The sequence below is a fragment of the Flavobacterium sp. LS1R10 genome, assembly GCF_003968825.1.
Taxonomy (GTDB): Bacteria; Bacteroidota; Bacteroidia; order Flavobacteriales; family Flavobacteriaceae; genus Flavobacterium.
On record NZ_RYDH01000009.1, the window covers coordinates 1 to 57,671 of the forward strand.

48 protein-coding genes, 1 other RNA gene and 2 pseudogenes are annotated in these 57,671 nt (G+C 34.4%); 26 read left to right on the forward strand and 25 right to left on the reverse strand.

Features of this window, described 5'->3' with window-relative positions; translation table 11 throughout:
• The 3 genes and pseudogenes from EKL96_RS14240 to EKL96_RS13585 form a co-directional block, all read left to right on the forward strand.
• Positions 1 to 211: pseudogene (locus EKL96_RS14240) on the forward strand (hypothetical protein); the annotation flags it as partial.
• A 244-nt stretch (positions 212 to 455) separates the two neighbouring features.
• Positions 456 to 953 (forward strand): transcriptional regulator, encoded by a 498-nt coding sequence (locus EKL96_RS13580; protein ID WP_126463293.1) that lies wholly within the window; start codon positions 456 to 458, stop codon positions 951 to 953.
• Positions 953 to 1,600: a nucleotidyl transferase AbiEii/AbiGii toxin family protein gene (locus EKL96_RS13585; protein WP_126463295.1), complete on the forward strand. Its 648-nt coding sequence runs from the start codon at positions 953 to 955 to the stop codon at positions 1,598 to 1,600. Before EKL96_RS13580 ends, EKL96_RS13585 begins: the two co-directional genes overlap by 1 nt.
• A 290-nt stretch (positions 1,601 to 1,890) precedes the next feature.
• Here EKL96_RS13585 and EKL96_RS13590 read toward each other — a convergent pair whose 3' ends face one another.
• The 7 genes from EKL96_RS13590 to EKL96_RS13620 all read right to left on the reverse strand — a co-directional run bounded on the left by EKL96_RS13590 (position 1,891) and on the right by EKL96_RS13620 (position 7,956).
• Positions 1,891 to 2,814 carry a HipA domain-containing protein gene (locus EKL96_RS13590; RefSeq protein ID WP_126463297.1) on the reverse strand — a complete coding sequence of 308 codons (924 nt, stop codon included), beginning with the start codon at positions 2,812 to 2,814 and terminating at the stop codon, positions 1,891 to 1,893.
• Complete coding sequence (locus tag EKL96_RS13595; RefSeq protein WP_126463299.1) at positions 2,807 to 3,121, reverse strand: HipA N-terminal domain-containing protein; 315 nt, start codon at positions 3,119 to 3,121, stop codon at positions 2,807 to 2,809. The genes EKL96_RS13590 and EKL96_RS13595 overlap by 8 nt, the downstream gene beginning before the upstream one ends.
• 2 nt (positions 3,122 to 3,123) lie before the next feature.
• Complete coding sequence (locus EKL96_RS13600; RefSeq protein WP_126463301.1) at positions 3,124 to 3,333, reverse strand: helix-turn-helix transcriptional regulator; 210 nt, start codon at positions 3,331 to 3,333, stop codon at positions 3,124 to 3,126.
• Between the two features lie 610 nt (positions 3,334 to 3,943).
• Complete coding sequence (locus EKL96_RS13605) at positions 3,944 to 4,813, reverse strand: DUF2911 domain-containing protein (protein ID WP_126463303.1); 870 nt, start codon at positions 4,811 to 4,813, stop codon at positions 3,944 to 3,946.
• A 47-nt stretch (positions 4,814 to 4,860) separates the two neighbouring features.
• On the reverse strand, positions 4,861 to 5,571 hold the full coding sequence (locus EKL96_RS13610) for a PepSY domain-containing protein (protein ID WP_126463305.1): 711 nt from the start codon (positions 5,569 to 5,571) through the stop codon (positions 4,861 to 4,863).
• Positions 5,572 to 6,051: 480 nt separating this feature from the next.
• Positions 6,052 to 6,906 carry an EamA family transporter gene (locus EKL96_RS13615; protein WP_126463307.1) on the reverse strand — a complete coding sequence of 285 codons (855 nt, stop codon included), beginning with the start codon at positions 6,904 to 6,906 and terminating at the stop codon, positions 6,052 to 6,054.
• 150 nt (positions 6,907 to 7,056) lie between these two features.
• Positions 7,057 to 7,956, reverse strand: coding sequence for an MBL fold metallo-hydrolase (locus EKL96_RS13620; protein WP_126463309.1), 900 nt, complete (start codon positions 7,954 to 7,956; stop codon positions 7,057 to 7,059).
• Positions 7,957 to 8,131: 175 nt separating this feature from the next.
• Here EKL96_RS13620 and EKL96_RS13625 point away from each other — a divergent pair, with 175 nt between their 5' ends.
• Complete coding sequence (locus EKL96_RS13625; protein WP_126463311.1) at positions 8,132 to 8,758, forward strand: metal-dependent hydrolase; 627 nt, start codon at positions 8,132 to 8,134, stop codon at positions 8,756 to 8,758.
• A gap of 388 nt (positions 8,759 to 9,146) precedes the next feature.
• Here EKL96_RS13625 and EKL96_RS13630 read toward each other — a convergent pair whose 3' ends face one another.
• From EKL96_RS13630 to EKL96_RS14655, 5 genes are all read right to left on the reverse strand, one after another.
• Complete coding sequence (locus tag EKL96_RS13630) at positions 9,147 to 9,740, reverse strand: 2OG-Fe(II) oxygenase (protein WP_126463313.1); 594 nt, start codon at positions 9,738 to 9,740, stop codon at positions 9,147 to 9,149.
• Between the two features lie 210 nt (positions 9,741 to 9,950).
• On the reverse strand, positions 9,951 to 11,414 hold the full coding sequence (locus tag EKL96_RS13635; RefSeq protein WP_126463315.1) for a magnesium chelatase: 1,464 nt from the start codon (positions 11,412 to 11,414) through the stop codon (positions 9,951 to 9,953).
• An 84-nt stretch (positions 11,415 to 11,498) separates the two neighbouring features.
• The gene (locus tag EKL96_RS13640) at positions 11,499 to 12,617 is read right to left on the reverse strand and encodes a vWA domain-containing protein (RefSeq protein ID WP_126463317.1); all 1,119 of its coding nucleotides are present in this window, start codon (positions 12,615 to 12,617) and stop codon (positions 11,499 to 11,501) included.
• 89 nt (positions 12,618 to 12,706) lie between these two features.
• Entirely contained in the window at positions 12,707 to 13,087 is a 381-nt protein-coding gene (locus EKL96_RS13645; RefSeq protein WP_126463319.1) for a YchJ family protein, read from the reverse strand.
• Between the two features lie 17 nt (positions 13,088 to 13,104).
• Complete coding sequence (locus tag EKL96_RS14655) at positions 13,105 to 13,509, reverse strand: hypothetical protein (RefSeq protein ID WP_317125148.1); 405 nt, start codon at positions 13,507 to 13,509, stop codon at positions 13,105 to 13,107.
• Positions 13,510 to 13,889: 380 nt separating this feature from the next.
• Between EKL96_RS14655 and EKL96_RS13655 the strand changes: the two genes are divergently transcribed.
• Together EKL96_RS13655 and EKL96_RS13660 are read left to right on the forward strand one after the other, a co-directional pair.
• Positions 13,890 to 16,730, forward strand: coding sequence for a PAS domain S-box protein (locus EKL96_RS13655; protein ID WP_126463321.1), 2,841 nt, complete (start codon positions 13,890 to 13,892; stop codon positions 16,728 to 16,730).
• Positions 16,727 to 17,122: a response regulator gene (locus EKL96_RS13660; RefSeq protein ID WP_126463324.1), complete on the forward strand. Its 396-nt coding sequence runs from the start codon at positions 16,727 to 16,729 to the stop codon at positions 17,120 to 17,122. The genes EKL96_RS13655 and EKL96_RS13660 overlap by 4 nt, the downstream gene beginning before the upstream one ends.
• A 191-nt stretch (positions 17,123 to 17,313) precedes the next feature.
• Here EKL96_RS13660 and EKL96_RS13665 read toward each other — a convergent pair whose 3' ends face one another.
• Positions 17,314 to 17,859, reverse strand: coding sequence for a hypothetical protein (locus tag EKL96_RS13665; protein ID WP_126463326.1), 546 nt, complete (start codon positions 17,857 to 17,859; stop codon positions 17,314 to 17,316).
• A gap of 196 nt (positions 17,860 to 18,055) precedes the next feature.
• Here EKL96_RS13665 and EKL96_RS13670 point away from each other — a divergent pair, with 196 nt between their 5' ends.
• A complete protein-coding gene (locus tag EKL96_RS13670; RefSeq protein ID WP_126463328.1) occupies positions 18,056 to 19,585 on the forward strand; it encodes a S10 family peptidase in 1,530 nt (509 codons plus the stop codon).
• A 129-nt stretch (positions 19,586 to 19,714) separates the two neighbouring features.
• Positions 19,715 to 20,905, forward strand: coding sequence for an NAD(P)/FAD-dependent oxidoreductase (locus EKL96_RS13675; protein ID WP_126463330.1), 1,191 nt, complete (start codon positions 19,715 to 19,717; stop codon positions 20,903 to 20,905).
• A gap of 259 nt (positions 20,906 to 21,164) precedes the next feature.
• Here the strand turns inward: EKL96_RS13675 and EKL96_RS13680 are convergent, their stop codons facing one another.
• From EKL96_RS13680 to EKL96_RS13690, 3 genes are all read right to left on the reverse strand, one after another.
• A complete protein-coding gene (locus tag EKL96_RS13680) occupies positions 21,165 to 21,548 on the reverse strand; it encodes a DUF3037 domain-containing protein (RefSeq protein WP_126463332.1) in 384 nt (127 codons plus the stop codon).
• Entirely contained in the window at positions 21,526 to 22,320 is a 795-nt protein-coding gene (locus EKL96_RS13685; protein ID WP_126463334.1) for a HipA family kinase, read from the reverse strand. Before EKL96_RS13685 ends, EKL96_RS13680 begins: the two co-directional genes overlap by 23 nt.
• Positions 22,321 to 22,589: 269 nt before the next feature.
• Positions 22,590 to 23,444, reverse strand: a complete 855-nt coding sequence (locus EKL96_RS13690; RefSeq protein WP_126463336.1) for an NAD(P)H-hydrate dehydratase — start codon at positions 23,442 to 23,444, stop codon at positions 22,590 to 22,592.
• A 285-nt stretch (positions 23,445 to 23,729) separates the two neighbouring features.
• On the opposite strand from EKL96_RS13690, the gene gcvT reads away from it, so the two are divergent.
• The 3 genes from gcvT (at position 23,730) to EKL96_RS13705 (ending at position 28,194) form a co-directional block, all read left to right on the forward strand.
• Entirely contained in the window at positions 23,730 to 24,812 is a 1,083-nt protein-coding gene (gene gcvT / locus EKL96_RS13695) for a glycine cleavage system aminomethyltransferase GcvT (RefSeq protein ID WP_126463338.1), read from the forward strand.
• Positions 24,813 to 24,870: 58 nt separating this feature from the next.
• Positions 24,871 to 25,584 carry a YebC/PmpR family DNA-binding transcriptional regulator gene (locus EKL96_RS13700; protein ID WP_126454832.1) on the forward strand — a complete coding sequence of 238 codons (714 nt, stop codon included), beginning with the start codon at positions 24,871 to 24,873 and terminating at the stop codon, positions 25,582 to 25,584.
• Between the two features lie 537 nt (positions 25,585 to 26,121).
• Positions 26,122 to 28,194: a hypothetical protein gene (locus tag EKL96_RS13705; protein ID WP_126463340.1), complete on the forward strand. Its 2,073-nt coding sequence runs from the start codon at positions 26,122 to 26,124 to the stop codon at positions 28,192 to 28,194.
• A gap of 83 nt (positions 28,195 to 28,277) precedes the next feature.
• Here EKL96_RS13705 and EKL96_RS13710 read toward each other — a convergent pair whose 3' ends face one another.
• Both EKL96_RS13710 and EKL96_RS13715 read right to left on the reverse strand, forming a co-directional pair.
• Positions 28,278 to 29,318, reverse strand: a complete 1,041-nt coding sequence (locus tag EKL96_RS13710; protein WP_126463342.1) for a PLP-dependent cysteine synthase family protein — start codon at positions 29,316 to 29,318, stop codon at positions 28,278 to 28,280.
• Positions 29,319 to 29,388: 70 nt separating this feature from the next.
• Entirely contained in the window at positions 29,389 to 31,524 is a 2,136-nt protein-coding gene (locus EKL96_RS13715) for a S9 family peptidase (RefSeq protein ID WP_199736778.1), read from the reverse strand.
• A gap of 70 nt (positions 31,525 to 31,594) precedes the next feature.
• Between EKL96_RS13715 and EKL96_RS13720 the strand changes: the two genes are divergently transcribed.
• Complete coding sequence (locus EKL96_RS13720) at positions 31,595 to 31,915, forward strand: YbaB/EbfC family nucleoid-associated protein (RefSeq protein WP_126454841.1); 321 nt, start codon at positions 31,595 to 31,597, stop codon at positions 31,913 to 31,915.
• A gap of 85 nt (positions 31,916 to 32,000) precedes the next feature.
• On the opposite strand, the gene EKL96_RS13725 is transcribed toward EKL96_RS13720, so the two are convergent.
• The gene (locus tag EKL96_RS13725; RefSeq protein WP_126456163.1) at positions 32,001 to 33,023 is read right to left on the reverse strand and encodes a threonine aldolase family protein; all 1,023 of its coding nucleotides are present in this window, start codon (positions 33,021 to 33,023) and stop codon (positions 32,001 to 32,003) included.
• A 191-nt stretch (positions 33,024 to 33,214) separates the two neighbouring features.
• Between EKL96_RS13725 and prfB the strand changes: the two genes are divergently transcribed.
• The 7 genes from prfB to EKL96_RS13760 all read left to right on the forward strand — a co-directional run bounded on the left by prfB (position 33,215) and on the right by EKL96_RS13760 (position 43,283).
• A protein-coding gene (gene prfB, locus EKL96_RS13730; RefSeq protein WP_126456165.1) for a peptide chain release factor 2 occupies positions 33,215 to 34,313 on the forward strand; the annotation gives its coding sequence in 2 pieces (ribosomal slippage) (positions 33,215 to 33,277 and positions 33,279 to 34,313; 1,098 coding nt in all).
• Between the two features lie 664 nt (positions 34,314 to 34,977).
• Entirely contained in the window at positions 34,978 to 36,360 is a 1,383-nt protein-coding gene (locus EKL96_RS13735; protein WP_126463346.1) for an NAD-dependent succinate-semialdehyde dehydrogenase, read from the forward strand.
• A gap of 55 nt (positions 36,361 to 36,415) precedes the next feature.
• Complete coding sequence (locus tag EKL96_RS13740) at positions 36,416 to 38,380, forward strand: aconitate hydratase (protein ID WP_126463348.1); 1,965 nt, start codon at positions 36,416 to 36,418, stop codon at positions 38,378 to 38,380.
• Positions 38,381 to 38,457: 77 nt separating this feature from the next.
• A complete protein-coding gene (locus tag EKL96_RS13745; protein ID WP_126463350.1) occupies positions 38,458 to 39,456 on the forward strand; it encodes an NADP-dependent oxidoreductase in 999 nt (332 codons plus the stop codon).
• Between the two features lie 302 nt (positions 39,457 to 39,758).
• Positions 39,759 to 40,760, forward strand: coding sequence for a UDP-3-O-(3-hydroxymyristoyl)glucosamine N-acyltransferase (gene lpxD, locus EKL96_RS13750; protein WP_126463352.1), 1,002 nt, complete (start codon positions 39,759 to 39,761; stop codon positions 40,758 to 40,760).
• A 154-nt stretch (positions 40,761 to 40,914) separates the two neighbouring features.
• Positions 40,915 to 42,543: an acyl-CoA carboxylase subunit beta gene (locus EKL96_RS13755; protein ID WP_126463354.1), complete on the forward strand. Its 1,629-nt coding sequence runs from the start codon at positions 40,915 to 40,917 to the stop codon at positions 42,541 to 42,543.
• Positions 42,544 to 42,860: 317 nt separating this feature from the next.
• The gene (locus tag EKL96_RS13760; protein ID WP_126463356.1) at positions 42,861 to 43,283 is read left to right on the forward strand and encodes a DoxX family protein; all 423 of its coding nucleotides are present in this window, start codon (positions 42,861 to 42,863) and stop codon (positions 43,281 to 43,283) included.
• A 281-nt stretch (positions 43,284 to 43,564) separates the two neighbouring features.
• On the opposite strand, the pseudogene EKL96_RS13765 reads toward EKL96_RS13760, so the two are convergent.
• The 3 genes and pseudogenes from EKL96_RS13765 to EKL96_RS13775 all read right to left on the reverse strand — a co-directional run.
• Positions 43,565 to 43,772 (reverse strand): annotated as a pseudogene (locus EKL96_RS13765) (transposase); the annotation flags it as partial.
• Positions 43,773 to 43,976: 204 nt separating this feature from the next.
• Positions 43,977 to 45,026: an AMP-binding protein gene (locus EKL96_RS13770; protein ID WP_126463358.1), complete on the reverse strand. Its 1,050-nt coding sequence runs from the start codon at positions 45,024 to 45,026 to the stop codon at positions 43,977 to 43,979.
• 41 nt (positions 45,027 to 45,067) lie between these two features.
• Positions 45,068 to 45,979: a CPBP family intramembrane glutamic endopeptidase gene (locus EKL96_RS13775; protein ID WP_126463360.1), complete on the reverse strand. Its 912-nt coding sequence runs from the start codon at positions 45,977 to 45,979 to the stop codon at positions 45,068 to 45,070.
• A 98-nt stretch (positions 45,980 to 46,077) separates the two neighbouring features.
• Here EKL96_RS13775 and EKL96_RS13780 point away from each other — a divergent pair, with 98 nt between their 5' ends.
• Entirely contained in the window at positions 46,078 to 46,422 is a 345-nt protein-coding gene (locus tag EKL96_RS13780) for an arsenate reductase family protein (RefSeq protein WP_126463362.1), read from the forward strand.
• A gap of 97 nt (positions 46,423 to 46,519) precedes the next feature.
• On the forward strand, positions 46,520 to 48,973 hold the full coding sequence (locus EKL96_RS13785; RefSeq protein ID WP_126463364.1) for an outer membrane beta-barrel family protein: 2,454 nt from the start codon (positions 46,520 to 46,522) through the stop codon (positions 48,971 to 48,973).
• Positions 48,974 to 49,098: 125 nt separating this feature from the next.
• On the opposite strand, the gene EKL96_RS13790 is transcribed toward EKL96_RS13785, so the two are convergent.
• A complete protein-coding gene (locus EKL96_RS13790; protein WP_091170588.1) occupies positions 49,099 to 49,263 on the reverse strand; it encodes a hypothetical protein in 165 nt (54 codons plus the stop codon).
• A gap of 250 nt (positions 49,264 to 49,513) precedes the next feature.
• Between EKL96_RS13790 and fumC the strand changes: the two genes are divergently transcribed.
• Positions 49,514 to 50,911, forward strand: a complete 1,398-nt coding sequence (gene fumC, locus EKL96_RS13795) for a class II fumarate hydratase (protein WP_126463367.1) — start codon at positions 49,514 to 49,516, stop codon at positions 50,909 to 50,911.
• A 208-nt stretch (positions 50,912 to 51,119) separates the two neighbouring features.
• On the opposite strand, the gene EKL96_RS13800 is transcribed toward fumC, so the two are convergent.
• Positions 51,120 to 52,127, reverse strand: coding sequence for an LLM class flavin-dependent oxidoreductase (locus EKL96_RS13800; RefSeq protein WP_126463369.1), 1,008 nt, complete (start codon positions 52,125 to 52,127; stop codon positions 51,120 to 51,122).
• A 171-nt stretch (positions 52,128 to 52,298) separates the two neighbouring features.
• Positions 52,299 to 53,501 (reverse strand): NAD(P)-dependent oxidoreductase, encoded by a 1,203-nt coding sequence (locus EKL96_RS13805; protein ID WP_126463371.1) that lies wholly within the window; start codon positions 53,499 to 53,501, stop codon positions 52,299 to 52,301.
• Positions 53,502 to 53,750: 249 nt separating this feature from the next.
• Between EKL96_RS13805 and EKL96_RS13810 the strand changes: the two genes are divergently transcribed.
• The 4 genes from EKL96_RS13810 to EKL96_RS13825 all read left to right on the forward strand — a co-directional run bounded on the left by EKL96_RS13810 (position 53,751) and on the right by EKL96_RS13825 (position 57,574).
• Positions 53,751 to 54,950, forward strand: a complete 1,200-nt coding sequence (locus EKL96_RS13810; RefSeq protein WP_126463373.1) for a serine hydrolase domain-containing protein — start codon at positions 53,751 to 53,753, stop codon at positions 54,948 to 54,950.
• Positions 54,951 to 55,056: 106 nt separating this feature from the next.
• Positions 55,057 to 55,453: a transfer-messenger RNA gene (gene ssrA, locus EKL96_RS13815) on the forward strand.
• Positions 55,454 to 56,047: 594 nt separating this feature from the next.
• Positions 56,048 to 56,632: a DUF6088 family protein gene (locus tag EKL96_RS13820; protein ID WP_126463375.1), complete on the forward strand. Its 585-nt coding sequence runs from the start codon at positions 56,048 to 56,050 to the stop codon at positions 56,630 to 56,632.
• A 96-nt stretch (positions 56,633 to 56,728) separates the two neighbouring features.
• On the forward strand, positions 56,729 to 57,574 hold the full coding sequence (locus tag EKL96_RS13825; RefSeq protein ID WP_233579319.1) for a nucleotidyl transferase AbiEii/AbiGii toxin family protein: 846 nt from the start codon (positions 56,729 to 56,731) through the stop codon (positions 57,572 to 57,574).
• Positions 57,575 to 57,671 lie beyond the last annotated feature (97 nt).

The window sequence follows — 57,671 nt, forward strand, 5'->3', positions numbered from 1 at the left end:
GGGTGTTCACTTTGCTCCGGAATCACCTGTACAGTTTAAACCGGAATGGGGTGTTCAGTTTGACCCGGAATATCCAATAGAAATATACAAATCTGCCAACAATACAATTGAACTTCAAGTTAATCTTGATAATGATACTGTTTGGCTCAATCGTCATCAATTGGCAATGTTTTTTGATAGAGATATAAAAACCATTGGAAAACCACATTAATACTATTTTTGAGGAACAAGAATTAGAAGGCGGTAGAGAAATTAAAAGAGAGATAGAGCATTACAAAAACATATAATTCAAAAAATGCGGTGAATAATCAACTTAATCACCGCATTTTTTGCAGAGAATAGGTTGTTTTTTATTTTATACCTATTCGAATATTTTTTCTTAATCAATTTTGCCAAAATACTAATTTTAGGATAGTCTTTACAATGATGTAAACAAAATTGTTTACATTTGTACTATGAATACATTAATCGAAAAATATAAAGGCATACATCCTGGGATAATATTGGAACGCTTACTTGACAAAAAAGCGATTTCACAACGTCCTTTTGCCCTTTCTATTGGTGAACATCCACAAACAATAAATGTAATCATTAAAGGCAGAAGGAAACTCAATATAGCTCTGGCTTTGAAAATTGAAGAAAAACTAAGCTTAGAAGAAGGATCTCTTGCTCTTCTACAAACCTATTTTGACATTAAGGAAGAAAAAAGTAAAGCAAAACAAAATACTCCAGACTTAACACTTTTAAGAAAATCTTTATTTTGGGATACTGATATTTCTAAAATAGACTGGCAAAAACAAAGTGTAGCAATTATTAAACGAATATTTGAACGTGGCAATGATATTGAAAAAGAAGAAATTAAACGCTTCTATAAAAATACAATCGTAAAAGCTGCACTTGAACAAAGCAATCGTAAACCGTACACTATTTACAATAATAAAGAAAGCGCATAATGTTACACTATAATACTGTAAATGATTTACTGAAAAACAGTTTACTACAATTAATGAAATCCGATGTATTCAATGATTTTAGGCTTGTAGGCGGTACAGCATTGAGTTTACAAATAGGACATAGAGAATCCATTGATATTGATTTATTTAGTGATGTAGAATATGGAACACTAAACTTTAAAGAGATTGAAGATTTTTTGAAAAGCAATTTTGAGTACGTTGATTTTTTAGATCTCCCACCTGCAATGGGAAAGGCTTATTTTATTGGAGAAAACAAAGACAATACAGTAAAATTAGATATATTTTACACTGACACTTATATTCAACCATTTATAGAAGAAGATGGTATAAGAATGGCTACTATTGAGGAAATTATTGCTATGAAAGTTGATGTTATTCAAAGAGGTGGTCGAAAAAAAGACTTCTGGGATTTACACGATTTATTAGACTCATACAGCATCATGCAAATGATAGAATTTCACGAACAACGCTATCCATATACACATGATAAAAATTTAATTATTCAAAATTTCACTAATTTTGACCAAGCAGATGATGATTTTGACCCAATTTGCTACAAAGGAAAATATTGGGAGTTTATAAAAGAAGATTTTGAAGAAATCATTCTTAAGTTAAAAAAAACATAATTTGTTTTGTCGTCTTTAATGGCTATTTCATTAAAAACAGTACTTCTTTTGTACACCTCTGCCCTTCTTAGCCCTTTAAAAACAAGGATTATTACTTATTGCATCGGGAAATAAAAGCACTTTCTTTAACTTTACTTTCTATTAGTTGACTCCCATTGATTTAGCAGTATTTTAGTTTTCTTCTATTAAGTTTAATTCATACATTTGTTACACTTCAAAAACTACCTGTTAATCAAATTTAATGAATGCGGTGAATAAGTTGCTTATTCACCGCATTTTTGCGGAGATTACTAAAACATCCCTACCCTACTTTCCAACAACTCCAAATACTTCTCTTTCATTCTATCAGTAAGAAAAGAAATTTCAAGCAGCTCCTTCCATTCAGGAGTTGCTTTTTTCATTTGTTCGAGAATACTTGCTATAATTTTTTCGTTGAGTTGTAATCTTTCCTTGCCGTAGTAATCTATAAAATCAGTTGCTCTTAAATTACTTTTTTTTCCTTTCAAAGTTAGAGCAATTTCTTCGTCAGGATTTTTAATCGCTATTGTAGAATTTAGAAAATCATAAATAGGTGTCAGTGTTGTTTTTCTATTTTTGGTAATTAGCGAAAAATTTTTCAAATGCATGTCTTCATTTCCGGTCAGATAGCAAAAAAGAATTCTTTTAAAAAAATCAGCTTTTTCAATTGCGGGAAATGAACAATATTCATCAAGTACAGGAATCAATTTTTCCATCGTAAAACGATACTTTGTGTCTCTTGTATTCCCAGTCAATTGAGCAAAATCTTCTGTTGCGAACTTATTTCCTTTACCGTAGCGGTCAAAACGTTTAATGAAATAAGACAAACTACCATCTTTGCCATATAGCATCCCGTGAAATGGCACTTCTAAACCAAACACTTTCGCCATTCGCATAGTTACATCTTCATTTTCCGGTAATTGTGGAAATAAATCATTTTGTGGCTTAATAATGTACGTTCCAAATTGGTCCACAATTTTAAATTCTTGATCCACTATTGAAATAGCCGCACTAAGCTTTGGTTGCACTCCCTGAATGGATAGCTTTTTAGCTCTATTTGCGGCTTCCTGACGAAGTTCAACAGCTGTATAAGGTAAATCATTTAAATAAGCCAGCTTAGGAGCTATCATGCGTAATCCTTTTTTACTGTACTTATCTGTACCACACAAGTCATACGTAATAGGACATCTATTCATCTTCCATCAATTTAACCGTTACTGCTCCCACTAAATCATTTCCCGTTGCTATCAGTTGAGAGAAGTAATCTTTTTTGTCAATTTTGACAATACGTAGTAATCCCTCTAACATTACACCTTCAGGTAATAGCCCTTCAAAAAACGGTGGAAAAAATGTATAGCTATATTTTTTCTGAGTTGTAGGCATAGTCAATGAAACCGCTTCGCCATCATAATTTTCATCGTACTCAAAATGATAGTCGTTAGCAGCAATTTCCGTTAAAATTCCAGCTCTTTTTCCGTGTGCAAATACAATTGCTCTTCTCATAATTATTTATTTAAAGGACTTTTGAATTCTACTTTAATATTTAGCACTCGGAGTACTGCAAAAAGATTATTCAAACGAACTGTCTCTTTATTTTTTTCAATATCAAAAACAGTGGTCTTGCCTACTCCAGCTAAGTCGGCTAGTTCAAGCTGTGTAAGTCCTGCTTTTTTTCGATGGTCTTTAATTAAAGCACCTAAATCAAAATCATTCATTATATACTGTTTTAGCGGTAAAAATATACAATTTAATAACACGCACGGCTTAAATCATTAAAAAATTTATCATTTTACTGTTATAGCAGTAAAATCATTATTAGGACGTGACATAGCATCTAATTAAAGAAACAAAAGGACGAATTACTGTTAAGGCGGTAAAATTAACTAAAATATAAATGATAAATTTGTATCAGTGTTAGACTTGAATGAAAAGCAACTTAGCTTTGTATATAACAAAATTGAAGAAAAGTTGTCAAAAGCTAAGCGATTCATTTCAATATTTTTTCCATCACAGAAAGAACGTTTTTTATCATAAAAACAAAGTATAGAACTCAGCAGTTTTTGAATGAATAAAAAATACAAATTGTTTTTACTAACACTAAAGATAGTTACTTGATCAAAATCAGGACTCCTTTTGTACACCTCTACCCTTCTAACCCCTTATAAATATAGATAAAATATCTACCATTGAATACATTAGTATGTACATAGCTATAAATGACACCACTATCATAATCGTCAATTTTTTGTACATAGTTAAACTTGATTCTTGTGTATGCTCTTCTGTTGTGTGTTTCATTTTCATAATTTTTGATTTAAAATTAATTTATTTGTTCAATAGTAACTCCATCTCTAAAATTTGTTTTTTGAGTGATTCTACACTTTTCATTTTTTTAAATTCTGCTATAGATAAAGCTTTTTTACCTGCTTCAATTGCACTTGGATAGTCTTTTAATTCCGTTGCTATTTTTTGTCTCAAATTAGGATAATAAAAATTATCTGGATCCAATTTCGCGGCTTCTAAAAGCCAAGCCACTGCTTGTTTGTAATCTCTGTTTGTACTGTAATAATAGTTTGCTGCTTGAAATAATAAATTAGCATCAAGGGTTTTTTCTTTAATGATGTTTTTATCTATTACTGTTAAAATAGTTTCATCTGCTTTACTTTTTAATGGAATTTTAATCATCAAATTTTCCCATATTATTTTTAGAAACCCCTCTCCTTTGCTGTTAATATCATTTATTTCGATTGTAAATGTTTCATAGAAATTAGATATGCTTTCTACAGGAACTGTTAAACGAAAAACATCTTTTTTGGCATCATATCCAGTTTCGCCGTGTAATGTTGTATCTGCATTTACAATTATTGTCCACTCCTTTTTAGAAGGTATTGTGAATATTGAGTAGCTACCCATTTTTAAAGTAGTATTTCCAAATACAATATCTTCGTTAGTAGTTATTAAAGTGCAATCACTAGCGCCAGTTCGCCAAAGTTTTTCAAAAGGCACTAATTCACCAAATATTTTTCTGCCTCTTGCTAGTGGTCTGCTGTAAGAAACTTTAATCATTGTGCTACCCAATTCTTGTTCAAATGATGCAGATGGACTTGCCGAAGTTAGTTTTATTTGAACTTTTTCTTGTGCCGAAATTACTAATGCTTGTAAAATAAAGAAATGTATTAGAATTATTTTTCTCATAGTTTTTGATTTTAAATTGATTTTATGGTTTGTTTTATTATGTTAAATTATTTTTTTATTTTCTTCCAGATTATTCTAACGGTAGGCGAAGAGATATACCAAAGTAAAAAACCACTTAAAACAGTTATTAACCCTAACAATGAAAATAGTCGCAAAACAATATTATTCATATTATCTCGACCTTCATAATCCATGGTATGGGTCATCCATAAAAAGTCAAACCATCGCCAATTTCTATGTCTAATCGTCTGAAAACCTCCGTCATTGACTGAAATATAAACTTTTAAATTATCCGGTTCTTGGTATGAAATAACGTAGGCAGGTAGTAAATGCTCTCTATATTCATGGTGTTTCCCTACTTCTTTAATGAGTTGTATTTCTTTTACTTTTAAACCCGATATAATGTATTTATCTGCAATTGACAATGCTTCTTTTTTAGAGATCCCATTTTTTAATTTTCCAGTTTTCGCATTATAAAGCATCTTCTCATTCACCCAATAAAAAGGTTGATTATTTATTTTCCTTAATTCGATAGATTGAATTGCTATCGAAGGATGAAGAAGTGAAGGACTAATTAAACCTGAAAACGACTCAGCAACAATTCCTTTTTTATGAAATTGCATTCCATGAATATCATCAATGTTTGACCAACTAAAATATAGTCCACTAATAGTCCACATTAAGAATTGAAGACCCAAAAATATCCCTAAATATCGGTGAGACTTCCTAATCCATTTTGCTTTTTTTCCTTTAATCATTTATCTTGTTATTTATTTATTTATTTTTGAAATTGTTAAATAAACTGAACCAACCTTGAAAATCGCATTAAACTTGCAATTATATAAAACAACATATATTTGAATATTTAGTGCTTAATTTTCTATTCCATTACACCAGTTTCGGACCAATAACTTATTGTAAGTAAGTCGAAAGTTTAAAAGTCGTAAAGTCAAAAGAATTAACTTTAAGCAAAACAGCTTTAAATCAGATTGTTACATAATTTTATCCTGATTTTAAAATACGACATTATACCATGGTTATTACTTATACGGTAAATTATAAAAAAAACAATGATTCTGTGAAATTAAATGCAAAAAATATCACTTTTTTATGCAACCTTGTTTTACGGAATTTTGATTCGACTGTAGATCCGCTTTTAGATCGGATACTTTTGCTTTAAATGCAATCAAAAAAACCAAAAATTGTATATGAAAACTCTTTTAGTTGCAACTTATTCTTTAAATGATCTGCGAGATTACGATTAAAACAATCGCTATTAAAGCCAGAAAAAGTCCAGCAAAATTCATTTTAGTTAGTTTTTCCTTAAAAATAAAAATCCCAACAAGACTTCCCATTACTATTACACCCATGTTCATACCGGCAAAAACCGTTGAAGGATTTTCAGCGAAAGCCTTATGCGCTTTTAGATAGAAGAGTATGTTTCCAAAGTTGAAAACACCTACCATACCACCAAAAATAATATTTTTGAAGTTTAATGAGACTTTAGTTATCATCACGTTATAAATAACAGCGCCAATCATAATAAACAACGCAATTCCAAAAACTACAAATAATGACGTTGTATATGGCAAAGTGGTGTGAAGGGCAATTTGCTTGAAAAGGATGTCTATAATTCCAAATCCTAATAGCACCACCGCAGGATAGATCCATTTATTTTTTGTGTTTTCAGAAGGTTTATCAAGGATTAGCAACAGCGCTGGAAATGCTGCCAAAAGCGCCGCTATTTTTAGGATAGTAAAATCCTCTTTGAAGAGTAGCCAAGCCGCTAAAATAGGAATAAACAAAGATAGCCTTTGAGCAGCATCCGTTTTTACAATCCCTACTTGTTTGATTGAAGTCGCCAAAAAAAGGAAGATTGCTGGCAACAAAACCCCAAGAGAAACATAAATTCCCCAAGGTGCTAAAGTGCCAATATTGGTAAGATCCGGACTGAAGAAAAAATAACAAAGAATAAGCGCAAATACATAATTCCAAGCAACAATTTGAATAGGACTGACTTCATATCCGCGAGCCATTTTAAACAACACTCCCACAGTGACACTGCAAATAATACTTAAAACAAGAAATAGCATAGCGAATTTTTAGAGGGTAAAACTACCATTTATTGTCTTTCCTTTTGCTCTTTTATGAAAGTATTGAAAGTAATATTTCCAGAACAAGAATAGTACGCATCCGGTTTCAGTAGTACAAAAGGAGAATTTAGCCATCAAATTATGGCAATCTTAAATCCTTCCTTGTTCTTTGAGTTTCCAATACCGCAATAAACCATTTACAGACATCCAGCTTGGATTAGCAAACTCATAGGTTTGAATTTCTTCCGCATCGAGTCCTTTGTCCAAAAACTGCTTTCTGGTGTATTCCATAAATTGAGGAACTATACTTTCTGGCGGAGTTTGATTGTCATAAAAAGGTTTGATAAAACTAGCCCAATCATCCAGAACTATTTCTAATCCTGATAGTAATTCATCCGGATTTTTTTGAAAATCAAAATGTGTTAAATACAAGGCTCTGGGCTTTAAATCTTTTAATTTTCTAAGGGATTGTTTCCATAATTCAATATTAATATCCGGGGGAGGACAAGGAGGAACAACGGGACCATCTCCTATTTTTACTCCGGCCACATCCCCAGTGAATATCACATCCTCAATTTGATACGCATTATGATGCACAGCATGACCCGGTGTATACCATACTTTTATTTGAACATCTCCCAAGTCTACAACATCACCGTCCGTAACCCCAATCAATTGTTGCTCAGGTATAGATTCCATTTTCCCCCAAAGAAGCTCCATCTTATCGGTATAGATCATTTTGGCCGAATTCCATAATTTTTCTGGATTAGCTAAATGTGGAATTCCAATGGGGTGTACGTATATTTTAGCGCCATTTTGTGCCAATTTCCATGCTGCTCCGGCATGGTCAAAATGAATGTGCGTCAGGAATACATGCTGAATATCTTTGATCTCATACCCTATCTTCTGGATTCCTTTTTCAAGATACTCCCAAGTAGATTCCGGTCCGGTTTCGATAAGTATCGGACCTTTTTCGGTTTCAATTAAAAAAGCACCAATAGAATGTTTTTCGGATTGAAAGTGTAAATCAATAGTATGAATTTTATACATAGCTTGGTTTATTTATTATGGGACAAGATAGCACATATTTATTTTAAAATCTCTACTGATCAGTATAGTTTTATTTTAAGATACTTTTTCAAGTACAATAAAAAAAAGTGTAATTCACACCAAAAATTTACTACTGGTCATCAAGATATCTATTGATTTCAGCTACTTTTACAGAATGGATTCTTTTACTCAAGTTGCTTTAGGAATTGCCATTGCCGAAGTATGCGCAGGCAAAAAGCTCAAAAATAAAACAATTTTATATGGTTCAATTCTGGGCACAATTCCCGATTTAGATATTGTAGTGGGATTGTTTTTAAATCCTGTAGATGCCATCCTGATTCACCGTGGCATCAGTCATTCTCTTTTTCTTTTTCTATTTTTATCGCCTGTTTTGGGTTGGATTATTTCAAAAATAGAAAGAGATAAAATCAACTTTTTTCAGGCAACTCGTATGGCGTTTTGGTGTTTGTTTACCCATGTGTTATTGGACATGTTCACTTCTTGGGGTACACAAATTTTATGGCCTTTAGACTATAGATTTGCGTTAAAAACCATTTTTGTAATTGACCCGTTGTACACCATTCCACTAATTATTACATTGATTGTGACTTGGAAAACAAAAAACGCAGTACTTCGCAAAAAATATATAATTAGAGGATTATCCATCAGTAGTGCGTATCTCCTTTTGTCCTGTTTTATAAAAGTATATGCCTTGAACCAATTTGAAAAAGCATTAACAAAACAAAAAATTCAGTATTCTGAAATCATCGTAAAACCCACCGCTTTCAACCTCATTTTGTAGAATGCTAACGTAGCCACAGCAAACAATTACGCATTAGGCGACTACTCTCTTTTTGACACGCAACCCATTTTATTTACTGCTTATAGCAAAAATAAATTTCTAGAATCGCAGCTAAAAGGAAATTCAGATTTTGAAAAACTAAAAAAAGCGAGCGAAGGCTGGTATATTATTTCTAATAAAAATAAATCTTTATATTTCAATGATTTGCGCTTTGGACTGTTAAATGACGATTCAAAAAACCCTCAATTTGCTTTCAGCTATCAATTTATTGCAAGCAAAACAGAACTAAAAGCGGTTGAAGTTCCTAAAAACAAAAGGGACGGAAAGCGATTACTTCAAAAAATAGTTACGCGGATAAAGGGAAACTGAGTATTTTTTTTTAGAAATATTAATCACTCTTCAACCATCCCGTAATACTCATTCTGGTATTTTGGGTGACCAAAACTTCATGAACTAATTCGTCACTCTTAAAGAAAACTGTTTTACCTTGAGTTGGGGCTATTTTTTGATTGTTATTAGCTTGATGAATCAGCAACTCACCACCGTCACTTTCTTGCCAATTGCTGTTCAGATAACTGATCATAGAGTATTTTCGGCTGGGATTATTCTTGAATTGATCCAAATGTTTGAGATAAAAATCGCCCGATTCATACAACGAATAATGAAATTCATATCCCGTTATTCCAGCATAACAACTTTCATTCAAATAAATAATAAAAGCTTCTATTTGAGCAAAAAACTCATTTTCGAATGCGTTGTTGTGTTTTTTATCCAACCAATAAATGGAATCGCTTCGTATTGCACCATCATAAGAAACCTTTTCTGCGTTACCAATTCCTGCTTCCGTCAACAGACTATTTTGGTTTAAAACAATCAAATTTTGTTTTAGATTATTAGCTAAATCGGTACTCAAAAAATGTTCGGATATGCCTACCTTATTTTCAATATAAGTAGCAATCAAGGCTTCAAAGCTATTTTCCATGTCTTTCTTTTTGACTGCTTAGACGGTCAATGAGGCAAGGTAGACTAATAAAAATCAGTAACGCCGATAAAGAAATAAATAAATGGGATGCTTATTTTATTCTCTAGAAAAAACGCCAAAAATACATCAATTTTCAAACAAAAAAGTCATTTAAGGAACTACACAATAGTGATTCCTTAAATGACTTATAGTGTAAAAAACGTATGTTATTTACAATTTACTAATAAAGCTTCCGTAAATATCCTTGAACTGATACCCTTTAGAAAAACGGTCTTTGCTTAGTTTTTTATATTCAACCAATCCCCAAAGAATAAATTCCTTCATGAAAAATTTATCTTCTTTTTCCAGTTGCGGTTGGTATTTTTTGATTAAAATTTCAAGAGGAACAATACTTCCTAATATTCTTTCGTATTCTTCATCAGAACAATCGTCTGATAATTCGAAACCACTTTCGGCAAAAAACCATTCGATGATATCCGTGTAGGCATTTTTGACACCTTCTTTCTCTAATTTTTCGATTTTTGGAAAATATGCAGGGAAAAAAGTATGGATCGCATCGCCCAATAAATGTTGTGCTACAGCGGCGGCTCCCTCCTGCTCTCCTTCGTAAACCAATTCGACTTTTCCGGTAATAGCAGGAATAATTCCCATAAAATCAGACAATCGCAACGTTGTTTTATCTACTCCGGATTTCAAAGCCCTTCTTTCTGCAGTACTTAATAAGTTCTCAAAAGCGGTAATACTCAATCTGGCACTCACCCCACTTTTGTTATCAATATATTCGCTTTCTCTTGCTTCAAAACTGATTTGTTCTAATAAATCTCTCGCTAACGAAGGCACGTAAACCATATTGTTTTGTGTGGCGTCCAGTTTTGCTTCCTGCTCTGTAATGGTTCTGGCAATTTTAATGGTTTCCGGGTAATGTGTCAGGATTTGAGAACCTATCCTGTCTTTTAATGGGGTTACAATACTCCCACGATTCGTGTAATCTTCTGGATTTGCTGTAAATACAAATTGCAGATCAAGGGGCATTCTCAATTTGAATCCACGAATCTGGATATCGCCTTCCTGCAAAATATTAAATAGTGCTACTTGGATTCTCGCCTGTAAATCCGGTAATTCGTTGATAACGAAAATACAACGATTCGCTCTTGGAATCATCCCAAAATGGATCACACGATCATCCGCATAGGACAGTTTTAAATTTGCTGCTTTAATTGGATCGACATCTCCAATCAAATCTGCAACGGTTACATCCGGCGTAGCTAATTTTTCGAAAAAACGGTCGCTTCGGTGTAGCCAGGAAATGGGAGTTGCATCGCCTTTAGTTTCAATAATATCTTTGGCAAAACGAGAAATGGGCTGCAACGGATCGTCATTAATCTCGGAACCTGTCACAAACGGAATGTATTCGTCCAACAATTCGATCATTTTGCGCGCCAATCGGGTTTTGGCTTGACCACGAAGCCCTAATAAATTGATGTTGTGACGCGACAAAATAGCACGTTCTAGTTCCGGAATTACGGTATCTTCAAAACCGTGAACACCTTCAAAAGTTGGTTGTCCTGATTTAATTTTATTTCTTAAGTTCGTACGCAACTCATCTTTGATGTTTATACTTTTGTAACCTGATTTTTTTAATTCTCCGAGAGTTTTTATATTTTCTATTTTCATATTGCTTTTAAAATTGTTATTATTGTTAACTGTCAATTTGTTCTTGACTGCGCTCGAACTGACAACTGAGACTGTGACTAATTACTATTTTATTCTCTTTTTACGATTGGTTTCATAATCCTCAAAAATCATTTCACCCAGTCCTTTTAATCCGGTATAAAATGCTTTTCCTTGATTTGATTCGGTGAATTTATTGACGAATTTTTGCAAATACGGATCATTCGCAATCATAAATGTGGTGATTGGAATGTGTAGTTTTCGGGCTTGCTGCGCCTGATTGTAGCATTTATCCACAATATATTCGTCGAGTCCGTTACTGTTCATATAATAGGAACCGTCTTTTTCGCGGACACAACTTGGCTTCCCATCGGTAATCATGAAAATTTGCTTGTTGGTGTTTCGTTTCCTGCGCAGAATATCCATGGCTAGTTGTAAACCGGCAACTGTATTGGTGTGGTAAGGGCCCACTTTTAAATACGGTAGATCCCGAATTGCAATGGTCCAAGCGTCGTTTCCAAAAACCAGAATATCTAAAGTATCTTTTGGATAACGTGTCGTAATCAATTCAGCAAGAGCCATTGCTACTTTCTTGGCGGGAGTAATTCTATCTTCACCGTACAAAATCATACTGTGGCTGATGTCGATCATCAAAACAGTACTCATCTGTGATTTATATTGCGTTTCTTCGACAACTAAATCATTTTCGGTCAACATAAAATCTGCTACTCCGTTATTGATTTGGGCATTGCGTAAACTTTCGGTCAAGGAAATTCGTTCGAGTCCGTCACCAAAATGAAATTCCCGAAATTCCCCGGTATGTTCGTCACCGTTTCCGGAATGTTTAGTCTTGTGATTGCCGCTTCCGGAGCGTTTCAGATTACCAAAAATATTGTCCAAGGCTTGTTGCCGAATGGCACGCTCCGTCTTGGCAGTAATACCAATTCCAGCAGTTCCATCCTCTTTAAGTTCATCGCGGATGTATCCTTTTTTCTTTAAATCTTCAATAAAATCATCAATACTGTAGTGTTCATCAGTGAGTTTATATTCTTTGTCCAATTCCCGTAACCAGTCGATTGCTTCATCAAAATCTCCTGAAGTATGTGTAATTAATTCTTTAAAAATACCAAAGAGCTTATCAAACGGAGACTGAAAGGGGGCTTCGTATTGCTTGAAATAAAAACCTTTTTTAGTGTCATTTTTCATAGCCAATAAAATTACACCAATAAAAAATGTATGCTATACAAACATTTATTAATTTTTAGTTAAAAACGATAAAGTCCAAAAAAAGCTACCTAAAAAAATTGTCCGTCCACATAAAACCAACATCCATTTTCAAGTTTGAAAGTAGAAAATTCATGATGAATTTGTTTATGAAGTTTGGTGTCTAAAAAATGAGCTTTGAATTCTACCGTGTTCTCTGTGGATTCTATAATTTCCAATTGCTGCCATTTATTTGAGGTGGCCCAATTTAGAATTTCAGATTTTGAATGCTGCTTTCTCACCGTAATATGGGTCGTGGCTAACAAATAATCTACTTGATGCGTTGCATAAGCTGAATATCTGGAACGCATTAAAGACTCCGCAGTAGTCGCTTTTTTTACTCCATTAATAATGGGTTCACAACAATCCTGGAAATTTTTATCAAAACCGCAATAACATTTATTTTTGATCATTCTTTGATAAAATTCGTTTAAATGGATTCGGTTGCCTGTCCATTTAACCCTACTATTTTTTGATGCAACTGGTTCAACAAGACTTGATAGCGGCTTATCTCCATTAGGTCTTCATCCTCTTCGGCAAAATCCAGGAGTTCATCTAATTGCTCGCTAACTTCTGCTAATTTAGTATTGGCTTCCCGGGCATTTTTTTTAGCAATAAAATCTATTATTTGCTGAACGCCACTTTTTACTTCGCTAAATTTATTTTTTTCCATGATGTAGTTACATTGTTTTTCTGAAGCCTTATCTTCATTAAATTTTTTAGTGATTTGCTTTAGTTTTTCCTTGCGCAGCATTTCAGCTTGTTTTAATTTATCCTGCGCTTTGTGCAACTTATCGTTGTGTTTTTTAATATTTTTTTCGTTATTTCTACTCATGCTCTTGCGCTCTAAATTATCAAATGTTGAATCAATTTTTCGATTCAAAAACTACTGCAAAGTTCGGTTTAATTATTGAAATTAAAATTGTTTTTAGTTTGATAGTGCTTCTTTTAATTGTCAACAGGCTACTTTACGCTTTAAATTTTCAAATGGGCTTTGAAATATCTTCTCCGTAGTGTACTTTTTTTTTGCGAAAATCATTTTTTTTTGATATCAAAGATTATGAGGCATATACTGTAAATACACTAAAAAACATATAAAACACAAAAATTAATACTGCAACTAAATCCAAAAAAAAAATATACTTTAATCTTTATTTTTTATATATTTATTTTTTTAATGATATTGCCCCAAAAACCTACTAAAAATACTACATAATGTCTAAAAAAAAACATAATAAATTCATCCGATGGTTTATAGACAAGCCCAGGACAATGGGCTTCATGACATTTCTCATTTTAAGTTGTCTCACTGGTTTCATCGTTTGGCAGCAATACCAACTAATAAAAGAAGATGAACAACGCGAAATGAATACTATTCTTCATTTTGTTCGTCAAAACATTCATCAATCGCTTAAAAACTGTTACACTTCAACGTTAACATTAGCACTGACCATCAATGACAAAGGTGTTCCTGAAAATTTTGATTCCGTAAGTAAAAAACTGATTGAAACAAATACCAACATCAGTGCAATTTTGCTGATTCCTAATGGAATAATTAAGTACATCTATCCTTTAAAAGGAAATGAAGCATCCTTAGAATTAAATGTTTTAACAGCACCCCATCAAAAAAAGGAATCTTTAAAATCTATAAAAACCCAAAAAATGTATTTTGACGGGCCTTTGAAATTAAAACAAGGCGGAATGGGAATTATAGGACGGTTTCCAGTATTTGAAAACAATAAATTTTGGGGATTTTCAGCCATTATCATTACATTAGAAACTTTTTTAGAAACTTCAGGGATAACAGATATTGATGATTCTAAATATTACTTCCAGTTTTCAAAATTTGATATTGAAAAACAAAAAGAAATTTTCTATTTGCCCATTAGAACTAAATTTTCAAAAAATTATACTATTTCAACTTCTATTCCGGATGGCAACTGGAAATTATATCTGATATCAAAACACGAGAATTACCTCTGTCCTCAAATTTTAATTCCTGGAATTATTGGTGTATTTTTTGCTGCGCTTTTTGGTGTTTTACTATTTATAGTACTGAAAATACCAAAAGAATTGCAGTCTCTTGTAAATGCTCAGGCCACAAAATTATTGAATTCTGAAATAAAATTTGAAGCCATATTTGATCAGGCACCTGTAGGAATAGCGCACATAAATTCCTTAACCGGTAATTTTATTGAAATCAATAACCAATATTGCCAATTATTAGGATATTCTGAAAAGGAAATGAAACACTTAAATTTCCAATCAGTAACGCACCCCGATGATTTAGAACATGATTTAATAAAACTTGAAAAACTCCGGAATGGTGAAATTACTGAGTATTCAGTGGAAAAACGGTATTTTACAAAAACTGGTACTATCCTTTGGGTCAATCTTACGGTATCAGCACTCTATAAAAAAAATAAAAAAGCATCCACTAATATCGCTATTATAGAGGATATTTCAATAAAAAAAGAAGCGGAGCAATTAATCAAAAAAAGTGAAGACCGGTTCAAAAGCCTTTTTCTGGACTCTCCATTACCTCTTAGAGAAGAGGATTTTTTAGATGTTAAAAAATATCTGGAGGAATTAAATTTGTTTGGGGAAAACAAAGAAAAGGTAACAGAATATTTCAACAATAATCCCGCAGTTGTTGACAAATGTCATTCTTTAATTAAAGTTATCAATGTTAACAAAGCTAACTTGTTGCTTTATAAGGTTTCCTCATTAGAGGAATTAATAAGTATTAAAGGAGAATTGTTTAATATGAAGTCCAGAGAAGATTTCATAAAAAATTTGGTCTCAATCACTCAATATAACAAACAATTTATTATTGAAACCGTAATAAAAGATTCAGAAGGCAAATTACGGGACATTAACTTAAGATGGAATGTTATTCGTGGTTATGAAAAAACATTTGAACGAATCATTGTTTCCACACAAGACATTACTGATCGTAAATACTCTGAAAAAATAATTATAGATTCCCAACAAAGAATTAAATCGCTGATCAATACCATTGACGGAATTGTTTGGGAATGCGGTGTTACTGATCTTACTTTTAAATTCATTAGTCAGAAAGTTGAAAACATATTAGGTTATACCCCTGAAGAATGGCTTAAAAGCCCTACTTTTTGGAGTGACCATCTCTATTTAGAAGATAGTGAATGGGTTCAGAATTATTGTACTATACAAATAAATGACAAGGCAGACCTTGATTTTGAGTATCGGATGGTTGCCAAAAATGGGGATGTAGTTTGGCTGCGTGACATCGCAAATGTTGTCATTGAAAATGGTAAAGTAGCAAGATTACAAGGCATTATGATTGATATTACTAAAACAAAAGAAGCTGAAAAAGAGTTAAAATCATCCTTTACTCTTGTTACGGAACAAAATAAAAGATTGCTGAATTTTTCTTATATCGTTTCTCATAACTTAAGATCACATACTAGCAATATTACTTCAATTATAGGATTAATCACCTCCTCAGAATCCGAAGAAGAAAGAGCAGAAATGATGGAACTTTTAAAAACAGTCTCTAGTTCGCTGAACGAAACCATGTTACACCTGAATGAAGTCGTAAACATAAGCACAAATATTGGTTTAGTATCCGAACCTTTGAACCTAAAACAGTACATTCAGATAACACAAAATGTACTTTCGGAACAAATTATGGCCCATGAAGTCACTATTATTTCAGCCATTTCAGATCAAATAATGATAAATTATAATCCGGCTTATCTGGAAAGCATACTTTATAATATTATTTCAAATTCTATTCGTTACAGACATCCCTCGCGAAAACCCATCATAAAAATTACTTTGGTTATAGAAAACGAGATGAAAGTCCTTCAAATTTCGGATAACGGCATTGGGATTGATCTGGTTAAAAATGCCGATAAAATTTTTGGAATGTACAAGACCTTTACCCCTAATTCTGATTCAAAAGGAATTGGATTGTTTATTACTAAAAATAAAATTGATGCTATGGGAGGAAATATCACCGTGGAAAGTGAACCCGATATTGGAACAACATTTAAAATCTATATTCAATGACAAAAAAAGCAATCTGGATAGTCGATGATGATGCCATTTACCAAATTATCGTAAATAAAATAATTCAAAGGTCCGAAATATTTTCGAGGGTTTCATCATTCAAAAATGGAAAAGAAGCAATTGACCATCTTCATATTGCTGTAGAAAATAATGCTGCACTTCCGGATATCATTTTATTGGATATTAATATGCCAATAATGGACGGCTGGGAATTTATGGAAGAAATGGGACTTATAAAATCTTTATTTGATAAACAAATCATTGTGTATATCGTGAGTTCCTCCATTGCAGTTGAAGATAAAAACAAATCTAAATCATATGAAAATATTCTGGGATACCTGTCTAAACCTATCACTACTAATGATTTATTATTGATTTCTTTATGTGATTAAAAACACGAAGCAGTCTATTAAGTAAGTCGAAAGTTTAAAAGGCGTAAAGTCAAAAGAATTAACTTTAAGTAAAACGACTTTAAATCAGATTGTTACATAATTTTATCCTGATTTTAAAACACGACATTATACTATGGTTATTACTTAAAAGGCGAAAAATCAAGATTTTTCAGATGATTCCGTGGCTGGCATCAAATAAATTCTTTTTTTATTTCCTCTAACGTTTTAGTGGTAAAAATTAATTGATTGATAATTTTCTCTCTCAAAAGATCAATATCGTCGCAATCAAAATAGTTAGCCCACGAAGTCAGATTGAATAAATTCCGGATCTGCTTGATGCGTTTAGTGGTTTCAAAACTGGTTCTCAAGATCGCTTTTTTATCATACTTTGGATTATTTCTGTGTTGGTAATTGACTGTTTTCTTTAGATAATTTGCTTCTAAATAATAGAGTTCTTCTATAGCATTATCTGGATAAAAACGATCCCAAGAAGCATAACCCAATTTAATTTTAGAAATTGTTTCTGGTTCTAAAGGTTCTAATCGCCATTTGCTATTAGCTAATCGTCCCCAATGATTGGACAACCGATACATTCCCGTTTTAGTATAATAATATTTACTGCCCGATTTGCTGTCATACTGAATTTTCAATCCATTTATAGCATCAATAGAAATTTCATCAAATACACAGAAAGTATTTTTGAAAGAATTAGGGTTGGGACGAAAAATTTTATCCATGATGCAAAGGTAATCAGAAAATCAGGGCAAACACAACAGTTATTTGATTCCTATTCCAGGTGCTTGAATGACAGGTCAAACGCATTAAAATCATAATTCTGCATTCTTTTATAGATGCTCCAATAAAAAACAATACATTAGTGAAATTAAATTTTATCAAAAATTGTTGTTAAAAACACCTCAAACCGATCTCTTTATGAAAAAAACAGTACTATCGTTGCTCTTAGTTGGATTTTTTACGACAATGCATGCCCAACCATCAAAAACACCAGCAGCTACTCCTGCTCCAAAAGAAGAATATTCAGCTGCAAATCTTATTTTCAATCCGGATTCGCAGGTCATAACAGAACACAGCACAACTATCAAAGGTCAAAAAGTGCCTTACAAAGCCACAACTGGGACGATGCCGGTTTGGGATGAGGATGGAAAAGCAATTGCCGGATTATTTTACACGTATTATGAGCGTTCTGATGTAAAAGATCGTGCTGCCCGCCCTTTAGTCATCTCCTTTAATGGCGGTCCAGGTTCCGCTTCGGTTTGGATGCAGATTGCCTATACGGGTCCCACTTTAATTAATATTGATGATGAAGGCTATCCCTTACAGCCTTATGGAATCAAGGAAAATCCATATTCGATATTGGATGTTGCCGATATTGTTTTTGTAAATCCTGTTAATACCGCCTATTCAAGAGCAACAAGTAAAGAAATACCAACCACTAAATTCTTTGGTGTAAATGCCGACATTAAATACCTTGCTGATTGGATTAATGGATTTGTATCCCGAACCAATCGTTGGGCTTCACCCAAATATCTCATTGGTGAAAGTTATGGTACTACGCGTGTTTCCGGATTGGCACTAGAATTACAAAACAGTGAATGGATGTATTTGAACGGCGTTATTTTAGTATCTCCAACTGAATTGGGAATCACTCGTGGAGTCGCTTCTGAAGCAGCACTGAAACTGCCTTATTTTGCTGCTACGGCTTGGTTCCATAAAAAATTACCTGCTGATTTACAGAACAAAGATTTAACGGATATGCTGCCTGAAGTAGAAGAATTTACCATAAATGAACTGCTTCCCGCAATGAGCAAAGGAGGCGCATTGGACGATCAAAAAAGAAAAGAAATGGCGTCCAAAATTGCGCGCTATTCCGGGCTTTCGGAAAAAGTGGTTACACAAAATAATTTAGATGTTCCCTATGATTATTTCTGGAAAGAATTGTTGCGCGATCAAGGATTTACCGTAGGAAGATTAGATTCTCGTTACAAAGGAATTGACCGTAAAACCGCTGGTGACAGTCCTGATTTTAATGCCGAACTTACTTCTTGGCTCCACTCCTTTACTCCTGCCATCAATATGTACTTGCGCAATAATTTGAATTACAAAACCGATTTCAAATACAATATGTTTGGTTCTGTGCGGCCTTGGGATGATTCCAATGATAAAACTGGAGAAAACCTGAGACAAGCCATGGCTCAAAATCCGTATTTGCATGTAATGGTTCAGTCCGGCTATTATGACGGGGCTTGTGATTATTTCAACTCGAAATACAACATGTGGCAAATGGATCCAAGCGGAAGACTAAATGACAGAATGTCCTGGAAAGGTTACAGAAGCGGGCACATGATGTATTTGAGAAAAGTAGATTTAGAAACTGCCAACGAGGATATCAGACAATTTATAAAACAGTCCTTGCCGAAAGCCGGAGAGTCGGCAAAATATTAGTGGATAAAAAATTTCTAAAAAGGCTGTTCAAAATAATTTTGAACAGCCTTTTTTATTTTTTACATATACATTGGCTAATATAAAATACGTAACGGCATTTATGGGAAAAACAAAACCTATTTTTGTGACGTGAAAAAATCAGTTTCAATTATTGGAGGAGGACCCGCAGCACTTATACTGGCTGCATTATTGGATTGTGAGAAATTCAAGGTTACAGTCTACGAAAAAAACAAAACACTGGGAAGGAAATTTTTGGTGGCCGGAAAAGGGGGATTTAACCTCACCCATTCGGAACCCATTGCTGAATTGATTGCACGCTATACACCACCTCATTTTTTGGAAAAAGCATTGCTTGATTTTGATAATGAAGACTTTAGACAGTGGATAGATACCATCGGTATCCCAACCTATATTGGCAGTAGCAAACGAGTATATCCTGAAAGTGGCATCAAACCCATAACAGTACTCAACGCAATTCTGGCTGTTTTGACTAAGCAAGGGGTCGCTATTCAATACCAACACACCTGGACGGGCTGGAGGAACAAAGATGACATCGTTTTCAATACAGATACAGCAATAAAATCCGACTACACCATTTTTGCCCTGGGCGGTGGTAGCTGGAAGATCACCGGTTCTGATGGTGCCTGGCTAGATTTATTTGCAAGGAAAAATATTCCTATCGTTGCTTTTCAATCTTCGAATTGTGCGTATCGGGTGAACTGGCCGGAAGATTTCATCTTGGAACATGAAGGCAGTCCGCTTAAAAATATTGCGATTAGCTGTTTGAATAAAAGACAAAAAGGCGAAGCGGTTATCACACGTTTCGGTTTAGAAGGAAATGCTATTTATGCACTTAGTCCACACATTCGGGAAGAATTGGAAAGTCAACAAAAAGCTACAATTTTCCTAGATCTCAAACCAACCTTATGTCATGAAGATTTGCTTGACAAAATTAGAAAATCAACTTTTAAAAAGACGAGCGAAACATTACAGAAAGAAGTAAAATTGAGTCCCGCTCAAATTGGACTTTTGAAAAAATACCTTTCGAAAGAAATCTACTTGAATCCAGAATTATTGGCTCAAAATATTAAAAAATTAAGCCTCGAAATTACCGGTGCTGCGTTATTGAACGATGCGATATCAACGACAGGCGGTATCCAACTGAATGCTGTGGACGAAAATTTTCAACTAAAAGATAAAAAAAGTAATTATTGCATTGGTGAAATGCTCGACTGGGATGCACCTACCGGAGGCTATCTCTTGCAAGCTTGTTTTAGTATGGGGATGCATCTTGCGCGTCATCTGAACAGTCTTCCTTAATTTTTTTACAATATTTTCCTTAACTATTACCTAGTAAATCACGCATCAACGTTTTTAAAAAATTAGCCACAGATTCACAGATTAAAAATAGATTTTTGGTAAAAAAATATTTATCACAAAATATATAAATCTGTGAATCTGTGGCAAAAAAACCTTGGTATGTTTATCGGACAATCGTAACTTTAAATATTACTATTGTAAATTGGCTAAAAGTATTTTTGATTGCAAAATGACTTTACACAATAGTTTTAAAATTCATTTACAATATCATTTCTTCAAATAAACGCTGGGTTGTTTGTTCCAAATCATCACACAATCCTGGATGTGGTCTTGAGGTTTGAATGGCGGAACTGCGAAGTGCTGTCAACCAACGGAAACGCGATGGAATATCAAATTGTCCTATTGGTCCTCCTAATTTTTCGCCATGCGCTACTTTGGCAAATGCCAGTATATTTAAATGCAATTGTTCTATATCCAAATCATCCGAAAAAACTTGGAGTTTGGATTCATTTACTGCATACAAAACCTTGATGAATTTTGCTTTTTTACAAAACAGAATAATACCCACATTGAGGAATTCTTCGCGTTCTACCCTAGGCACAACCCGGATTACGGCATACTCATATAAGTGCTTTTCTTGCATTTTGTGCTTCGTTTATAAAAATTTCGGAATGGTTCAAACGTGTTATTAAAAACTGAAAATAGACTTCCCGAATTGCATCCGGAGTTTCATCGGTATCTTCCCAATGGAGCCATACTTCCGGAATCAGATTCACGATATTTTGCAATACATCGTCTGTCATTATTTTTTTGAATGCTACATCAGTTTCTATTAATAAAGAAGCCTGAGGCAACAAAACATGGTCTTTAATCAGTGCAAAAGGACTTTGTGCTTGCTTTTCCCAATTGGTCCACGAATGATGAAAATAAAGACTTGCGCCGTGATCAATAAGCCATAATTCTTTATGCCAGATCAACATATTGGTGTTTCTAAAGGTTCTGTCCACATTGGTGATAAAAGCATCTAACCAAACAATTTGGGAAGCTAGTTTTGGGTTAACCAACGTGACAACAGGATCAAAATTTATGGCTCCCGATAAATAATGCAAAGCTAAATTCAGACCCTGACTCCCTTGAAGCAAGTCCTGAATTTCTTCGTCGGCTTCACTGCGGCCAAAAGCTTCGTCGAGATTTGCAAAAACGAGTTCCGGCATTTTCAAGTTTAATACACGAGCAATTTCTCCACCGATTAATTCGGCAATTAAGGCTTTTACGCCATGTCCAGCACCTTTGAATTTCAAGACATATTTAAAATCATCATCGGCTTCAGCGAGCGCAGGCAAAGAACCGCCTTCCCGCAGCGGAGTGATGTATCGCGTAACATTTACGGTTCTAAGATGGGGTGTTTTTTCCATAATCGAATTGGATAAAGCTATTTTGCTTGGATACAAACTTACAAATAAGTAGAAGAATTTAGTATCTATTTTGCAGAATGATTGCTAACAATCTGGCTTCTACTCCAGGAAAAATCTCATGAAGAATATTTTCATCACTAAACTATATTGATAATAAATTGAACAAATGAGCTATTCATAAAAAAATTACCGGAAACTACAATGATATTCCTCCCTCGTCGGAATGACAAAAGGAAAAGAAATAAAATGAAATGGTAAAAGACAAAATACTACTCCAAGTTTTTTATACTCAAAAAAGCTTTTCCAATATTCGCAATTACATCTGAAGCGATAAAAGATTGATAGCCCGTTTCTGGCAAGGCAATATCCGCGGTTAATCCGTGAAGATACACGCCAAGAATTGCGGCACTAATGGGTTCATAGGCTTGTGCCAAGAGACTTGTAATCATTCCCGTCAAAACATCACCCGTTCCAGCGGTTGCAAGCGCAGCATTTCCGGTGGTATTTTCGTAGAAAGTTTTACCATCAATGATTCGGGTGGGTGCGCCTTTCATAACGATTATAATTTCGTGTTGTTTGGAGAAAGAGATTGCTTTATTCATTTTTTCTTCTTCGAAATGCCATTTTCCAATTAATCGTTCCAGTTCTTTGGGATGTGGCGTTAAGATTGTTTTGGGCGGTACTAAAGAAAACCATTCTTTGTTTTGGGATAAAATATTCAGTGCATCGGCATCGATCACTAAAGGCGTTTTATTTGTTTTTAAAAACTGATGCAGCGCATTTTGGGTTTCTACGGCCTGACCCAATCCAGGACCAATTCCGATGGCTTGTGGTGTAATGTCGAAAGTAATATTGGAAATTGATTTCTCCTGATTGTCAGTTAAAACCATGACTTCTGGGATTGAAATTTGTAAAATATCGTACCCACATTTCGGAATAAAAACCGTGACTAATCCGCAACCGGTTTTCAAAGCCGCTTTAGAGGATAAACTCACTGCTCCTATTTTGCCGTAACTTCCGCCAATTATTAAAGCATGTCCCTGAATACCTTTGTGGGTATGTTTGTCTGGTTGTTTGAAGCGTTTTAGAATTTCTTTTTGGTCAATATAAATAGGATTCGTCATGGAAATTTATTTGTTTAAAATTACGAATTTAATAGGATACAAATTCGTTATTTGAACCGAAATTCCCTAGCCCTGATTATAACGGAAATCCTTATTATATGCCTTTTTGGCAAATAATAAGATTACAGTGAAAAGCAGGAAATAGCTCCTAAAAATACTTATTACAAATCCTACAGTACAGATTGTTCCGAAAACGTTTGAAACTTTAAACTTTGCTTCGCTCCGCCTTTGTCACCCGAAATAAAATCAATAAATTAGCAAAATTAAATTTTATAGAAAAACACAATGAAAAATACTGCGCTTACGCACATACACGAGAGTTTGGGAGCAAAAATGCTACCGTTTGCCGGATACAATATGCCCATTTTATATGAAGGAGTGAATGCGGAACATGAAACGGTGCGCAATGCCGTGGGTGTTTTTGACGTTTCTCACATGGGTGAATTCCTGCTTACGGGTCCAAATGCATTGGCTTTGATTCAGAAAGTGACTACGAATGACGCTTCGACTTTGACTATCGGAAAAGCGCAATATTCTTGTTTGCCAAATAATGATGGTGGAATTGTAGATGATTTACTTGTTTATAAAATGAAAGATGAGCAGTATTTATTAGTAGTAAATGCGTCGAATATTGAGAAAGATTGGGATTGGATTTCGGCTCAAAATGATTTGGGTGTGGAGATGAAAAACCTTTCGGATGATTATTCATTATTGGCAATTCAAGGGCCAAAAGCGGTTGAAGCAATGCAATCGTTGACTTCAAAAGATTTATCTGCGATTCCGTATTACCATTTTGTAGTGGGTGAATTTGCGGGTATCAAAGATGTAATTATTTCGGCTACAGGATATACTGGTTCTGGAGGTTTTGAAATTTATTGCAAAAATTCAGAAGTAGAACAAATTTGGACTAAAGTTTTTGAAGCAGGTGCGGCATTTGGAATCAAGCCAATTGGTCTTGCAGCTCGTGACACGTTGCGATTGGAAATGGGTTTCTGTTTGTACGGAAATGACATTAATGACACGACTTCGCCACTGGAAGCTGGTTTGGGATGGATTACAAAGTTCACAAAAGAATTCACGAATTCAGAAAATCTGAAAAAACAAAAAGAAGCGGGTGTTTCTAAAAAACTGGTTGCTTTTGAAATGCAGGAACGTGCGGTGCCAAGACACGATTACGAAATTGTAGATGCAACAGGAAATGTAATCGGAATTGTAACTTCGGGAACGATGTCACCTTCAATGAATAAAGGAATAGGAATGGGGTATGTAACTTCAGAAAATAGTGCTTTGGAAAGCGATATCTTTATCCGAATCCGTAAAAATGACGTCCCTGCCAAAGTGGTAAAATTACCTTTTTACAAGAAATAAAATCATTGGATAAAGTTTAGAATAACTGTATTTTTGCAGTTCAAAATAAGAAATAGAAATGGGAAGAGCGTTTGAGTTTAGAAAAGGAAGAAAAATGAAACGTTGGTCAGCAATGGCCAAAGCATTTACCAGAATAGGAAAAGATATTGTAATGGCCGTAAAAGAAGGCGGACCAAATCCTGATGCCAATTCTAGATTACGAGCCGTGATCCAGAACTCTAAGGCAGTGAATATGCCAAAAGAAAATGTGGAACGCGCCATTAAAAAAGCAACCGATAAAGACACGGCCAATTATAAAGAAGTTTTATTTGAAGGATATGCACCCCATGGTATTGCCATTCTGGTTGAAACTGCTACTGATAATAATAACAGAACGGTGGCTAATGTTAGGAGTTATTTTAACAAATGCAATGGCACATTGGGAACACAAGGTTCAGTTGAATTTATGTTTGATCACACCTGTAATTTTAGAATCCCGGCAAACGGAATTGATCCTGAAGAACTAGAGTTAGAGTTAATCGATTTTGGTGCTGAAGAAGTTTTTGAAGACGAAGATGGTATTTTAATATATGCGCCCTTTGGAAGTTTTGGAACCATTCAAAAAGAATTAGAAAACAGAGGACTGGAAATTCTTTCTTCCGGATTTGAAAGAATCCCCCAAATTACTAAAAAACTATCGGAAGCTGAAATGGCCGATGTAGAAAAATTAATTGAAAAAATGGAAGAAGACGATGATGTCATGAACGTGTATCATACTATGGAAGAAGCATAAACTTAATTTCTACAATAACTAAAACTCTAGCTTCGGCTGGAGTTTTTTTGCCTGAAAATGTATGACTTTAAAATTAAGCCTCGGTCATTTATTGTTTTAAATGTCCTCTGGAGTGTCCCATATCCTTTTTTATCAGGTGCTCAAGTAATAAATCAAAAATAAAAAAATACAATATTTAATTAAAAAATACAAGTTCCATTATTTAGTGAATATAAGTTTAATTCACGGTCTACAATTAACACGAAGAGATTTAGCAAACGAGTATTTTTAATATATTTTTTCCTGATATCAAGTTTCTTATATTTGCCTACTTTTTGATAAATGCGACGCCCAAAAAACAAGCGAAACAGCCAGCAAGTGAGAACATAATTATTTAAAAATAGAGCACCATCATTGAATATTAAGAATAAAAGGGAAAATTATTTTTTGTGACAATTTTCAGCAGAATGTAGTCCCTGATTGAATGCGTGTAGTGAATTAACTAAATATTCCTAATACAGAATATCGTTCTAAGGAACGTTTTAAATTATAACATATATGACAAACAACATTCTAATTGAAAATCAATATAAAAGAACCAGTTTATTTGAAAAAGAAAATGTAAACTATTTAGTGCGTATTTTAAAAAGGTTTAATACTGTACCAAAGATAAATAACATCAATATAATCACCTCAACTAGTGAGCCTACTATTTTCAAAATTATACCCAATAAATCGATTATTATTGGCTCGTCCTTTTTGAACAAACCTATTTTAGCTCTAGTTTATTTAAGATATGGTATTGAATGGCAGTTATGGTACAAAGCGTTGAATAACGAAAAAAAAGAGGCTGTTTTATGCGATATCGCTGCACTTGAAGTGATTCGAATATTTTATAATTTACTACCTAAAGATGATAAAGAAAAATTAGAAGATCTTGATTATGTTTTAATTAATTTAATCAAAAATGATACCTATTTAAATACAGAATCTTCATTAATAAACGAAGAGCTACAATCTTTCCATGGTTTAAAAAATTTAAATACTGAACTCAAAGAATCTTGGAAACCTATTGTTGAAAATCTAGCAAAACCCACCGAATACTTATTGATGTCTGGAGGAGATCTTAGATTGAATATCGACGAAATTCATTTGCTAAACAAATACGGATGTCGCCCATTCCCAAGACCTGATGCATTTACTTTTGCCTCATCTACGGCGTCCAGCGTTTCAAATTTTGCTTTTGATAAAACCGATAAAGTGAGAAGTATATTAATTAGAAACAGCTTGAAAAACAGTTTTAAAAATACTACTACCGACTTTTCTGAATTACTAAAAAATAACCTTAGAAAAATATTTAAATTAAATGAGGAATGTGAAATAATTTTTTCTCCATCAGGTACCGATTCGTCGCTGCAAATAGCAGCTATAACACAAATTATTTCCGACAAAGAAATTACACACATTTTGGTGGCCTCTGATGAAACTGGTAGTGGCGTTGCTGCCGCCTTAAAGGGATGCCACTTTGAAAACACTACTGCACTAAATTATCCAATTAAAAAAGATACTAAAATTGAAGGCTTTAGAGAGGTTGATTTAATTAAAATCCCTTTTCGAGATGAAAATGGCGCATCAAAATCTTCTGCTCAATTAGATAAGGAAGTATTTGATGCCGTTATCAAGACCAAAAATCAAGGCAGGCACATCGTGTTACATACTATGGACCAATCAAAATTAGGGTATCAATCTCCCAGTGACGAATTTATAAAAAAACTAAATACACTTGAAAATTTATCAATTCAGATTATTGTAGATGGCTCACAGCTTAGATTAGATCCAAAAGACATACAAAATTATTTAAACAAAGGGTATATTGTTACTATAACAGGAAGTAAATTTTTCACGGGCCCTCCATACTGCGGTGCATTAATTCTACCTAAAAGTGTCAACAAATTAATACATTCTGTAAAAAACACATTGCCCAAAGGTTTAACCCAATATTACAATCATTCTGATTGGCCGGCTTCTTGGTTTTGTTCCAATGAATTATCCGATGGGTATAACTATGGTTCCTATATGCGCTGGAATGCGGCCGTAGTTGAAATGGACAGATACTACAAAACACCTGTTTTATATCGAAATATGGGTATTGAGATGTTTTGCAATTTTGTTGATGATTCCATAAAAGAAGCCACTTTTTTACAGCCTATTTATGGTGATGAAACAAAAACGAAGAGTTACAGCAGTAAAGAATTTGGAATACGAAATATCCGTACCATTTTTCCTTTCTTTATTTTTAAAGATAATGAAGTTTTATCTGTTGATAACGTAAAAAAATTATATACGTTATTAAATACTGATTTATCGGATCAGTTTGAAGGTTCTTCATTAGAAATCATTCGGCTTGCTGCCCAAAAATGCCATATTGGTCAAGCAGTTAATGTAAAATATACTACTGAAATTGAAAGTGCTATTTTAAGAATTAGTTTAGGAGCAAGAGTTATTTCTGAAAGTTGGGTCAACAGAGATATTAGTCTCTTTTTTAGAAACATAGAATTACAAATGAGCCAGATCACGATCACTATTAAAAAAATCGAATTAATACTTAGTACTCCTGAATTATTGGATTAACAAAAAAAGTATTCTTCCTTATATGATCAATAAAAAAGTCCCATTTGCAAAAGCTAATGGGACTTTTTATTTATAATTTCAACTTATTTTATCATTTCTATTTTTTGAACTTCTTCTTGGTTTATACTGTCAAAGAAACCTTGTTCATGCATCCAATCATCACTAAATACTTTACTCATATAACGAGAACCGTGATCTGGAAATATGGCAATAACAACACTGTTAACATCAAACTCTCCTTCATCAGCATATTGCTTGATGGCTTGCAAAACAGCTCCTGAAGTATATCCTACAAATAAACCTTCTTTCCTTGTGATTTCTCGAGCCGCATGAGCACTTTCTTCGTCAGTTACTTTCATGAATTTATCAATAATATCAAAATCCGTTGCTGATGGAATTAAGTTCTTCCCTAAACCTTCTATTCGGTACGGATAAATTTCATCATTATCGAATTCTCCAGTTTCATGGTACTTTTTTAATACGGATCCAAAAGCATCGACTCCAAGAATTCTAATGTTTGGATTTTGTTCTTTTAAGTATTTTGCAGTACCGGAAATAGTTCCTCCTGTTCCACTACAAGCAATTAAGTGTGTGATTGCTCCATTTGTTTGCTTCCAAATTTCCGGACCGGTAGACTTATAATGCGCATCAACATTCAACTGATTGAAATATTGGTTGATATACACCGAGCCTTTCGTTTCTTCATGCAAACGTTTGGCAACATTGTAATACGAACGTTTATCATCAGCAGAAACATGCGCCGGACAAACATACACTTTAGCTCCTAAGCTGCGAAGCATGTCTATTTTGTCTTTAGATGATTTAGAACTAACAGCCAGAATACAGCTATATCCTTTGATGATACTCACCATTGCTAAACTAAAACCCGTATTGCCGGATGTTGTTTCAATTATAGTATCACCAGGAGATAAAACACCTCTCTTTTCAGCTTCTTCAATTATGTGCAATGCTATTCTGTCTTTGGAGGAATGTCCCGGATTAAAAGCTTCTACTTTTGCATAAAAAGCACCTTCTAACTCTTCAGTGACTTTATTTAACTTAATAAGAGGAGTATTACCTATAAGTTCTAAGACATTATTGTAAGCGTTTACTTTTTTTTTCATAAAAAAATAGTTAGTTGCAGCAATTTCTAATTACACCTCGAAAGTTACAAATTTAACAAAAAAAAGCTGTTTAGTTTTTAATTTTTTCTAAATCTAATAAAAAACTATATTCCTTTGCTAATTCCTTTAAGGCTTCAAACCGACCTGAAGCACCGCCGTGACCCGCATCCATATTCGTATTAAGATATAAAACGGTATCATTTGTTTTTTGAGTACGGAGCTTTGCAACCCACTTGGCAGGCTCCCAATATTGTACTTGTGAATCATGAAGTCCGGTAGAAACGAACATGTTAGGATAGTTTTGAGCTTTTACGTTGTCATAAGGAGAGTAGGATGCCATATAATCATAATATTTTTTCTCGTTTGGATTGCCCCATTCATCATATTCTCCTGTTGTCAGCGGAATCGTGTCATCAAGCATCGTGGTGATAACATCTACAAAAGGAACCTGCGCAATTACTCCGTTGTACAATTCCGGCGCCATATTGACAACTGCTCCCATTAATAATCCACCTGCTGAACCGCCCTCGGCATATAAATGTTTTGGTGAAGTATATTTTTCCTGAATCAAAAACTTAGAACAATCAATAAAATCAGTGAAGGTGTTTTTCTTTTTCAATAATTTTCCGTCCTCATACCATTGTCTTCCTAAATCTTCACCACCGCGAATGTGTGCTATGGCAAATACAAATCCTCGATCCAAAATTGACAAACGCGTAGATGAAAAATAAGCATCCATGGTAACGCCGTATGAACCGTAGGCATAAAGCAATACCGGATTATTCCAATCTTTTTTCAACCCCTTTTTGTACACCATAGAAATGGGTACTTTGGTACCATCTGTTGCTGTGGCCCAAACACGCTCTTCGATATAATTATTTTTATCAAATTTACCCCCAAGAACCTGTTGCTCTTTCTTGATTTCTTTCTCTTTGGTTTTCATATTAAAGTCAATAACTGAAGATGGCGTTGCCAATGATTGGTAACTGTAACGCAAAATATCAGTATCAAAATCCACATTTGTTGTCGTATATGCGCTATACGTTTCGCTTCCAAAAGGCAAATAATATTCTCCTTCTCCACTCCAAGGCATAATACGAATGTGGTTCAAACCATTGGAACGTTCTTCTACAACTAAATAGTTTCTAAAAATTTCGATATCTTCCAGTAAAACGTCTTTTCGATGCGCAATGACATCTTTCCAATTTTCTTTTGCAGTAGCGTTTTCAGGGGTTTTCATCAACTTGAAGTTAGTTGCTTTGTCCTTATTGGTCATGATATAAAAAGAATCTCCAAAATGAGAAATACTGTATTCTAAGCCGCGAACCCTTGGTTGAAAAACCACAAACTCTCCATCTGGAGTATCTGAATTTAAAATTCTGTACTCGGTTGTTAAGGTACTTCCGGAGCCTATTACAATATATTTTTTTGATTTTTCTTTGCCTACAGAAACATTGAACGTATCGTCTTTTTCATTAAAAACTAATATATCAGTAGCTGAATCTGTGGCTAATTTATGTTTAAAAACTTTATCAGACCGCAAGGTAACTTTATCTTGTCTGGTGTAAAATATCGTTTTATTATCATTGGCCCAAACAGAACTTCCAGTAGCATTTTCAATCTTATCCGAAAGAATTTCTTCCGTCTCTAAGTTTTTGATTTGTATCGTATAAATACGTCTTCCAACGGTATCAATACCAAAACTCGCAAATTTATTGTCCGGACTCACGCTCAAACCACCCAATTGAAAGTAAGAATGGTCTTTAGCTAAGTCATTACAGTTGAATAAAATTTCCTCAGTAGCGGTAAGACTTCCTTTTTTTCTGGAATAAATGGGATAATCCTTTCCGGTTTCAAAACGCGTGATATAATAGTAACCATTGTATAAGTAAGGAACCGATTGATCGTCTTCCTTGATGCGGGCTTTCATTTCTTCGTATAATTCTTTCTGAAACCCTTTTGTATCCACAGTCATGGCTTCATAATACGTATTTTCTTGATTCAAATAATCAATCACTTCCAGGTTCTCTCTCTCGTTTAACCAGAAATAATTATCTACCCGTTTTTGGTTGTGTTTTTCTAAAGTTTTTGGAATTATTTTAGCTACGGGAGAAGGAATATTTTTTGACATTTGTTGCGCTTTTATATTAGTAATTGATGGTGCAAAAATAACACAAAGACAACTTAAGACGAGTTTATTTTTCATGAATATTTTATTGATTATAACTATGCAATATAGTAATTTTGTAAATCAAATTAATTTAAAAAATTAAAACATGGATTTAATGGGAATGATGGGCAAACTTAAAGAGACCCAACAAAAGATAGAAGACACAAAAAAACGTTTAGATACTGTTCTTATAGACGAACAAAGCACTGATGGTTTATTGAAAGTTACTTTGACTGCCAACAGAACCCTAAAATCAATTATTATTGACGACACTCTATTAGCAGATAAAGAGCAACTGGAAGATTATTTGATTTTAGTATTGAATAAAGCAATCGAAAAAGCGACAAATGTCAATCAGAGCGAACTGGATGTCGTTACTAAAATGGATATGCCAATGATTCCCGGAATGGAAGATTTGTTTAAATAAAAAAGTTTAAAGTTTAAGGTTTAACGTTTTTTGATCACGATAAAAACTTTAAACCTTAAACTTTAAACAAATTCTCCAAGAAGAACTATACTAACTTCTGCAAGGTTTCCAATACATAGGTATGCATAACTTCCTTATAATCAAGATGCGTGACTATTCGCAGTTTTCCATGCCCCATGGAACTGATTAAAATATTTTTTTGCTTTAACAATTCAATTAAATTCTTTTCGATACAATTTGGAACCAACGAGAAAATCAAAATATTAGTTTCAACCGGCTCTACTGATGCAACCCAGCTTACCTTTTTCAAAACTTCGGCAATTTCTTTCGCTCGCCTATGATCTTCAGCAAGGCGTTCTATATTATTGTCCAAGGCATAAATTCCGGCTGCTGCCAAATAGCCTACCTGACGCATTCCGCCACCTAATATTTTTCGAATTCGCAATGCTCTGTGAATCGTGGCTTTGTCCGCTAACAACACCGAACCAATTGGTGCTCCCAAACCTTTAGACAAACAAACCGAAATGGTATCAAATAATTCACCAAATGCTTTTGGATCTTGATTTTTGGCTACCAAAGCATTCCAGATACGGGCGCCATCCAGGTGAAATTTCAAATTATTAGCATCACAAACCTTTTTTATTTTTTGCAAATCTTCCAGTTCATAGCAAGCGCCGCCACCTTTATTAGTGGTGTTTTCTACACAAACTAAACTTGTTAAAGGACTGTGGTAAAACTCCGGATCATTGATGGCTCCAGCCACTTGCTCTGCAGTTATCATTCCGCGGTTTCCGTCTAATAAGCAACAAGAAACGCCACTATTGAAGGAAACACCGCCGCCTTCATAATGGTATACATGTGCATATTTGTCAGCAATTAATTGTTCTCCGGGTTGGGTATGCAATTTTATCGCTGTTTGATTGGCCATCGTTCCTGAGGGAAAAAAAAGACCCGCTTCCATACCAAACATCTCAGCAACTCTGGCTTCTAGGGCTATAACTGTAGGATCTTGTTTGTAAACATCATCGCCTACTTCAGCATTTAACATATGAACCAGCATTTCACGTGAAGGTTTCGTGATTGTGTCGCTAACTAAATTTATTTCCATATTTATTTTTATTTTCAGTACGGACAATTCGCGAATTGTCCCTTCGTAAAATTTTTCTATTTTTGTGCCACAAATTTACACAATACCGTTTATTAATTCCAACTAGTTCCGTTAAAACTACACTAATTGTAGTACACGGCAGCAATTTTGATAAATTATTGAAAACAGACCAACCAAATTAATATAATTTTATGACAACTACCGAACAAATTAAAGGTATTGTAGAGCGCCTTGGTGCGTTGAGGAGGTATCTTTGACGTTGATGCCAAGCTAATTGAGATCTCAAACGAAGAAGAAAAAACCTTTGCCCCTGATTTTTGGAACAATCCAAAAGAAGCTGAGATCATTGTAAAAAATCTCCGAAATAAGAAAAAGTGGATTGAAGATTACAATAAAGCAGTCGAAATGACGGATGAATTGCAACTTGCCTATGATTTTTACAAAGAAGGTGAACTTACCGGAGAAGAATTAGACGAACATTACTACGCCACTCAAGCGCATATTGAAGCCATTGAATTCAAGAACATGCTCTCGGACGAAGGGGATACTTTGAGTGCTGTGGTACAAATTACTGCTGGTGCCGGTGGAACCGAAAGTTGTGATTGGGCCGAAATGCTCATGCGCATGTACATGATGTGGGGCGAAAAATACGGTTACAAAATCAAAGAACTGAATTTCCAGAAAGGAGAAGCTGCCGGTATCAAGACCGTAACACTCGAATTTGAAGGCGATTATTCTTTTGGATATTTAAAAGGCGAAAACGGCGTGCATCGACTGGTACGAATTTCTCCTTTTGACAGCAATGCCAAACGTCATACCTCATTTGCATCCGTTTACGTGTATCCACTGGTAGATGATAGCATCGAAATTGACATCAATCCTGCTGACATTGAGATCACGACTTCGCGATCCAGCGGAGCTGGTGGACAAAATGTAAATAAGGTGGAAACTAAAGTACAATTGTTTCATAAACCTACCGGAATTCAAATACAATGTTCCGAAACGCGATCGCAGCAAGACAACAGACAGCGTGCCATGCAGATGTTACGCTCTCAATTGTACGAAATTGAGTTAAAAAAGAAACAGGCACAACGCGCTGATATTGAAGCTGGTAAAATGAAAATAGAATGGGGTTCCCAAATCAGAAATTATGTCATGCAACCTTATAAGTTAGTCAAAGATGTTCGCACCGGTTATGAAACCAGCAACGTTGACGGCGTTATGAATGGAGAAATTGATGAGTTCCTGAAAGCTTATCTAATGATGATGGGACAAAAGGAAGAGGAATAAAATACCATTTAGTTAAAATAAAACAGATCCTACCGGCTTTAAAGTCGGTGGGATTTTTTTTATAGATAAACCCTTTTTTTAGCGGTTACATTTTATCATGTTACTTAAGGCATCATACTACTCTTTACCTTTTTTTCTAAAGCCATTAGAAAACGGTATTATTTTCTGCTTGGTAATTATTCACGACCCACAATTGCATCCCATTTTCAATGCTAATTTTTTTCTGTTTTGAAAGTAACACTATTATGAAGAAAAATTAATTTAAAAAATATCCTATTGTATTAATCTAAACCGCTATAATTACTATTTCTTGTCTTGTTTTAATTAAAAAAAGTAAAAATTAGCACCATCCATCCAAATGTAAAAAAAGGAAGACGAAAAGAAACAACATCTAAAAAGAAGGCTTTTAGATGTGTTTACTTTACGCATAAAAAAAAGTTAATGTGGGAATTATGTAAGTCTTATTCCTCATAATATTTTTATCTTTGTTATTCAATAATTTTTATTACAAACTAGAACAATTTTATTTTTTTCAAAAAAACCAATCTACTTCGTAAAAATTTCCTAACCAATTATTGAATTATACATGCTAAAACCATCTGTTTTACAGTATAAATTATTTTTGGCAGAAGCCAAAAATTAATCTTCTTTAAATATTAGAATTATGGCCATACAAACAACGAATCCCGCAACAAACAAAGTTTTGAAATCATTTGATGAAATGACCGACAAGCAAGTAGATGATGTCATTGTACAAGCTGCCAATACCTTCCAAGATTGGAAAAAAACATCATATTCTGAAAGAGCGGCTGTTTTAAACAAAGTAGCTTCTTTAATGAGAGAGAAAAAAACAGCTTTGGCTACTTTGATTACACTCGAAATGGGAAAAATATTTTCACAGGCAGAAGGTGAAATTGAATTAAGTGCTAATATATTAGATTATTATGCTCAAAATGGCGAAGCATTTTTAGTCGATAAAAAATTAGAGCCTGAACTTGGCGAAGCCATTATCAGATCAAGCCCAATAGGCGTTTTACTGGGTGTTCAACCGTGGAATTTCCCTTTTTATCAGGTAGCTCGTTTCATTGCGCCAAACATCATGGTAGGAAATACTATCTTAGTAAAACACGCTTCTATGGTTCCTCAATGTGCAATTGCAATTCAAGATTTATTTAAAGAAGCGCAAGCTCCAATTGGATTATACACTAATTTGTTAATCTCAGGAAAAAGAGCTTCAGCCATTGTTTCTGACAAAAGAATCAAAGGTGTTTCACTTACCGGTAGTGAAGCCGCTGGTGCAAGTTTAGCTGCAGAAGCTGGTAAAAACCTTAAGAAATCAGTTTTAGAATTAGGAGGTAATGATGCCTTAATCGTTTTAGAAGATGCCGATATTGATAAAACTGTAGAATGGGCCGTAGTAGGTAGAATGAACAATAATGGACAAAGTTGTATTGCTTCCAAAAGAATTATTGCTATAGAAGCTATTGCTGATGAATTTATCGAAAAGTACACAGCCAAACTAGCTAAATTAAAAGTAGGAGATCCAATGGATTCAAATACAGAATTAGGTCCATTGAGTAGTGAAGAAGCTTTATTACACTTAGTAGATCAAGTGGAAAGATCAGTTGCTGCCGGAGCTACCGTTTTACTTGGAGGAAAAAGAGTTGATGGTCCGGGAGCCTTTATGGAACCTACCATTCTAACGGATCTAAATCCTGAAATTCCAGCATATCACGAAGAATTATTTGGACCAGTTTCCTCTTTTTACAGAGTAAAAGACGAAGCTGCTGCAATTGCCTTGGCGAATGATTCTGATTTTGGTTTAGGAGGATCCATATTTACTAAAGATATCGAACGTGGAAAACGACTTGCAGATCAAATTGATTCTGGAATGGTATTTATCAATCACCCAACTTGGACACAAGCCGATTTACCTTTTGGAGGAACCAAAGGTTCTGGTTACGGTAGAGAACTCTCTGAAATTGGAATTCATGAATTTGTAAATAAAAAATTAATCCGTATCAGTGGATTATCTGATCCTTTCTAGAATAAGACAATATCTCGATTTTTACATTTAAGAAAAGCATCTAAAAGTACAAAATATGTCAAAATTAAACGTTAGTCAAAAATTAATCCAATCGCATCTTTTACATGGTGAAATGATTGCGGGTCAAGAAATTGGAATCCGGATAGATCAGGCATTATTACAAGATGCAACTGGAACATTGGTCCAATTAGAATTAGAAGCCATGGGTCTAAAAAAAGCCAAAACAGAAGTTGCGGTTCAATATGTGGATCACAATCTTTTACAAACGGATTCTAAAAATGCCGATGACCATTTATTTTTACTTTCGGCGGCACAAAGATTTGGTCTTTGGTACAGTCGTCCCGGAAATGGCGTAAGTCACCCGGTGCACATGGAACGTTTTGGCAAACCCGGAAAAACACTCGTTGGGTCCGATAGTCATTCTTGTGCTGCAGGGTCTTTGGGCATGCTGGCCATTGGAACCGGTGGTTTAGATGTTGCAGCTGCAATTGCAGGTCAACCTTATTTTGTCAAAATGCCAAAAGTAATGGGTGTAGAACTCAGCGGTAAACTACCCGATTGGGTTAGTGCCAAAGATGTCATTCTAGAAATGCTAAGACGCTATGATGTAAAAGGCGGAGTGGGAAAAATTATAGAATATTATGGTGAAGGATTGAAAAATCTGAGCGTGATGGACCGCCATGTAATTGCCAATATGGGTGCTGAATTAGGTGCTACAACAACTGTATTCCCCAGTGATGATGAAACCAAACGGTTTTTAATTTCCCAAAATCGGGAATCTGACTGGACGGAATTAATTGCCGATTCAGGAGCAACTTATGATGAATATGCAGCAATCAATTTGGGCGATTTAGTTCCTTTGATTGCCCTGCCTACAAGTCCTGGAAATGTAGTTCCTGTGAGCGAAGTTGCCGGAAAAGAAATTGGTCAAGTCGTAATAGGCTCTTCTGCAAATCCTGGATTACGAGATTTTTGGATTGCCGGAGTGATCGTAAAAGACAAAACAATCAACAGTGCCGTTTCATTTGATGTCAATCCTACTTCGAGACAAACAATTCAAAACATGCTAAAGAATTTTACTTTTGCAAATTTGATTACTGCTGGTGCTCGTTTTCATCAATCAGGTTGTATGGGTTGTATAGGAATGGGGCAAGCTCCCGCTACCGGAACAATCAGTTTAAGAACCATGCCTCGAAATTTCCCAAGTCGTTCTGGAACAGAAGATGATCAGGTTTATTTGTGTAGTCCCGAAACGGCTGCTGCATCTGCCCTGACAGGAAAAATCACAGATCCTAGAGATATGGAAAAAATCTATGGCATGAAATATCCTAAATTTGAGAATCCTGAAGTAGAAATTATCAATACTGATATGCTCGTGGCTCCCCTAAAAGATGGATCAGGAGTTGAATTACATAAAGGTCCAAATATCAAATCGATTCCTGAAATTGAAGCTTTACAACAAGACTATCGAATTCCTATTTTATTAAAAATGGGCGATAATGTATCTACAGATGAAATTTTGAAAGCCGGAGCCGATGTACTTCCCTTAAGAAGTAATATTCCTGAAATCAGTAAATATGCTTTTAGTGTGATCGATCCTAGTTTTTATGACCGAGCCATGAAATCTAAAAAAGAATTTGGTGGACATATCGTTATTGCAAAAGAAAATTATGCCCAAGGTTCCAGTCGGGAACATGCCGCTCTTGCTCCTAAATATTTGGGGCAAGTGGCTGTTATTGCCCAAAGTTATGCCCGTATTGCTTGGCAAAATTTAGTCAATTTTGGAATTGTGCCTTTAGAATTTATAAACGTTTCTGATTATGACAAAATGGAACAGGGAGATTTGATCCGTTTTAAAAACCTCCGTGAAGATGTTGTCAATAGAAATAATATAAAAGTAGTGATCGAAAAAGGGGACGGAAGCACTTTAGAATTTGAAACCAAACACAGTTTAAGTGATCGTCAAATTAACGTACTTGCAAAAGGGGGAATCATAAATGATTTCAGAACCAAACTATAAATTAGTTTTAAAAAAGAAAACAGGAAACAAAACTTCATTAGCTAATGGCTAATAGAGTTTTTATTAAACAAAAAAAAATGAAAACGAAACAAATCGTATTAGCATCAAGACCTAATGGAATTCCAACATTGAATGATTTTAGATCTGAAAATATAGAATTAAACGATCTAAAAAAAGGAGAAGTCCTTTTAAAAGGATTGTATTATTCCGTAGATCCCTATATGCGCGGTCGAATGAATGAAGGAAAATCGTATGTACCTCAATTTGAATTAGACCAACCTATAGAGGGCGGAGTTTTGGCTACTGTAGTAGAATCAAAATCCGATCTTTTCAAAACAGGAGATACTGTTCTGGGCGCTTTGCCTTGGAGCGAACAAATGATTGCCTCTGAAAAAGGCCTGCAAAAAATTGAATCAACAGTAGAATCCCTAACATATTATTTAGGAATACTGGGAATGACAGGACTTACCGCTTATTTTGGTCTAATGCAAATTGGAAAACCAAAAGCGGGAGAAACCGTTGTGGTATCAGGAGCCGCAGGAGCCGTTGGGATAGTAGTAGGCCAACTTGCAAAAATCCAAGGTGCTCGTGTAATAGGAATTGCCGGTTCTGATGAAAAAGTAAAAATGCTAAAAGAAGAATTTGGCTATGACGAAGTCGTCAATTACAAAACAAATACCAATATGAAATCCACAATTGCTAAATTATGTCCAAACGGTGTGGATGTTTATTTTGACAATGTAGGTGGCAGTATTTCTGATGCGGTTATCGAAAACCTGAATTTTCATTCCAGAATTGCTTTGTGTGGACAAATTTCCCTATACAACAGCACCGAAATACCAATGGGACCCCGAATCCAACCCATGTTATTAACCCGAAGTGTATTAATGCAGGGTTTTATTATCAATAATTTTCAAAAAGACTTTCCAGAAGGAATTGCACACTTATCAAAATGGGTCAATGAAGGAAAATTGAAGTTTACAGAAACTATAGTAGAAGGTTTTGATCAATTACCTACAGCGCTACTTGGTTTATTTAAAGGAGAAAACAATGGAAAAATGATTGTGAAAAGATAATTTATCCGAGTCAAATAAATAGAAAATAGCCGGTACTTATAATTAAGTACCGGATTTTTGTTTTATAATTAACCCCAACCATTGAATCAACAAAGTCTCTACCGCTAACTGTTGTTTGCTATTTATTGTAATCAATCAGCATTTCCTCATGTCCAAAGGATAAGGAACAATTACAATATTGTATTCACAATTTATATAACCACTCCATTTATTCCTGTTAAAGAAATTAGTAAGATTAGGAATTTCAACGCTAAATTCTTTTATTTGAAAAATATTAAACAACCAAATCCAATCTACACGGAATGAAATCTTATACAATCCAAGAAATTAATGCGATTCTTAATGGCGTAATTATAGGGAATACTACCCAAAACATTACTGCTCCTGAACAATTAGAAATGGCTACCGCTTCCGAAATTTCATTCATTGGAAACAAAAAATACGAAAAATTATGGTTTACTTCCAATGCTTGTGCGGCAGTTGTCAATGAAGATATTGCTATAGAACCCGGAGAAAATAGAGCTTTCATAAAAGTTAAAAATGCTGATTTAGCGATGTCTCAGGTACTAGAACTCTTTGCTCCACCAACACCAGTATTTACTATTGACATTCATCCCAGTGCTGTGATTGATCCAACTGCCTCTATTTGCACTGGTGCCCGAATTGGTGCTGGCTGTTATATAGGACCTAATGTCATAATTGGAGACAACTCCACTGTATATCCTAATGTGACTATTCTAGATGAATGTACGATTGGTAAAAACACAGTAATCTGGTCAGGAACGGTTATCAGAGAACGATGCCACATTGGCAATGATTGTATTTTGCATCCTAATGCGACAATAGGTGCGGATGGTTTTGGTTTTCGACCTGACCCACAAAGAGGTTTGGTCAAAATTCCGCAAATTGGAAATGTAATTATTGGTAATAGTGTCGAAATTGGCGCTAATACCTGTGTGGACAGAGGCAAATTCAGTTCAACCATTTTAGGTGACGGCTGTAAAATTGATAATCTAGTCCAAATTGGGCATAACAGCAAACTAGGTAAGTTTTGTATTATGGCTGGAAACAGTGGATTAGCAGGCTCTGTAACATTAGGAAATGGCGTAATCATTGGCGGAAGCGCTTCTATAAAGGATCACACCACCATAGGCGATGGTGCGATTGTAGGTGCCGGTTCCGGTGTAACAGGAGATATTCCTGCAGGAAAAACCATGCTAGGGTATCCGGCCGTTGAAGCTCGTGATGCACTCAAACAATGGGCAATTTTAAAAAGACTTGTAAATGAATCCAAACATAAATAACCTTTTTTTTATTAAATTCATAAAAAAGCAGGAGGTAACTTCTGTTTTTTTGTTTTTAAATCAAAAAAATATTCCGTTTTCTTTCTAAACCAATAAAATTTATTTAGTTGAATTTTGTATTTTAGCCCAAAATTATTTTTAACATTCTTTCATCATGGATTTGAACTTCAACAAAAACGAAGACCACAATAAACTTTTACTTTCCGCATTGCGACAAAAATTAAGCATAGTTAAATTAGGCGGCGGTGAAAAACGCATTCAAAAATTACATGGTGAAGGCAAAATGACCGCTCGTGAACGTATTGATTATTTATTGGATCCAAAAGCGAAATGCATTGAAATTGGAGCATTTGTTGGTGAAGGAATGTATGCAGAACACGGTGGATGCCCATCAGGTGGTGTTGTGGTAAAAATAGGATACATCAGAGGCAAACAATGTATTGTTGTAGCCAATGATGCTACCGTAAAAGCGGGAGCCTGGTTTCCTATAACGGCCAAGAAAAACTTACGGGCACAGGAAATTGCTATGGAAAACCGACTGCCAATTATTTATTTAGTAGATAGCGCCGGAGTATATTTGCCTTTGCAAGATGAAATTTTCCCGGACAAAGAACATTTTGGACGTATTTTTAGAAATAATGCCCAAATGAGCAGCATGGGAATTACCCAAATTGCTGCTGTAATGGGAAGTTGCGTCGCCGGTGGAGCTTATTTACCCATCATGAGTGACGAAGCTTTGATTGTCGAAAAAACAGGAAGTATTTTCTTGGCAGGAAGTTATCTTGTCAAAGCTGCTATTGGCGAAAGTATTGATAATGAAACTCTGGGCGGAGCAACCACCCATTGTGAAATTTCCGGTGTGACGGACTATAAAGCCAAAGACGATAAAGATGCATTGGATAAAATAAAAAATATAGTTGATAAAATAGGTGATTTTGATAAAGCTGGTTTCAGCCGAATTAAATCCCAAAAACCAGCATTAGACGAAAAGGAAATCTACGGTGTTTTGCCAAAAGCCAGAAATGAGCAGTATGACATGATGGAAATCATCAATCGTTTAGTAGACAATTCAGAATTTGAAGCTTATAAAGACGGCTATGGCCAAACTATTATCACTGGTTATGCCAGAATAGATGGTTGGGCAGTTGGAATTGTTGCCAACCAACGAAAAGTGGTAAAAACTAAAAATGGTGAAATGCAGTTTGGTGGCGTAATCTACTCCGATAGTGCAGATAAAGCCACCCGTTTTATTGCCAATTGCAACCAGAAAAAAATCCCATTGATCTTTGTTCAAGATGTTACCGGATTTATGGTAGGATCTAAATCAGAACATGGAGGAATTATAAAAGACGGTGCCAAAATGGTAAATGCGGTATCCAATTCCGTTGTTCCAAAATTCACTGTAATTGTAGGAAATTCATATGGTGCTGGAAATTATGCCATGTGCGGAAAAGCGTATGATCCAAGATTAATATTCGCCTGGCCAAGTGCGGAATTAGCCGTTATGGGTGGAACCCAAGCTGCAAAAGTGCTAGCGCAAATTGAAGCTTCTTCGCTTAAAGCAAAAGGAGAACTCGTAGATGAAATAAAAGAAAAAGAATTATTTGATAAAATAAAAGCCAGATATGACGAGCAAGTTTCGCCTTATTATGCCGCATCTCGATTATGGACAGATGCTATTATTGATCCCCTAGACACCCGAACTTGGATCTCTATGGGAATAGAAGCGGCTAACCACTCCCCTATTGATAAAAAATTTAACTTAGGTATTATTCAAGTTTAACTCCTAATTTACTGGCACTTATATTTATTATTTTGTACACATATAATTGCCTTTATTCAAAGTATTGGTAGTTATAGCATTAGCCCCTTTGCGATATAACGTGCTGAAAATCTAAACCAAATTCATTTTAATTATTTAATATACTTACTTACGCTGTACTTATAAATTAAGACAGCATTATTAGTGGTTTATTCTCAATAGCTGACATACTATTTTTTTGAACAAAAAAACAATCAAAGTTTAGTTTTCTTTAACAATTATAATTTATTATATTAAAATTCAGTAACTTAGTACTTAATATTTAAAACTATAGTATTATGAATAGCGTAAAAAATTTAAACAAATGGGCGAATACGCACACTTATTTAACCGTGGATTTGGTACGAATAACACTTGGTGTCTTTTTGTTTATGAAAGGAATCTCTTTTATAACGAACATCCAATATTTAAATGATCTAATATCTCCAATTGACAGGATTGGTGGCGGAATGTTCCTTATCCACTATATTGCTCCAGCACACATGGTAGGTGGTATAATGATTGCTTTTGGTTTACTGACAAGATGGGCTATAATAACACAACTTCCCATATTGGTAGGTGCTACTATAATAAATTTTATGGGAGCAATGCATTCCCAAAATTTACTATTGGCATTGCTAATATTAGGAGCTTGCATATTTTTCTTATTCTACGGAAGCGGGAAAAATTCAGCTGATTATTATTTTAAAATGCAGCAATAATTTAATAAAAAAACATTCCTTATTTTGATCAGAATCATTTTTTAGATAATAAAAAAACGCTTATAACAGGATTTATATAATCGGTTACAAGCGTTTTTTCTTTTTTTATGATTGATTTTTTAATGGAGGTTCAATAAACCTACTTTAGGCTTAGCTAGAGTCCTTTTAAGTAACTCTGGTAGATTGCATTTTTCTTATATTAATTTAAATATTCTTTTTAAATTGACTGTGAAAATTGTTATTTCACCTGTACAGTTTAAACCGGAATGGTTCTGGATTTATTTAAAAAACATGTTGTAACGCAAACCTTCCACTACATCAACATCCGAAACGCTACAAATTGTTTTAAGAAGCAAATACTTAAACATACGAATTGGGACTTTCTGCCATACGTCCATTATTGGTGCAGTATTTATTTAACAATTTGTCATAAATTAAGGGAAAATCTATTAAATCATTGATCTTTCTCAAAAAATTATTCTTTGGAATAAATAAATCATAGACAAAGAATGTTCACTGAAATGTGTTGATTACTGTTGTAGTAACATCTAAAAAAACTCTTATAATTAGAACTAAACATACCAAAAAAGAGGATAAATCCTAAGATTTACCCTCTTTTTATTTATCGATTTATTCGGAAAAAGACTTTTTCAGCGCCCTCGTTTAGGCGGATGTTTTTTTATTAAAAACAATTTAAATACTTTCTGTAATTTCTTTTCGTTTTATTTTTCCGTTTTGTGTTTCAGCGAATTTTGCAACAAACAAAACTTCTTTTGGTTTTTCATACTTATCCAAAACATCAAAAACAGTTTCAGCTATAATTTGTTGTTCCCCTTCAATAATCAATACTAATTTTTCTCCTAAAACAAGATCTTGTTTTGCAGTGACAAAAAATCTGGAATGAATCATAGTAGCTAATTTTTCCTCGATTTGCTCTGGAATTAATTTAATTCCTCCGCTGTTTATGATGTTGTCAATTCGACCTAAAAAAATAAATTGGTTCTCATTGATCAGTTCTACTATATCATTAGTAACAATTGCTTCGCTTGAAATTTTAGGTGCATTAATAACCAGACAATCTCTGTCGTCTTTAGCTATTTTTACATTAGGTAATACTGAAAAAGCCACCTCACCTATTTCCTTTGCCGCAATATGCGTGATGGTTTCCGTCATTCCATAGGTCTCATACACTTTGGTTTTTAATTTACAAAGTCCTTTTTCAAGAGTTTTATTCATTTTAGCGCCGCCAACAATCATTTTTTTGACATTCTTCAACATTGTCAATGAATTTTGAGCCTGTAAAGGCACCATGGCAACAAAATCATATTTAGTTTCATTGTTTAACAAAGGATGTGAACTTGGCGCAACAAAATCAATATCAAGACCCAGGATAAAACTTCTTACAAACATCATTTTTCCGGCTATATATTTAGTTGGCAAACAATGTAAAGCTTTATTACCTGGTTGCAAATCAAAAAAATCACCGGTTGCAATGGCTGAATTTACCATGGCTTGTTTTTCTATTCGAATCACTTTTGGGATTCCAGTGGTGCCTGATGTATTCAATTCTAGATAGGATTTGTTGTCAAACCAATCTAGGATAAAATCACCCACAGCTTTTTCATATTCTTCCCCTTCTTTGATAAAACTATACGCTACTCTGCATAAATCGTTTCGATTTAGATGATAACCATTCATTTTAAATAGATTATGAACATTTTGATACGTAATTGTATTGACCATGATTGCGTTTTTTTTTATAAATTATTGAAACTGTTCTATTACTAAATTTTTCCAGTTAATTTTTCTTTCCAATTTTTCCAGTTGTATTTTCTACTAAAGATAAATAAAAGTATCGGGTAAATAAAAACAACCGGCACAATAACATCTAATCCCGCAGATGGATCCGAAATATCCTTAAAAACAGAATGTGTCTGAAAGGCAGACCAATCCGAAGTGACCAGCAATGCACCCACTAAATTATTAGCTGCGTGAAATCCCAATGCGAGTTCCATACCCTCATCCATCAAGGTAATCATTCCAAGAAACAATCCGGTTCCTATATAATATACTAAAATAATAGGACCAATCTTAGCTACTTCAGGGTTAAACCAATGCATTCCCCCAAAAATAACAGAAGTCATCAGCAACGGAAACCACTTGTTTTTAGCAAGGTTCGCAAATCCCTGCATCAAATAGCCTCTGAAAATATATTCTTCAGAACTAGTTTGTATTGGAATTAAAACAATACCGATGAGAACCAAAATAGCAAATGGAACAGGCTTAAAATTGATCACAAAATCACTTGGACTATAAAAATAAAATAACAACGTAGATACAACAGTAAATGCCGCCCAAATTAAAAAGGAAAATACGATTCTCTTCCAGTCTACTTTAGCTCTTGAAGTAGTTACCGAAAGTAGCGTTTGATGATGCAAATAACGCACAACCAAAATAATACTTCCCATGAGAACCACAAATGGAATCAGGACTAAAAACAGGGTTAAATTGGGTTCAAAAAACTGCATTACGGCTTCATTATTTAAAGGATAAGGTTTTCCTTTAACTGTTGTTTCATAAATTAAAAGAATTATAAGTGGCAACTGACCCAAAGTTGAAGCAAAAATAAATATAAATGACCCCTTAATATATTTCCAAAACGTATTCTCTGATTTTAAACCCTGCGCTATAAACATCTATTTTAATTTAATTTTATACTTGATTAGTTTCACAAACGTTATTTTTGTTACCACTAATCTAATGCTTTTAAACAATTATTTAAAAACGACTAAATATGATACAAATATACCATAATTCACGTTGCGGAAAATCTAGAAATTGTCTTGCATTAATAGAAAAATCAGAAAAAGAGTTTGAAGTAATCAATTATCTGACAAGTCCGCCCACTTTTGAGCAATTGTCTGCAATTATAAAGAAACTAAATATAGCACCAATAGCATTGGTTCGTCAAAAAGAAAAAATTTGGATTGAAAATTTTAAAGGAACAACGATGAATGAGGAACAAATCATTCAAGCTATGCTATCAAATCCAATTCTGATAGAAAGACCCCTGGTTATCATGGGAAATAAAGCAATAATAGGAAGAGATTTAGAAAAAGTAGAGGCCTTTATTTCCTAAAATTCTTATTTTTTTAATTAACATTTTTTTATGATTTGTACTATTAAACCATCTCTTACTTTTACAATCTAACGACTGTAACCAAAGTTTTTTTAAAATGAAAAAAATGAAATCTGTTTTAATTCTAGTGCTTTTCTTTACTACACTATTTAGTTTTGCCCAACAAGCTCCCACCCAAAAAATTAAAATTTCCGGTAAAGTAATAGAAAAAATCAGCAAACAACCCTTAGAATATGCTACTATAACATTCCTGAATCCTAACAATCCAAAACCGGTTGCCGGAGGAATAACAAATCCAAAAGGAGAATTTGATATAGAAGTTATTCCAGGTGTTTACGATATTAATATTGAATTTATTTCTTTCAAAGTAAATGAAATTAAGCAAAAAAACCTTCAGGTTAACACCAGTTTAGGATTGATTAGTTTAGAGGAGGATGCAAATCAATTAAATGAGGTTATTATTCGATCTGAAAAAACTACTGTCGAAATCAAATTAGATAAAAAAGTATACAACGTAGGAAATGACCTGATGGTAAAAGGTGGAACTGTAAGCGATGTGTTAGACAACATTCCTTCTGTAGCGGTAGATATTGAAGGAAATATAAGTCTTCGTGGAAACGATAATGTTCGCGTTCTTATTGATGGCAGACCCTCAAATGCCATAAATATCGCGGAAGCCTTGCGATTGATTCCTGCGGATGCCATTGAAAAAGTAGAAGTGATCACTAACCCATCAGCACGATACGATGCGGAAGGTGGTGGTGGATTATTAAATATCATTTTGAAAAAAGGAAAAAACCGCGGTTTAAACGGAACATTTATTGGCTCGGCAGGTTATCCTGAAAATAATGGTTTGAGTGGTACATTAAATTATAAATCTGACAACTTTAATCTTTTCACTACTCAAGGATACAACAAGCGGAACAGTCCAGGAAACGCTCTTACAAATACCAATTATTTAAATGCGGACAACACTATCAACAATATTGTAAATGAAACCCGAGAAAATGACCGATTTAGTAAAGGGTACAATGGAAATTTTGGAATAGAATTGTTTTTAAACGAGACCACCGCATGGACCAATACATTCAATTACCGAAAAAATAACGGAGATAATCGGGATAATGTTTTTCAGAATTATTTTGAAGCAGACAATACTTTTGATTACACTCGCAACCGAATCAATTTAGAAAACAGTGATAGTGAAAATGTAGAATTTGCAACTAATTTTACTAAAAAATTCAAAAAAGAAGGACATAAATTAACCCTTGACGGTTCCTTTTCAACTAGTAAAGACCTCGAAATAGCAGTAATTACGGATAGAGCTACCAATACCGCTAAGGTAAAATTTGACAACACCCTCAACAACCAAAGTCAAAGTCGAAATTTACTACAGATGGATTATGTGTTGCCTATTGGCGAAGGAGGTCAGTTTGAGGCTGGATATCGTGGTGATTTTTCAGAATTACTCACGGATTATCAAGTTAAAAATGACGGCCTAATCAATAAAAACTTCACCAATACATTAGAATATAAGGAGAAAGTGAATGCTGTTTACACCCAATATGGAATGAAAATAAATAAATTTTCTGTCTTAGTAGGATTGCGTTTTGAGGATTCTAATATTAATATCAATCAATTGGCAACTAATGATTTTAATACTAAAAAATACAATAACTTTTTCCCAAGCGCCTTCTTTACTTATGAAATCTCCGATAAAAGCAGCGCTTCGGTAAGCTACAGCCGAAGAATACAAAGACCAAGAGGACGAATGTTGAATCCATTCAGCAACTTGTCTAGTAATATCAATATTTTTGTGGGAAATCCAGATTTAGATCCTGCTTTTTCAGATGCTATTGATTTTGGTTATATCAAAAGATGGGATAAACTTACCTTTAATACATCCCTATATGTAAATAAAACAACAGATGTTTTTCAATTTGCAAGAAGAGAATCCGGAGATTTCGTTAACGGCATACCAATAACAATCAGTTCACCAATTAATTTAGCTACAGAATATAGAGCAGGTTTTGAATTCACGTTAAATTATTCTCCGTACAAATGGTGGAAATTAAACGGGAATTTCAATTTCTTCAGAAACGAAACACAAGGAGATTTTGTTTATACTGATTTCAACAACAAAATAATTACACAAAATTTTGACAATATCGCAACATCATGGTTCACCAGAATCACCTCAAAAGTTTCGTTGCCGTACAAAATTGACTGGCAAACGAATGCGACTTATAATGGTGCAGAAAAAAGTGCTCAAGGAAATCGTCTAGGTGTTTTTAGTGCAAACTTAGCATTCAGTAAAGATATCATGAAAGACAAAGGAACGCTTTCGTTTAATATCAGCGATGTATTCAATTCCAGAAAAAGAATGATGGAAACAAACCTTCCCGGATTTGCAAACTCCTACGGTGAGATGCAATGGAGAGTCAGACAGTTTAGTTTGTCATTCACATATCGTTTTAACAAACCAAAAAACGAAAAAGAAAAACAGCCTAAAAAATTGCAAAATGATAACGAAGGAGATTATCAAGGATAATAAAGTAAGGACTCATGAAAATGGGTCTTTTTTTTTTATAAATCATCAGAGCTAATAAAATTGAAAAGTAAAAGCATAAAAAAAGGACTCCTTTTCAGAAGTCCTTTTTTTATTTAACAAACAGATTATACTGATTGTTCTTTCTTTGCTTTTCTTTCTTTATACATTTCCCATAAAGCACCGCCAATCCAATATTGAACGAAACCTACAAGAAAAAACATTAACCAAAATCCTATAGTAAGGATGGTTAAGAAAAGTAAAAAGCCTAAATACTGTGAAAATTCAAACATGTTTTCCGGAATTTTTGAATGTAGCCACAAATGTAAGTTTAATTCCTTTTCGTACCAATAAAAAACCATAAAAACTATCAATCAATTTTTATAAAAAAGGAATTATCCGTATTTTTGAACTCAGAATTTGGAGCTATTTCCCGCTGTACGCTCCAATCTTTTCTTTTTGAAAATAAAAAGAAAAGGATTTCCGTTGCCATCGGGGCTAAAAACGTAATAAACAACATAATTATTTTTAAATAACAACAAAATGAAATTCAGAATAGAAAAAGACACCATGGGTGAAGTGCAGGTTCCCGCTGACAAATACTGGGGTGCACAAACAGAACGTTCCAGGAACAACTTCAAAATAGGCCCATCAGCTTCCATGCCAAAAGAAATCGTGGAAGGTTTTGCATATCTTAAAAAAGCAGCGGCGTATGCCAATTGTGATTTAGGAGTTTTACCAGTCGAAAAAAGAGATGCCATTGCTGCGGTTTGTGATGAAATTCTAGCCGGAAAACTAGATGATGAATTCCCATTGGTAATTTGGCAAACGGGTTCTGGTACACAAAGTAATATGAACGTGAACGAAGTAGTTGCCAATCGTGCTCAAGTTCTCAAAGGATTCAACATTGGCGAAGGCGAACAATTCATCAAAGCCAATGATGATGTAAATAAATCCCAATCTTCAAATGACACCTTCCCTACCGGAATGCACATTGCAGCCTACAAAGCAGTAGTTGAAGTTACTATTCCCGGAGTTGAAAAATTAAGAGACACGCTTCATGCCAAAGCAGTTGAATTTAATACAGTAGTCAAAATAGGTCGGACACATTTAATGGATGCTACGCCACTAACATTAGGTCAGGAAATTTCAGGATATGTAGCACAATTGAACTACGGTTTGAAAGCGGTTAAAAATACATTGGCACACTTATCCGAAGTAGCTTTAGGAGGAACAGCCGTAGGAACAGGATTGAATACTCCTGATGGATACGATGTAAAAGTTGCCGAATACATCGCTGAATTTACCGGACATCCATTTGTAACTGCCGAAAATAAATTTGAAGCACTTGCCGCGCACGATGCCATTGTAGAAACGCACGGTGCCTTAAAACAACTAGCCGTTTCATTGAATAAAATTGCCAATGACGTCCGTATGCTGGCTTCTGGACCACGTTCCGGAATTGGAGAAATCCTTATTCCTGAAAATGAGCCGGGATCTTCCATCATGCCAGGAAAAGTAAACCCAACACAATGTGAAGCATTGACAATGGTTTGCGCACAAGTGATGGGTAATGATGTTGCCATCTCTGTGGGAGGAATGCAAGGTCATTATGAATTAAATGTTTTCAAACCTTTGATGGCTGCAAATTTCTTGCAATCAGCCAGATTACTTGGTGATGCTTGTATGTCTTTTGACGAACATTGTGCACAAGGAATTGCACCTAACTACAAACGTATTCAAGAATTAGTTGACAACTCATTGATGTTAGTTACGGCTTTGAATACTAAAATTGGGTATTACAAATCAGCTGAAATTGCACAAACTGCACATAAAAACGGAACAACTCTCAAAGAAGAAGCTGTTCGTCTAGGCTACGTAACTCCAGAAGATTTTGATGCTTGGGTTAAACCCGAAGATATGGTGGGAAGCCTTAAATAATTAATTATCAATGTTGAATTTTTAATTATTAAGCTGTAAATTAGAAACCCTGCAATGTAACGTTGCAGGGTTTCTTTGTATGTATTTATATTTTAAATAGCAAAATTTAAAAATTGATCTTTACTTACATGGCTTATCTGATTATTTTTTTTCATCATATAAGTCAATTAAGTTTCTTTATGCTTTGAGAAAGAATGTCTTATAGTTTTTATTTCTTATTAATTGTATCCATAACTTCTTTCATGATTCGAATGCTTTTCAATTTGTCTTCATGATCAAAAATTGGGCTTGTAATCATCAATTCATCAATTTGCGTATATTCGATAAATTGTTTCAATTCTGTTTCTAATTTCTTTTTGCTTCCTACAAACGAACAAGCAGTCATTTGATTCACATGAAAATGTTCTTCTTCACGCATAATCCCATCTAGCGAATCAACAGGCGGTTGCAATTGTTTTCTATCATTCCGAATCAAGTTCAAAAACATTTGAGTCAAACTGGTTGATAATTTTTCCGCTTCTTCATCCGTATCAGCAGCTATGGCGTTTACACAAGCCATAGTTTTGGGTGCTTCTAAAAATTGGGAAGGTTTGAAATTTTCTCGATAAAACTCAAATGCCTGATGCATTAGTTTTGGCGCAAAATGACCGGCAAAGGCATACGGCAAACCATTGGCAGCAGCCAAAGCAGCACTATCCATACTGGAACCTAAAATCCAAATGGGAACATTCGTTCCTTCGGCTGGAAAAGCACGCACTTTGGCTATAGCATTATCTTTAGAGAAAAATTCTTGCAGTGCGGCAACATTTTGAGGAAATCGCTGCGATTGCTCAAAGAAATCTTTCCGAATCGCTTGTGCGGTTAATCCATCTGTTCCCGGCGCTCTTCCTAATCCTAAATCAATCCTGTTGGGGAACAATATTTCTAAGGTTCCAAACTGTTCCGCTATAATTAACGGAGCATGATTGGGTAACATTATACCCCCAGAACCCACTCGGATATTCTGAGTCTGGCTGGCAATATAACCAATCAGAACAACCGTTGCTGTACTGGCTACATTAGCCATATTATGATGTTCGGCTAGCCAAAAACGGTCGTACTCTAAACTGTCTGCCAGTTGCGCCAGTGCTGTTGTTTTTTTAAATGTTTCGTTTGCATCGCTATCTTGAGTAATTAATGCTAACTCTAATATGGAAATTGGAATCTTTTTAGTCATTATAAATTTCTGATTTTATACAAAAATAATCATTTTCGGTCGAGCCAAAAATTGTCTGGTGTTAATTGATTTATAATATTATAAAACCAAAAAAAAACATGTCTAAAAACTTTTAATAAAAAAAACCGGCAACGTTGTATTCAGGGCTTTTGGATTCATAAGAAAAAAGATTTATTTTCCATCAACATAATTTTGTAAATAACTAAATCGTGGAGTCAGTTTTCCGTTTTCAGTTATTTTGGCTCTTTGCAAAATTCCATCTTTATCTCCATTGAAAAATGCAGGAATTACATGTTCCATGAACATTTCTCCAAATCCCTCACTGGCATCTTTAGGCAATTCACACGGCAAATTATCAACTGCCATAACCACAATTGCCGCAGGATGAAACACATCCACTTCTTTATCTTCATTTGGCACATACCCATAGAGAGGTTCAGCAATTGTTGATGATCTGAGGGTGCAGGCTATTGGCCCATTCACATCACAAGAAACATCTGCCACTACTTTGATCTTGCAATCATTGGATTGAAGCATTTCTCGGGTCAAAATCACCGGAGCCTCATTGGCATGAAAATGTCCTGTTATATAGATATCAGACACTTTTGTAAATCTTTCGAAATCAGAAACATATTCTTTTGGATTGTGATAAAAATCAGTAAAATCTAAAACCTGCCCGTCTTTTCTTTTGTTATATTCTAAGACATCTATTTGAGTATAAACAGGCTGCGAATAGTTTTTAGTTAAATAATTCTCCACCGAAACTTCCTTTATTTTTATAGCATCCAAAATTTCTTTGGCTCCGTTTCCCACTTTTCCTGTTCCTGTAATAACAAATTTTAAAGGCGGTAATACTAATCGTTTTAAATGAGCTATTAAGGCTTCTTTACCGGATAATGTTTCTGCTTTTGGCAATTTGAACAATTCGAATTTTATTCCAAAAGCACGAATACTGTTGTATGCCCCTACTATCCCTGCATAACGACCAAAACCAATTAACCTGCGATTGTTAGCATCTACAATTGTTTCATAATCGTACAAATCGATATTTTTTTCTAAAACAGCCTGCAATAATTTTTTGTTATAGGGCTGTTCTTTTATGGTATGCGAAAAAAAGAAATAGGTTTTGTTAGGAATCAAATTTTCTACCGGTACTTCTTTTACCCCAAACAAAACATCACAATCACTGATATCATCAGTCAATTCGATGCCTTGATTTTCATATTGAGAGTCGGTAAAAACTCTAATATCAGAGTATTCTACCTTTACCATACACTCTTGATACTGTTGTTTCAGCTTTGTTAATTCATTAGGTGAGAAAACAACTCTTCTGTCCGGCGGATTTTTCCGTTCTTTTAAAATTCCAAATTTCATACGTTTTGAATGCTTTTGACTTAGTTTAATATAACTTTATATCGTTTATTTGTTACAAATATAACAATTTAAACGAATTTGAATTTATTTTAAAATTAAAATCTGCAGGCAGTACACTCCTAGTCACTGAAGTACAAAATGATACAAAAATGAGTACCCTGTCTACTGATAAAATAGTGTTAAGGTTTAGAAAAAATAACAAACAAAAAGGCTTTGATTCTATATATTTGCCTTTCCAGCACCACAGAAATGAATTTTATAAAAAAAACAAAGATACTACATATATACCTCCTCTTTTTGATTTTGAGCTCCTGCGCCAAGGAGAAAAAGAAAGTTGAATTAAGTGATGCCCAACTTCCAAAGAGTACATTGCCTAAAATGAAGCCGTTAACAAACCTAGAGCCCAAACTTACCGCGGAATATGTCGATTCAAAAAGAAAAGAAATAGACTCTTTTTACAAAAAAAATTGGCCCAATAACAGCGCAAATGGAAGTTTTCTGGTTGCTAAAAACGGTCAAATTATTTATGAAAAATATGAAGGGTATGCAAATTTCAAAGATAAAACAGTCATTACTAAATCTACGCCGCTGCACATTGCATCTGTCAGCAAGGTTATTACGGCAACGGCTATTTTAAAATTAGTAAACGCAAAAAGAATCGAATTGGATCAAAAGGTAAATACAATCCTGAAGGAATTTCCTTATCCCGAAATTACGATAAAAACATTATTGAATCACAGAAGCGGCATGCGTAATTACGCCTATTTTACAGATCGAGACAAAACGATATGGGACCGACACAACATACTTTCCAATCAAGACATACTGACGATCATGGTTACAAAAGACATTGGTTTAGAATTCAAAACTAATACCCGTTTTAGTTACTGCAATACCAATTATGCCATGTTAGCACTAATAATTGAAAAAATCACAAAACTTCCCTATAAAGAGGCTATGAAACAAATTATTTTCAAGCCACTTAATATGAAAAATACGTATGTTTTTGATTATGAAAGAGATAAAGATACTGCCGTTACATCCTACAAAGGAAACAAAGTCGAGATAGGAAAAGATTACCTGGATGCCGTTTATGGAGATAAAAATATCTATTCTACACCACGTGATTTATTAAAGTTTGACAGAGCCAGAAATAGCGCTGCTTTTTTAACACCTGAACTACAAAGTCAGGTATATAAAGGCTACAGTAATGAACGCAAAGGAACAAAAAATTATGGTTTGGGGATTCGAATGGTCAATTGGGAAACGGGACAAAATTTTTATTTCCACAACGGCTGGTGGCATGGAAATACTTCAGCCTATATTACTTTGAGAAAAGAAGGAGTTACTATTATAGCACTTTCTAATAAATTTACACGAAAAACGTATAATGTACGAAAATTAGCTGTCTTATTTGGCGACTATCCATTCAAATTAAGAGATGAATAAAAAAAAGAATGATTTTAGAATAGTGATACTAGATTTGCAATAGTAATCCCAATAAAAAGTGTAAATTTGCAAACTTAAAATTCAGGATTGGAATTTTAAACAAAAAGGGGTCGACTGGTTTTGACAGCAAGTCGAATTGATAAGTAAGCACGTCGAGCATTGAGACCTTGCTCGTAAATATAAGATCTTACCATTTTACACGGCGAAAATAACTACGCTTTAGCTGCATAATCCGAATTATAGTACGATTAAGCCACGTTCCTATCAGATAGGAAAGCTGGATTCTCCTTGAAAGCCTTGGTTTGTGGCGTTCAGTTTAGGAGAACCGTAAAAATAAACCTAGATTTCCATGAGCTTCGGGTGGATTTCAAAATTAAGAAGATAAGTATCGTGTGGCTGTTTCTGGCCTAGCACAGTATCGAAAACTCAATCAGAAAATAAACGCGTAGAAAGCTTTTTAGTTGCTTGTTTGGACCCGAGTTCGATTCTCGGCGACTCCACTGGATGGGATGATTGAAAAATCATCCCTTTTTTTATTATATAAAAACAAACCTTTTTCCTTCATTAATAGGTGATTACGAGACAATAAATCAATCATTATAGGTGTTCGATAGAATACCATCCTGATAGTATAAGTCGCTGTCGAACACCAGCTTTACAAATTCTCTCTTTTGGGTAATATTAGCTCGATTATATATTGATTTTAAATCAACAAGTAAATCCAAGTTTTTTTGTAAAATTGTAAGTGTATGTTTATCTACTTGGCTTAGACGAGCAATAGAATTTTTGCAAGATGTGATTGCAGTACTACACTTAACGCTGAATTGTTGTATGGTCAACCTGAACTCCCCTCATTTTCATTATTTCCTCAACATCACGATAGCTTAACTTAAATCAAAGTTTGAAATATACAGCTTGAAGAATAATAGATTGTGGATAGCAGTGACCTTTGATATTCATGGATCGAATGATTTAAAAGCCCTAAAGATAAAAAATTATTTTAGATTAGACAGAACTAAATAGAGTTATGTAAAACATATTGCATGAATTTTCAATAAAAATATATGCAATTAAATAATATTTATTAACTTTGTAACATGAATAAATTACAAGAATTAAAAAAACATTTAAAACGAGGAAAAGTATACCGTAGGGCTGATTTGTCCAAATGGTCAAAATCCGTTGACCGCCATTTAGATGAGTTGGTGCAGGAAGGCACTTTGCAAAAACTGTCACAAGGCTTATACTATTATCCCGAAGTAACAGTCTTTGGAGAAACACCTCCAGAAGAAGAAGTATTGGTGCGCTCTTTTCTCAAAGACAAACGTTTTTTGATAACTTCCTTAAATGCTTATAATTCTTTGGGAGTAGGAACCACTCAGTTATACAACAGCAAAACGGTTTATAACCACAAACGTCATGGCGATTTCAACCTCGGCGGTATGACATTTTCATTTAGGGTAAAACCTCACTTCCCATTAAAAGCCACCCCAGAATTTTTATTGGTAGACCTGTTAAACAATCTCGACCAATTAGCTGAAGACCCAAAAGAAGTAGTGTCAAAAGTGAGATTGAAAGCAAAAACAATGGATGCTAAAAAACTAAAAAAATCACTTCAGGAGTACGGCAGTGTTAAAGCAAAAAAATTGTTGGAACCTGTTATAACAGCACAATATGTCTGATTACTTACACAACCATAAAAACTTCCGTGATCTGCTCCGTATTGTAGGAGCAGAATTAATATCGAACCTGGACTTATCGAAAAAGACTATTGGATTATGCATGTGTTGTTCGGGCTAAAACAGGAAGGGTTTCAATTCGAACTCAAAGGAGGTACTTCTCTATCTAAAGGGTATGGAATCATACACCGTTTCTCCGAAGACATCGCCCTCCATATCAAACCACCGGCTGAAATGGAAATAAATGAAAACCCAAACAACAATAAGCCCCGGAATATTCAAAAAAGAAAAGATTTTTATGATGGATTGGCAGATGAAATAAAAATAAACGGAATCATAGCAGTAAAAAGAGATGAAACATTTGACGACCTAAAGCAATACCGCAGTGGAGGCATACGATTACATTATGAGAGTATAATGGAAACAATTGAAGGAGTTAAAGAAGGAATTTTACTGGAAGTTGGATTTGACACGGTAACACCAAACAACCCTCTAACAATATCGTCTTGGGCATACGAAAAAGCAATACAGCAAAAAGTAGACATAATTGACAATCGGGCTGTAGATATTGCCTGCTATCACATTGGGTACACTTTTGTCGAAAAACTACAAACAATTGCAACCAAATTTAGGCAGGAGCAGGAAGATAAAATAGAAAGACAAAATTTGATGCGCCAGTACTACGATGTCTATAGTCTGTTACAAGATAATACAGTAAAATCATTCATAGGCACAAAAGAATATCAGAAACACAAAGAAGCTCGTTTTCCTCCCAAAGACTATGAAATACCCATTGCTGATAATGAAGCTTTTTTATTGAAGAATTTAGAACTTAGAGAGCGATTTATAGAACGATATAAAAAAACAGCTAAACTGTATTACAAAGGCCAACCTGACTTTGACGAACTACTTGTTGAAATCGGTAAATGGGTTGAGAAATTGTAGTTTTCTAAATTAAGCCATGCTCTTGAATAATTTTAAATCTAAATATTTCATTATATTTGCTATGGATGGATTCGAAAATTTTCGAGTCAAAATTGAG

Coding starts and splice junctions, on each gene's coding strand:
- EKL96_RS13580 (WP_126463293.1), top strand. CDS start 456: ATGAATACATTAATCGAAAAATATAAAGGCATACATCCTGGGATAATA.
- EKL96_RS13585 (WP_126463295.1), top strand. CDS start 953: ATGTTACACTATAATACTGTAAATGATTTACTGAAAAACAGTTTACTA.
- EKL96_RS13590 (WP_126463297.1), bottom strand. CDS start 2,814: ATGAATAGATGTCCTATTACGTATGACTTGTGTGGTACAGATAAGTAC.
- EKL96_RS13595 (WP_126463299.1), bottom strand. CDS start 3,121: ATGAGAAGAGCAATTGTATTTGCACACGGAAAAAGAGCTGGAATTTTA.
- EKL96_RS13600 (WP_126463301.1), bottom strand. CDS start 3,333: ATGAATGATTTTGATTTAGGTGCTTTAATTAAAGACCATCGAAAAAAA.
- EKL96_RS13605 (WP_126463303.1), bottom strand. CDS start 4,813: ATGAGAAAAATAATTCTAATACATTTCTTTATTTTACAAGCATTAGTA.
- EKL96_RS13610 (WP_126463305.1), bottom strand. CDS start 5,571: ATGATTAAAGGAAAAAAAGCAAAATGGATTAGGAAGTCTCACCGATAT.
- EKL96_RS13615 (WP_126463307.1), bottom strand. CDS start 6,906: ATGCTATTTCTTGTTTTAAGTATTATTTGCAGTGTCACTGTGGGAGTG.
- EKL96_RS13620 (WP_126463309.1), bottom strand. CDS start 7,956: ATGTATAAAATTCATACTATTGATTTACACTTTCAATCCGAAAAACAT.
- EKL96_RS13625 (WP_126463311.1), top strand. CDS start 8,132: ATGGATTCTTTTACTCAAGTTGCTTTAGGAATTGCCATTGCCGAAGTA.
- EKL96_RS13630 (WP_126463313.1), bottom strand. CDS start 9,740: ATGGAAAATAGCTTTGAAGCCTTGATTGCTACTTATATTGAAAATAAG.
- EKL96_RS13635 (WP_126463315.1), bottom strand. CDS start 11,414: ATGAAAATAGAAAATATAAAAACTCTCGGAGAATTAAAAAAATCAGGT.
- EKL96_RS13640 (WP_126463317.1), bottom strand. CDS start 12,617: ATGAAAAATGACACTAAAAAAGGTTTTTATTTCAAGCAATACGAAGCC.
- EKL96_RS13645 (WP_126463319.1), bottom strand. CDS start 13,087: ATGATCAAAAATAAATGTTATTGCGGTTTTGATAAAAATTTCCAGGAT.
- EKL96_RS14655 (WP_317125148.1), bottom strand. CDS start 13,509: ATGAGTAGAAATAACGAAAAAAATATTAAAAAACACAACGATAAGTTG.
- EKL96_RS13655 (WP_126463321.1), top strand. CDS start 13,890: ATGTCTAAAAAAAAACATAATAAATTCATCCGATGGTTTATAGACAAG.
- EKL96_RS13660 (WP_126463324.1), top strand. CDS start 16,727: ATGACAAAAAAAGCAATCTGGATAGTCGATGATGATGCCATTTACCAA.
- EKL96_RS13665 (WP_126463326.1), bottom strand. CDS start 17,859: ATGGATAAAATTTTTCGTCCCAACCCTAATTCTTTCAAAAATACTTTC.
- EKL96_RS13670 (WP_126463328.1), top strand. CDS start 18,056: ATGAAAAAAACAGTACTATCGTTGCTCTTAGTTGGATTTTTTACGACA.
- EKL96_RS13680 (WP_126463332.1), bottom strand. CDS start 21,548: ATGCAAGAAAAGCACTTATATGAGTATGCCGTAATCCGGGTTGTGCCT.
- EKL96_RS13685 (WP_126463334.1), bottom strand. CDS start 22,320: ATGGAAAAAACACCCCATCTTAGAACCGTAAATGTTACGCGATACATC.
- EKL96_RS13690 (WP_126463336.1), bottom strand. CDS start 23,444: ATGACGAATCCTATTTATATTGACCAAAAAGAAATTCTAAAACGCTTC.
- gcvT (WP_126463338.1), top strand. CDS start 23,730: ATGAAAAATACTGCGCTTACGCACATACACGAGAGTTTGGGAGCAAAA.
- EKL96_RS13700 (WP_126454832.1), top strand. CDS start 24,871: ATGGGAAGAGCGTTTGAGTTTAGAAAAGGAAGAAAAATGAAACGTTGG.
- EKL96_RS13705 (WP_126463340.1), top strand. CDS start 26,122: ATGACAAACAACATTCTAATTGAAAATCAATATAAAAGAACCAGTTTA.
- EKL96_RS13710 (WP_126463342.1), bottom strand. CDS start 29,318: ATGAAAAAAAAAGTAAACGCTTACAATAATGTCTTAGAACTTATAGGT.
- EKL96_RS13715 (WP_199736778.1), bottom strand. CDS start 31,524: ATGAAAAATAAACTCGTCTTAAGTTGTCTTTGTGTTATTTTTGCACCA.
- EKL96_RS13720 (WP_126454841.1), top strand. CDS start 31,595: ATGGATTTAATGGGAATGATGGGCAAACTTAAAGAGACCCAACAAAAG.
- EKL96_RS13725 (WP_126456163.1), bottom strand. CDS start 33,023: ATGGAAATAAATTTAGTTAGCGACACAATCACGAAACCTTCACGTGAA.
- EKL96_RS13735 (WP_126463346.1), top strand. CDS start 34,978: ATGGCCATACAAACAACGAATCCCGCAACAAACAAAGTTTTGAAATCA.
- EKL96_RS13740 (WP_126463348.1), top strand. CDS start 36,416: ATGTCAAAATTAAACGTTAGTCAAAAATTAATCCAATCGCATCTTTTA.
- EKL96_RS13745 (WP_126463350.1), top strand. CDS start 38,458: ATGAAAACGAAACAAATCGTATTAGCATCAAGACCTAATGGAATTCCA.
- lpxD (WP_126463352.1), top strand. CDS start 39,759: ATGAAATCTTATACAATCCAAGAAATTAATGCGATTCTTAATGGCGTA.
- EKL96_RS13755 (WP_126463354.1), top strand. CDS start 40,915: ATGGATTTGAACTTCAACAAAAACGAAGACCACAATAAACTTTTACTT.
- EKL96_RS13760 (WP_126463356.1), top strand. CDS start 42,861: ATGAATAGCGTAAAAAATTTAAACAAATGGGCGAATACGCACACTTAT.
- EKL96_RS13770 (WP_126463358.1), bottom strand. CDS start 45,026: ATGGTCAATACAATTACGTATCAAAATGTTCATAATCTATTTAAAATG.
- EKL96_RS13775 (WP_126463360.1), bottom strand. CDS start 45,979: ATGTTTATAGCGCAGGGTTTAAAATCAGAGAATACGTTTTGGAAATAT.
- EKL96_RS13780 (WP_126463362.1), top strand. CDS start 46,078: ATGATACAAATATACCATAATTCACGTTGCGGAAAATCTAGAAATTGT.
- EKL96_RS13785 (WP_126463364.1), top strand. CDS start 46,520: ATGAAAAAAATGAAATCTGTTTTAATTCTAGTGCTTTTCTTTACTACA.
- EKL96_RS13790 (WP_091170588.1), bottom strand. CDS start 49,263: ATGTTTGAATTTTCACAGTATTTAGGCTTTTTACTTTTCTTAACCATC.
- fumC (WP_126463367.1), top strand. CDS start 49,514: ATGAAATTCAGAATAGAAAAAGACACCATGGGTGAAGTGCAGGTTCCC.
- EKL96_RS13800 (WP_126463369.1), bottom strand. CDS start 52,127: ATGACTAAAAAGATTCCAATTTCCATATTAGAGTTAGCATTAATTACT.
- EKL96_RS13805 (WP_126463371.1), bottom strand. CDS start 53,501: ATGAAATTTGGAATTTTAAAAGAACGGAAAAATCCGCCGGACAGAAGA.
- EKL96_RS13810 (WP_126463373.1), top strand. CDS start 53,751: ATGAATTTTATAAAAAAAACAAAGATACTACATATATACCTCCTCTTT.
- EKL96_RS13820 (WP_126463375.1), top strand. CDS start 56,048: ATGAATAAATTACAAGAATTAAAAAAACATTTAAAACGAGGAAAAGTA.
- EKL96_RS13825 (WP_233579319.1), top strand. CDS start 56,729: ATGCATGTGTTGTTCGGGCTAAAACAGGAAGGGTTTCAATTCGAACTC.